The 49019-nt window shown below is 68.5% G+C and carries 51 protein-coding genes and 1 tRNA gene; 19 read left to right on the top strand and 33 right to left on the bottom strand.

The genetic code is table 11. The features are described from left to right. Positions 1-423: 423 nt before the first annotated feature. Positions 424-498, bottom strand: a tRNA-Glu gene (locus JWQ05_RS07190). Between the two features lie 166 nt (positions 499-664). Here JWQ05_RS07190 and JWQ05_RS07185 point away from each other — a divergent pair. Together JWQ05_RS07185 and rpoH are read left to right on the top strand one after the other, a co-directional pair. Next, positions 665-1660: an RluA family pseudouridine synthase gene (locus tag JWQ05_RS07185; RefSeq protein ID WP_299656743.1), complete on the top strand. Its 996-nt coding sequence runs from the start codon at positions 665-667 to the stop codon at positions 1658-1660. A 236-nt stretch (positions 1661-1896) separates the two neighbouring features. Then, positions 1897-2787: an RNA polymerase sigma factor RpoH gene (rpoH, locus tag JWQ05_RS07180; RefSeq protein WP_299656741.1), complete on the top strand. Its 891-nt coding sequence runs from the start codon at positions 1897-1899 to the stop codon at positions 2785-2787. Positions 2788-2899: 112 nt separating this feature from the next. Here rpoH and JWQ05_RS07175 read toward each other — a convergent pair whose 3' ends face one another. The 5 genes from JWQ05_RS07175 to purB all read right to left on the bottom strand — a co-directional run bounded on the left by JWQ05_RS07175 (position 2900) and on the right by purB (position 8787). Then, positions 2900-4516: a histidine kinase gene (locus JWQ05_RS07175; RefSeq protein ID WP_299656739.1), complete on the bottom strand. Its 1617-nt coding sequence runs from the start codon at positions 4514-4516 to the stop codon at positions 2900-2902. Between the two features lie 160 nt (positions 4517-4676). Continuing rightward, the gene (locus JWQ05_RS07170; RefSeq protein ID WP_299656735.1) at positions 4677-5969 is read right to left on the bottom strand and encodes an adenylosuccinate synthase; all 1293 of its coding nucleotides are present in this window, start codon (positions 5967-5969) and stop codon (positions 4677-4679) included. Positions 5970-6112: 143 nt separating this feature from the next. Next, entirely contained in the window at positions 6113-6445 is a 333-nt protein-coding gene (locus JWQ05_RS07165; protein WP_299656732.1) for a hypothetical protein, read from the bottom strand. Between the two features lie 109 nt (positions 6446-6554). Continuing rightward, the gene (locus JWQ05_RS07160) at positions 6555-7415 is read right to left on the bottom strand and encodes a D-amino-acid transaminase (RefSeq protein ID WP_299656729.1); all 861 of its coding nucleotides are present in this window, start codon (positions 7413-7415) and stop codon (positions 6555-6557) included. Between the two features lie 64 nt (positions 7416-7479). Beyond that, positions 7480-8787, bottom strand: coding sequence for an adenylosuccinate lyase (purB, locus tag JWQ05_RS07155; RefSeq protein WP_299656727.1), 1308 nt, complete (start codon positions 8785-8787; stop codon positions 7480-7482). A gap of 367 nt (positions 8788-9154) precedes the next feature. On the opposite strand from purB, the gene JWQ05_RS07150 reads away from it, so the two are divergent. Further along, positions 9155-11296 (top strand): TonB-dependent siderophore receptor, encoded by a 2142-nt coding sequence (locus tag JWQ05_RS07150; RefSeq protein ID WP_299656725.1) that lies wholly within the window; start codon positions 9155-9157, stop codon positions 11294-11296. Between the two features lie 19 nt (positions 11297-11315). On the opposite strand, the gene JWQ05_RS07145 is transcribed toward JWQ05_RS07150, so the two are convergent. The 4 genes from JWQ05_RS07145 to hemB form a co-directional block, all read right to left on the bottom strand. After that, positions 11316-12062 carry an arginyltransferase gene (locus JWQ05_RS07145; RefSeq protein ID WP_299656722.1) on the bottom strand — a complete coding sequence of 249 codons (747 nt, stop codon included), beginning with the start codon at positions 12060-12062 and terminating at the stop codon, positions 11316-11318. A gap of 161 nt (positions 12063-12223) precedes the next feature. Next, positions 12224-12712: an RDD family protein gene (locus JWQ05_RS07140; RefSeq protein ID WP_299656719.1), complete on the bottom strand. Its 489-nt coding sequence runs from the start codon at positions 12710-12712 to the stop codon at positions 12224-12226. 120 nt (positions 12713-12832) lie between these two features. Continuing rightward, on the bottom strand, positions 12833-13213 hold the full coding sequence (locus JWQ05_RS07135; protein ID WP_299656716.1) for a hypothetical protein: 381 nt from the start codon (positions 13211-13213) through the stop codon (positions 12833-12835). Positions 13214-13237: 24 nt separating this feature from the next. Further along, on the bottom strand, positions 13238-14296 hold the full coding sequence (gene hemB / locus JWQ05_RS07130) for a porphobilinogen synthase (protein ID WP_299656713.1): 1059 nt from the start codon (positions 14294-14296) through the stop codon (positions 13238-13240). A gap of 231 nt (positions 14297-14527) precedes the next feature. On the opposite strand from hemB, the gene JWQ05_RS07125 reads away from it, so the two are divergent. The 3 genes from JWQ05_RS07125 to JWQ05_RS07115 all read left to right on the top strand — a co-directional run bounded on the left by JWQ05_RS07125 (position 14528) and on the right by JWQ05_RS07115 (position 16741). After that, positions 14528-15583: an enoyl-CoA hydratase/isomerase family protein gene (locus JWQ05_RS07125; RefSeq protein WP_299656710.1), complete on the top strand. Its 1056-nt coding sequence runs from the start codon at positions 14528-14530 to the stop codon at positions 15581-15583. A 13-nt stretch (positions 15584-15596) separates the two neighbouring features. Next, positions 15597-16064 carry a DUF6163 family protein gene (locus JWQ05_RS07120; protein ID WP_299656707.1) on the top strand — a complete coding sequence of 156 codons (468 nt, stop codon included), beginning with the start codon at positions 15597-15599 and terminating at the stop codon, positions 16062-16064. A gap of 164 nt (positions 16065-16228) precedes the next feature. Next, complete coding sequence (locus tag JWQ05_RS07115) at positions 16229-16741, top strand: winged helix DNA-binding protein (protein WP_299656752.1); 513 nt, start codon at positions 16229-16231, stop codon at positions 16739-16741. A 130-nt stretch (positions 16742-16871) separates the two neighbouring features. Here the strand turns inward: JWQ05_RS07115 and JWQ05_RS07110 are convergent, their stop codons facing one another. Both JWQ05_RS07110 and JWQ05_RS07105 read right to left on the bottom strand, forming a co-directional pair. Beyond that, positions 16872-17786: an alpha/beta hydrolase gene (locus tag JWQ05_RS07110; RefSeq protein ID WP_299656703.1), complete on the bottom strand. Its 915-nt coding sequence runs from the start codon at positions 17784-17786 to the stop codon at positions 16872-16874. A 27-nt stretch (positions 17787-17813) separates the two neighbouring features. Then, complete coding sequence (locus tag JWQ05_RS07105; protein WP_299656700.1) at positions 17814-18968, bottom strand: dimethylmenaquinone methyltransferase; 1155 nt, start codon at positions 18966-18968, stop codon at positions 17814-17816. 460 nt (positions 18969-19428) lie between these two features. Between JWQ05_RS07105 and dinB the strand changes: the two genes are divergently transcribed. After that, the gene (dinB, locus tag JWQ05_RS07100; RefSeq protein WP_299656697.1) at positions 19429-20517 is read left to right on the top strand and encodes a DNA polymerase IV; all 1089 of its coding nucleotides are present in this window, start codon (positions 19429-19431) and stop codon (positions 20515-20517) included. Positions 20518-20601: 84 nt separating this feature from the next. Here the strand turns inward: dinB and pqqA (JWQ05_RS07095) are convergent, their stop codons facing one another. Beyond that, on the bottom strand, positions 20602-20691 hold the full coding sequence (gene pqqA / locus JWQ05_RS07095) for a pyrroloquinoline quinone precursor peptide PqqA (protein ID WP_299656695.1): 90 nt from the start codon (positions 20689-20691) through the stop codon (positions 20602-20604). Between the two features lie 82 nt (positions 20692-20773). Next, a complete protein-coding gene (gene pqqA, locus JWQ05_RS07090) occupies positions 20774-20863 on the bottom strand; it encodes a pyrroloquinoline quinone precursor peptide PqqA (protein WP_109951178.1) in 90 nt (29 codons plus the stop codon). 515 nt (positions 20864-21378) lie between these two features. Between pqqA (JWQ05_RS07090) and mgtE the strand changes: the two genes are divergently transcribed. Next, positions 21379-22749, top strand: coding sequence for a magnesium transporter (gene mgtE, locus JWQ05_RS07085; protein WP_299656679.1), 1371 nt, complete (start codon positions 21379-21381; stop codon positions 22747-22749). A gap of 8 nt (positions 22750-22757) precedes the next feature. Here the strand turns inward: mgtE and JWQ05_RS07080 are convergent, their stop codons facing one another. Together JWQ05_RS07080 and JWQ05_RS07075 are read right to left on the bottom strand one after the other, a co-directional pair. Beyond that, positions 22758-23465 (bottom strand): sigma-70 family RNA polymerase sigma factor, encoded by a 708-nt coding sequence (locus tag JWQ05_RS07080; RefSeq protein ID WP_299656676.1) that lies wholly within the window; start codon positions 23463-23465, stop codon positions 22758-22760. Between the two features lie 488 nt (positions 23466-23953). Further along, positions 23954-24664, bottom strand: coding sequence for a Crp/Fnr family transcriptional regulator (locus tag JWQ05_RS07075; protein ID WP_299656673.1), 711 nt, complete (start codon positions 24662-24664; stop codon positions 23954-23956). A gap of 446 nt (positions 24665-25110) precedes the next feature. On the opposite strand from JWQ05_RS07075, the gene JWQ05_RS07070 reads away from it, so the two are divergent. Together JWQ05_RS07070 and JWQ05_RS07065 are read left to right on the top strand one after the other, a co-directional pair. Beyond that, positions 25111-25884 (top strand): Crp/Fnr family transcriptional regulator, encoded by a 774-nt coding sequence (locus tag JWQ05_RS07070; RefSeq protein ID WP_299656670.1) that lies wholly within the window; start codon positions 25111-25113, stop codon positions 25882-25884. 349 nt (positions 25885-26233) lie between these two features. Then, positions 26234-27181, top strand: a complete 948-nt coding sequence (locus JWQ05_RS07065) for a GDP-L-fucose synthase (RefSeq protein WP_299656667.1) — start codon at positions 26234-26236, stop codon at positions 27179-27181. 92 nt (positions 27182-27273) lie between these two features. Here the strand turns inward: JWQ05_RS07065 and JWQ05_RS07060 are convergent, their stop codons facing one another. Next, the gene (locus JWQ05_RS07060; RefSeq protein WP_299656755.1) at positions 27274-27423 is read right to left on the bottom strand and encodes a hypothetical protein; all 150 of its coding nucleotides are present in this window, start codon (positions 27421-27423) and stop codon (positions 27274-27276) included. A 62-nt stretch (positions 27424-27485) separates the two neighbouring features. Next, on the bottom strand, positions 27486-27647 hold the full coding sequence (locus tag JWQ05_RS07055) for a hypothetical protein (protein ID WP_299656664.1): 162 nt from the start codon (positions 27645-27647) through the stop codon (positions 27486-27488). On the opposite strand from JWQ05_RS07055, the gene JWQ05_RS07050 reads away from it, so the two are divergent. After that, positions 27646-28866: an efflux RND transporter periplasmic adaptor subunit gene (locus JWQ05_RS07050; RefSeq protein ID WP_299656659.1), complete on the top strand. Its 1221-nt coding sequence runs from the start codon at positions 27646-27648 to the stop codon at positions 28864-28866. The two genes, JWQ05_RS07055 and JWQ05_RS07050, sit on opposite strands and share 2 nt — an antisense overlap. 12 nt (positions 28867-28878) lie before the next feature. Then, on the top strand, positions 28879-32019 hold the full coding sequence (locus JWQ05_RS07045; protein ID WP_299656656.1) for an efflux RND transporter permease subunit: 3141 nt from the start codon (positions 28879-28881) through the stop codon (positions 32017-32019). Positions 32020-32090: 71 nt separating this feature from the next. On the opposite strand, the gene JWQ05_RS07040 is transcribed toward JWQ05_RS07045, so the two are convergent. The 4 genes from JWQ05_RS07040 to JWQ05_RS07025 all read right to left on the bottom strand — a co-directional run bounded on the left by JWQ05_RS07040 (position 32091) and on the right by JWQ05_RS07025 (position 35033). After that, positions 32091-32303: a hypothetical protein gene (locus JWQ05_RS07040; protein ID WP_299656653.1), complete on the bottom strand. Its 213-nt coding sequence runs from the start codon at positions 32301-32303 to the stop codon at positions 32091-32093. 125 nt (positions 32304-32428) lie between these two features. Beyond that, entirely contained in the window at positions 32429-33787 is a 1359-nt protein-coding gene (locus JWQ05_RS07035; protein ID WP_299656650.1) for an ATP-binding protein, read from the bottom strand. A gap of 38 nt (positions 33788-33825) precedes the next feature. After that, positions 33826-34551, bottom strand: coding sequence for a response regulator (locus JWQ05_RS07030; RefSeq protein WP_299656647.1), 726 nt, complete (start codon positions 34549-34551; stop codon positions 33826-33828). After that, positions 34551-35033: a MarR family transcriptional regulator gene (locus JWQ05_RS07025; protein WP_299656749.1), complete on the bottom strand. Its 483-nt coding sequence runs from the start codon at positions 35031-35033 to the stop codon at positions 34551-34553. Before JWQ05_RS07025 ends, JWQ05_RS07030 begins: the two co-directional genes overlap by 1 nt. A 267-nt stretch (positions 35034-35300) precedes the next feature. On the opposite strand from JWQ05_RS07025, the gene JWQ05_RS07020 reads away from it, so the two are divergent. Together JWQ05_RS07020 and JWQ05_RS07015 are read left to right on the top strand one after the other, a co-directional pair. After that, complete coding sequence (locus JWQ05_RS07020) at positions 35301-35546, top strand: DUF3072 domain-containing protein (RefSeq protein WP_299656644.1); 246 nt, start codon at positions 35301-35303, stop codon at positions 35544-35546. A 192-nt stretch (positions 35547-35738) separates the two neighbouring features. Continuing rightward, complete coding sequence (locus tag JWQ05_RS07015; protein WP_366944565.1) at positions 35739-35972, top strand: Flp family type IVb pilin; 234 nt, start codon at positions 35739-35741, stop codon at positions 35970-35972. Between the two features lie 27 nt (positions 35973-35999). Here the strand turns inward: JWQ05_RS07015 and JWQ05_RS07010 are convergent, their stop codons facing one another. Continuing rightward, on the bottom strand, positions 36000-36809 hold the full coding sequence (locus JWQ05_RS07010; protein ID WP_299656641.1) for a DUF937 domain-containing protein: 810 nt from the start codon (positions 36807-36809) through the stop codon (positions 36000-36002). A gap of 167 nt (positions 36810-36976) precedes the next feature. On the opposite strand from JWQ05_RS07010, the gene sfsA reads away from it, so the two are divergent. Further along, on the top strand, positions 36977-37684 hold the full coding sequence (gene sfsA, locus JWQ05_RS07005; RefSeq protein ID WP_299656638.1) for a DNA/RNA nuclease SfsA: 708 nt from the start codon (positions 36977-36979) through the stop codon (positions 37682-37684). Positions 37685-37711: 27 nt separating this feature from the next. Beyond that, positions 37712-38245: an MAPEG family protein gene (locus JWQ05_RS07000; RefSeq protein ID WP_299656635.1), complete on the top strand. Its 534-nt coding sequence runs from the start codon at positions 37712-37714 to the stop codon at positions 38243-38245. On the opposite strand, the gene JWQ05_RS06995 is transcribed toward JWQ05_RS07000, so the two are convergent. After that, entirely contained in the window at positions 38240-39070 is an 831-nt protein-coding gene (locus tag JWQ05_RS06995) for an FkbM family methyltransferase (RefSeq protein ID WP_299656632.1), read from the bottom strand. The genes JWQ05_RS07000 and JWQ05_RS06995 overlap by 6 nt on opposite strands. A 310-nt stretch (positions 39071-39380) precedes the next feature. Between JWQ05_RS06995 and JWQ05_RS06990 the strand changes: the two genes are divergently transcribed. Together JWQ05_RS06990 and JWQ05_RS06985 are read left to right on the top strand one after the other, a co-directional pair. Beyond that, complete coding sequence (locus tag JWQ05_RS06990; protein ID WP_299656629.1) at positions 39381-40652, top strand: outer membrane beta-barrel protein; 1272 nt, start codon at positions 39381-39383, stop codon at positions 40650-40652. A gap of 151 nt (positions 40653-40803) precedes the next feature. Continuing rightward, positions 40804-41568 (top strand): alpha/beta fold hydrolase, encoded by a 765-nt coding sequence (locus JWQ05_RS06985; protein WP_299656626.1) that lies wholly within the window; start codon positions 40804-40806, stop codon positions 41566-41568. A gap of 18 nt (positions 41569-41586) precedes the next feature. Here JWQ05_RS06985 and JWQ05_RS06980 read toward each other — a convergent pair whose 3' ends face one another. The 9 genes from JWQ05_RS06980 to JWQ05_RS06940 form a co-directional block, all read right to left on the bottom strand. After that, complete coding sequence (locus JWQ05_RS06980; RefSeq protein ID WP_299656623.1) at positions 41587-42348, bottom strand: ABC transporter permease; 762 nt, start codon at positions 42346-42348, stop codon at positions 41587-41589. Next, positions 42345-43286, bottom strand: coding sequence for an ABC transporter ATP-binding protein (locus tag JWQ05_RS06975; RefSeq protein ID WP_299656620.1), 942 nt, complete (start codon positions 43284-43286; stop codon positions 42345-42347). The genes JWQ05_RS06980 and JWQ05_RS06975 overlap by 4 nt, the downstream gene beginning before the upstream one ends. 131 nt (positions 43287-43417) lie before the next feature. Beyond that, on the bottom strand, positions 43418-43903 hold the full coding sequence (locus JWQ05_RS06970; RefSeq protein WP_299656745.1) for an ATP F0F1 synthase subunit B: 486 nt from the start codon (positions 43901-43903) through the stop codon (positions 43418-43420). 92 nt (positions 43904-43995) lie between these two features. Beyond that, the gene (locus JWQ05_RS06965) at positions 43996-44559 is read right to left on the bottom strand and encodes a F0F1 ATP synthase subunit B' (RefSeq protein ID WP_299656617.1); all 564 of its coding nucleotides are present in this window, start codon (positions 44557-44559) and stop codon (positions 43996-43998) included. A 123-nt stretch (positions 44560-44682) separates the two neighbouring features. Beyond that, the gene (locus JWQ05_RS06960) at positions 44683-44910 is read right to left on the bottom strand and encodes a F0F1 ATP synthase subunit C (protein WP_018044493.1); all 228 of its coding nucleotides are present in this window, start codon (positions 44908-44910) and stop codon (positions 44683-44685) included. A 112-nt stretch (positions 44911-45022) separates the two neighbouring features. Further along, on the bottom strand, positions 45023-45778 hold the full coding sequence (locus tag JWQ05_RS06955; RefSeq protein ID WP_299656594.1) for a F0F1 ATP synthase subunit A: 756 nt from the start codon (positions 45776-45778) through the stop codon (positions 45023-45025). A 150-nt stretch (positions 45779-45928) separates the two neighbouring features. Further along, positions 45929-46303, bottom strand: coding sequence for an AtpZ/AtpI family protein (locus JWQ05_RS06950; protein WP_299656591.1), 375 nt, complete (start codon positions 46301-46303; stop codon positions 45929-45931). A 202-nt stretch (positions 46304-46505) separates the two neighbouring features. After that, entirely contained in the window at positions 46506-47159 is a 654-nt protein-coding gene (locus JWQ05_RS06945; protein WP_299656588.1) for a thioredoxin domain-containing protein, read from the bottom strand. 90 nt (positions 47160-47249) lie between these two features. Further along, positions 47250-47735 (bottom strand): DciA family protein, encoded by a 486-nt coding sequence (locus JWQ05_RS06940; protein WP_299656585.1) that lies wholly within the window; start codon positions 47733-47735, stop codon positions 47250-47252. A gap of 159 nt (positions 47736-47894) precedes the next feature. On the opposite strand from JWQ05_RS06940, the gene mutY reads away from it, so the two are divergent. Further along, positions 47895-49019 (top strand): A/G-specific adenine glycosylase (gene mutY, locus JWQ05_RS06935; protein ID WP_299656582.1); only part of this gene is annotated, 1125 nt, incomplete at its 3' end.

The following is a 49019-nucleotide window of genomic DNA, read 5'->3' as shown; positions in this document are numbered from 1 at the left end:
CGTCGCCTCGATAGACCGTGTAGGTGCCGTCATGGGTCGGTTTCACGCGAATCACGTTGGACATGGCTGTCACCCTGTCGAATAGGTTAGACGCGAAATCTTCTGGCGGAGATGAGATCTTTAACGCGCCATTCAGACTACGCAAGTCCCGGCTACGACTACGCAAACTATTTCCATTGCGCGTCGCAACGCAATTGTTGGTATTCCAAGAAAAGATCGAAAATATGTGAGCCCGTTCAACGAAGGCTGTCGCGTGCGGCGCAACATCGCTGGTTGTGGGCTTCGCACGGTCCATGTGCGAATACGCAGCGAATCGGCATCCCGCCGACGCGCCGGCTTTGCGCGCGAACAACCGCGCATGCACGACGTGCGTGCCTGTCAGCAGCGGATCATACGGAGATGCAAAGGTCAGGAAAAAACTGTTGGCGCGCCCACGGGGAATCGAACCCCGGTCTGATCCGTGAGAGGGACCTGTCCTAACCGCTAGACGATGGGCGCGGAACGGCGGGACGCGTTCGGTGATCGCTGAGGCGATCCGTGCTTCCCGGCCGATGGGCGATCGTATAGCGAGGGTCGCGCGGCGCCACAAGACCCGAAATGGCGCCATCGTCGCCCGAGCGACGTTTTTGACCCGACCGACATTCGGAAATTGAAGGACCTTGCCTTGCAGGTAACGGAAGACCATAGCGCGACCCTCGGCGAGGACGCGACGCCCGAGCGCCTGGACCGGGCCCTGGCTCGCGCCTTTCCCGATGTTTCGCGCTCGCGCCTCCAGGATCTCGTCCGTGCGGGACACGTGCGCTGGAACGGCACCGTCAGCCTCGACCCGTCCGTGAAGGTCGGGCCGGGGGCCGAACTCGCCGTGACCGTACCGGAGGCGGTGGCGCCGGAGCCGGTGGCGCAAACCCTCGACCTCGTCATCGTCTACGAGGACGACGACCTCATCGTCATCGACAAGCCGGCGGGCCTCGTGGTGCATCCGGCGCCGGGCCACGATTCCGGTACCCTGGTGAACGGCCTGATCGCCCATTGCGGCGCCAGCCTGTCCGGCATCGGTGGGGTGCGCCGGCCCGGCATCGTCCACCGGCTCGACAAGGACACCAGCGGGCTGCTCGTGGTGGCCAAGAACGATCTGGCCCATGCGGGCCTGACCGCGCAATTCGCCGATCATGGCCGCACGGGGCCGCTGGAGCGGGCCTATCTCGCCCTGGTCTGGGGCGTGCCGGAACCGCGCTTCGGCACGATCGAGGCCAACCTCGCGCGCAGCCAGCGCAACCGGGAAAAGATCGCTGTGGTGCGCGGCGAGGCCGGACGCCACGCGATCACGCATTACCGGGTCGAGGCGGCGCTGGGAGCGGAGGGGACGGTCTCCCTCGTCCGCTGTGTGCTGGAGACGGGGCGCACGCACCAGATCCGGGTGCATCTCAGCCATCGCGGCCACCCGCTTTTGGGCGACGCGGTCTATGGCGGCGCGTTCAAGACCAAGGCAAGCCGGCTGTCGGAGGCGTCACGCGCGGCGCTCCTTGATCTCGGCCGCCAGGCGCTCCACGCAAGCGTGCTCGGCTTCGCGCATCCGCGCACCGGGGAGACGCTGCATTTCGAGAGTCCGCTACCGCCGGAGATGACCGCGTTGATCGCGCACCTGAAGGCCGGACCGTAACAGGGCCGCCACAGTCAAGCCGGCGCGAGCGTGCGCCAGGACACGGCGGGCTGCGGCTTTTCGTGACATGACTGATCACAAGCCGGACCCCGCGCGTTGACGAGAACTTCGTGCTGCGCGTCGCCTTTCCGAGCCCATCGATTTTCCTGTAAGACAGGGGGATCGGACGGCCGGCTCAGGAGAGCGGCGGTTCGCTTCGGACCGCCCATCGGGGGTCTTCACCAGGAGGTAATCATATGGCCGGCGCATTGCCAGTGCTCGCCACCGAAGGTGGCCTTTCGCGCTACCTCGATGAGATCCGCAAGTTTCCGATGCTCGAGCCGAACGAAGAGTTCACGCTCGCGAAAGACTGGCGCGAGAAGGGCGACCGCGGTGCGGCCCACCGCCTCGTCACGTCCCACCTACGCCTCGTGGCCAAGATCGCCATGGGCTATCGCGGCTACGGCTTGCCCATCGGCGAAGTCGTTTCCGAGGGCAATGTCGGGCTGATGCAGGCGGTCAAGCGCTTCGAGCCCGACAAGGGCTTCCGGCTCGCCACCTACGCGATGTGGTGGATCAAGGCGGCGATCCAGGAATACATCCTGCGCTCGTGGTCTCTCGTGAAGATGGGCACCACCGCCAACCAGAAGAAGCTGTTCTTCAACCTGCGCAAGGCCAAGGGCCGCATCTCGGCGCTCGACGAGGGCGACCTCAAGCCGGATCAGGTCGCGCAGATCGCCATCAAGCTGGGCGTGCCCCAGCAGGAGGTGATCGACATGAACCGGCGCCTGTCCGGCGACACCTCGCTCAACGCGCCCTTGCGCGAAGAGGGCGAGGGCGAATGGCAGGACTGGCTCGTGGACAACAGCCCGAGCCAGGAGACGGTGCTCGCCCGCGAGCAGGAGGGGCAGAACCGCCTCTCGGCCCTGCGCGACGCCCTCTCGGTCCTGAACCCGCGCGAGCGCCGGATCTTCGAGGCGCGCCGCCTGTCGGACGATCCGATCACGCTGGAGGATCTTTCCGGCGAATTCGGTGTCTCCCGCGAGCGCGTTCGCCAGATCGAGGTCCGGGCCTTCGAGAAGATCCAGGAGGCGGTCAAGCGCAACCTCGCGACCCGCGAGGCCCCGCGCGTCGAGGCTCACGCCTGATCGCCATGCCTCCCTCGGGAGCGTCACAAAAAAGGCCCTCGGGATTGTCCCGAGGGCCTTTTCGTTTGCGATCGGCGCTGCTGGTGCGCCCCCTACTTCAACGCGAACGGCCTCAACGCCACTGGTCGAAGGCCTTCTGAAGCACCTGAGTCCCGGCCCCGCCCTTTTCGAAGGCGACGATCCCGCGCAGGCCCGAATTGAACTTCAAGGTCACGTCGAACCAGTTCTTGCGCAGCAGGATGTCGGTGTTGCGCTCGATGTCGTTCGGCAGCGAAGACAATCCGATGAGGAACAGGTTCTCGCGCACGCGAACCGGCAGGCCCGCGACCGGCGAGCCGCGCGCGCCTTCCTCGTCCTTGCCCTGAAGCAGGCCGATATCCTGCACGGCGTGCTGGGCGGCGTTCGGCCCGGTCTCCGTGAAGACCAGCTCGATGGTATGCGAGGCCGGCAGGGAGGCGTCGAGGTTCCGGCGCAGGGTCATCGCCAGGGAGAAGCCGGCATCGGGGAAATCGGCCTTGGCGCGGACCACCGTCTCCAGGGGTTGCCCCTGCTCACCCGGCACCGTGTCGAGGCGCCAGACCACCCGGCCCTGGGTGGCGTTCGGCGGAGTGTTCGAGGTCGCGCTGGTCTTCTCCTCGTAGAGCATCGCCCGCTGCGCGATGGCGAGATCGGTCTCGTTCTGCGGCGAGACCGGCGAAGGCGTCGCCGGAGCCGTGGGACGCCGGGCCTGCGCCTGGCGTTCCGTGGGTGCGGCCTCGCCCCCGACCCGGTCGGCGAATTTCGACTCCGCCCCGTCCTGGGCATTCTCCTGGATCTCGGATGCGACCGGCTGGAGGTCGGCGGGCTTGTCGCGCAGGAGGAAGGCCGCAACGGCGATCAGGCCGATGACGACGAGGAGGATGCTGCCGACCAAGAGGTTGCGAAGCAGGCGCGAACGTCCCGCGCGCGGCGTGACCACCTCGATGCGCGGGCGCTGGCGCTGGCCGTTCCCGTCGAGGACCGACGGCTCTGCGGAGGCCCCGGGCGCGTCGATGGATGGATCGGCCGCCTCAGGCGTCGCCGGGGCCACGAAGGGCGGGGACTTGCCTTTGCGAGCCTGGATGCGGACCGCAGGCGCGATAGGCTCCGGCGGGGCCTGGACTTCGGGGGGCAGCGGCGGCGGCGCCTCGGGAGGCAAGGGCGCGGCCTGGAAGGGCAAGGGCGCGGCCGCGGGAGGCACGGGCACCGCCCCGACATCGGGACCGGCGACCGGGGTGGGCGGGAGCGTCGCCTTGGGCAGGCTCGCGCCTGGCCGTTTCTGCTCGGAGGCGTCCGGCTGGAAAGCTTGCGACTCGGAAGGTTGCGGCTCCTCAGGAGCATTCGGCTCGGGAAGGTGCGCGTCGGCCACCGGCGGCTCGGTCGCGACCAGTTCGGCAGCCGCAGGTTCGGGGCGGCTCGGCTCGGGCAGATCCGCGACGTCGTTCGCCGGGCTCGGCACGAACGGCTCGGGCTCCGGCGGTGTCGGCGCAGGTGCCGCGGGCGCGCCGTGGTCCTGCTCGAGACGCTGGATCGCGGCCTCGAGGGCGTTTCGCTCCAGGTCGATGTCGTCTTCCGACAGCGGGGGATCGAGGGAGCGCAGCTGTCCGATCAGCGCGCCGCGCGCGCGCGCGTAGACCGCCTCGCGCAGGGCGGGCGAGCGGTCCGGCATCGCGTCGAGCGCCCGTGCCAGCAGTGGGTAATAGTCGGCCATCGTGCCTCAGGTCCGCCCTTGTCCCGGCGGCTGGCTGGCCGCTCCGTCCCGCAATCCCCGAGAGCGGCGCACCGCGCGACACGGCGGCCGCCGCACGGGCGTCGTGGACGCGGCCGCATCATCCTCACGCGGCCTCATCCCCGGCAAGCGTGAAACCGCCTCAGTCCTCAAAGGGGTTGTGCATGAGGATGGTGTCGTTCCGCTCGGGGGACGTCGAGAGCAGGGCGACGGGCGCACCGATCAATTCCTCGATGCGGCGCACGTACTTGATCGCCTGCGCCGGCAGGTCGGCCCAGGAGCGGGCGCCCGCCGTGGTGCCGGCCCATCCCTCGATGATCTCGTAGATCGGCTCGACCTTGGCCTGGGCCGCCTGGTTGGCGGGCAGGTGATCGAGCACCTGGCCGTCGAGGCGGTAGCCGGTGCAGACCTTGATGGTCTCGAAGCCGTCGAGGATGTCGAGCTTGGTCAACGCGATGCCGTCGATGCCGGAGGTCCGCACGGTCTGGCGCACCAGCACCGCGTCGAACCAGCCGCAGCGGCGCTTGCGCCCGGTGTTGACGCCGAACTCGCGGCCCTTGGCGCCGATCAGCTCGCCGATCTCGTCGAAGAGTTCGGTGGGGAAGGGGCCTTCGCCGACGCGGGTGGTGTAGGCCTTGGCGATGCCGAGCACGTAGCCGATGGCGGACGGGCCCATGCCGGAGCCCGTGGCGGCCTGGGCGGCGACGATGTTGGAGGAGGTCACGAACGGGTAGGTGCCGTGATCGACGTCGAGGAGCGCCCCTTGGGCGCCCTCGAACAGGATGCGCTTGCCCGCGCGGCGCTCGTCATCGAGGAGCTTCCAAACGGGCTCGGCGAAGGGCAGGATGGTGGGGGCGATCGCCTTCAGTTCGGAAAGCAGCGCGCCGGCATCCACCTCGGCGATGCCGAGGCCCCGGCGGAGCGCATTGTGGTGGGTCAGCACCCGCTCGATCTTAGCTTCCAGCGTGGTCTCGTCGGCGAGGTCGACCACCCGGATGGCGCGCCGGCCGACCTTGTCCTCGTAGGCCGGGCCGATGCCGCGCTTGGTGGTGCCGATCTTGAGACCCGCATTCGAGGTCTCGCGGAAATGGTCGAGCTCGCGGTGGAGCGGCAGGATCAGGGTGGCGTTGTCGGCGATCCGCAGGGTGCGGGGGGAGATCTCGACGCCCTGCGCCTGGAGGCGGGCGATCTCGTCCACGAGATGCCAGGGATCGACCACCACGCCGTTGCCGATCACCGAGAGCTTGCCGCCGCGTACCACGCCCGAGGGCAGCAGCGCCAGCTTGTAGGTGACGCCGTCGATGACCAGCGTGTGGCCGGCGTTGTGGCCGCCCTGGAAGCGGACCACCACGTCGGCCTGCTCGGAGAGCCAATCGACGATCTTGCCCTTGCCTTCGTCACCCCACTGGGCGCCTACGACGACGACGTTTGCCATTCACCTGAAACCTGTGCCGTAACCCGCGCGAAAGCAGCCCGACCTGTCGGGCGGACCGCTCTGCTGTCACGGGTCTTTCCGCGATCCGTGCGCGGAAATCAAGCAAGGGGCTCGGCCGGCCCCCGAACGGGCCGGGACGAGGCTCAGCGCGCCTCTGTCCCGGGCTCGCGACCGGGCAGGTCGCCGGGCTTGATCACCGGCATCGACCCCGTATTCGTCTCGGGCGGCGTCACCACCATCCCGGGGGCCGTATTGCCCGGCGGCTTGATCACGCCGTCGCTCTTCTCGAGCTTGTCGCTCAAGGTGCCCTTGTCGGCGGAACCGTCGGACGGGCGGATCTTGTCGGGGATGGTTTGGTTCGGCGGCGGCAGGGCCGGATCGCTGTCCCGGCCCTTCAAGGGCGCGTCGGGCGACTGCGCGAGGGCCGACCCCGCCACGAGGGTGAGGCCGACGGCGAGGGTGAGGATGGCGCGCATGAAGTCTCCTGTCCCGGTTGTAGGGTTCGAGGGAGAACAGGCCCGGCGCCGAACCGTTCCTCTGTTGGGACGATGGTCCTTCCGCGGCGCGTGCCCGCGCGGGCGGCGCTCAGACGCTCTCGCGGGCCATGCCGAGGTAGAGTTCGCGCAGGCGCCGGGTGTGCGCGCCGGGACGCCCCTCGCCGACGACGTGCCCGTCGATGGCCACCACCGGCATCACGAAGGCGGAGGCGCTGGTGTAGAAGGCTTCCGCGGCATCCTTCGCCTCGGCGACGCCGAACAGGCGCTCCTCCAGGGTCAGGCCCGTCTCGGCGGCCAGACGCAAGACCGCCTGCCGGGTGATGCCGGGCAGGAGGGCGGTGGAAAGCGGGCGGGTGACCAGCGTGCCCCCCTTGGTGATGATGAACGCGGTGGAAGACGAGCCCTCCGTCACCGCGTCGTCCTCGACCATCCAGGCCTCGGCGACCCCCGCGGCGGCGGCCTGTTGCTTCGCCAGCACCTGGGCGAGCAGGGCCACCGACTTGATGTCCCGGCGCTTCCAGCGCAGGTCCGGCACGGTGATGACCTTGGCGCCGCTCTCGGCCAGCGGGTTCTTGGCGACGGCCTTGGCCTGCGTGAACATCATCACGGTGGGCGCCGTGTCGGCCGGCGGATAGGCGAAGTCACGCTCGTACACGCCGCGCGTCACCTGCATGTAGACCAGCCCCTCGGATAGGCCGTTGCGCGCGACGAGGTCGGTCTGCAGCGCCACCCACTCGGAAAGGGAGTGGGGGTTGCGGATGTCGATCTCGCCCAGCGACCGGTCGAGGCGGGCGAGATGCGCCTCGTTGTCCACGAGGCGCCCGTCGAGCACCGCCGAGACCTCGTAGATCCCGTCGGCGAAGAGGAAGCCCCGGTCCATGATCGGCACGCGCGCCTCGGCGAAGGGCAGGAAGTCGCCGTTGAGATAGACGATGCGGGCTTGGGACACGGGGCTTACCTCTTTCTCGACGGGCATCTCGACGGCGGGACGCAGGAACCGTGCGCGGCGGGGCTCAGGAGGCCCCGAACACGCGCGAAAAGATCGTGTCCACGTGCTTGAAGTGGTAGCCGAGGTCGAAGCATTCCTCGATCTGCTGTGGAGTGAGCGCGGCGATCACGTCGGCGTCGGCCTTGAGGAGCGCCAGGAAGTCCCCCTCGCCACGCCAGACCGGCATCGCGTTGCGCTGGACGAGGCGGTAGGCATCCTCGCGCGAGACGCCGGCCTGGGTCAGGGCCAGCAGCACGCGCTGCGAGTGGACGAGGCCGCCGAGCTTGTCGAGGTTGCGCCGCATGGTCTCGGGGTAGATCAGCAGCTTGTCGATGACGCCGGTGAGGCGGCCCAGCGCGAAGTCGAGGGTGACGGTGGCGTCGGGGCCGATCATGCGCTCCACGGAGGAATGCGAGATGTCCCGCTCGTGCCACAGCGCCACGTTCTCCATGGCGGGCAGCGCGTAGGAGCGCACCATGCGGGCGAGACCCGTGAGGTTCTCGGTGAGCACGGGGTTGCGCTTGTGCGGCATGGCCGAGGAGCCCTTCTGCCCCTCGGAGAAGAACTCCTCGGCCTCCAGCACCTCCGTGCGCTGGAGGTGGCGCACCTCGATGGAGAGGCGCTCCACGGAACTGGCGACGACGCCCAGGATCGCGAAGAACATGGCGTGGCGGTCGCGCGGGATCACCTGCGTCGAGACGGGCTCGGGCGTCAGGCCCATGGCTTTCGCGACGTATTCCTCCACGCGCGGGTCGATGTTGGCGAAGGTGCCGACCGCGCCGGAGATGGCGCAGGTGGCGATCTCCTCTCGCGCGGCGACGAGGCGGGCGCGGTTGCGCTCGAACTCCGCATAGGCCTGCGCCAGCTTCAGGCCGAAGGTGACGGGCTCGGCGTGGATGCCGTGCGAGCGGCCGATGGTCGGGGTCAGCTTGTGCTCGAAGGCCCGGCGCTTGATCGCGGCGAGCAGGGCGTCGACGTCCTTGATCAGCAGGTCGGCGGCGCGCACGAGCTGCACGTTGAGGCAGGTGTCGAGGACGTCGGAGGAGGTCATGCCCTGGTGGACGAAGCGCGCGTCGGGCCCGACGATCTCGGCCAGATGGGTCAGGAACGCGATGACGTCGTGCTTGGTCACGGCCTCGATGGCGTCGATGCGCGCCACGTCGAAGACCGCGTCGCGGCCCTTCGCCCAGATCGTCTCTGCGGCTTCCTTCGGGACGACGCCGAGTTCGGCGAGCGCCGTGGTGGCGTGCGCCTCGATCTCGAACCAGATCCGGAAGCGCGTTTCGGGGGACCAGATCGCGGTCATCTCGGGGCGGCTGTAACGGGGGATCATGCGGCGCCTCGGATCAACGCGTCGGGACAGGGTAGCGGGCGCCTAGCACGCGCGGGCGAAGCGCTCAACGCAAGGCGGCGCAGGCGCCCGTCCGGACCGTTGCATTCCGGTGACACCCGGAACCGGAACAGCATAGCCTGGAAGAGTTCCAGACATAAAACCGGCAACAACATTGCCGAAAGATCTGAGGATGTTGCCACCAAGGTTCTAGCCGTTCTTAGAACCAATACAAAACATAGCTCAGGATTGAATTGTCCGCCCGCTTGCTCGAAACGCGCTTCCGCTTAGACGGGCAAAACCGCGTCCGATCTGAACGGAACAGGCGCAAGGACAACACGATACGACGCGACGTCGGGTGGGCAAGGCGATGGGCACGCAAACGACCTTCAAGATCTCCGCGCTTCTGATGTGCGGCACCGCCCTGACGGCGGGTGCGCAGGCCCAGCCGGCGGTGCTGCCGGAGGGCACGGCGGTCACGCTCGATCAGCTCAGCGTCGAGGGCGTGCGCGGGAACACGGTCGGCTACCTGACCCGGGCGACCCGCAGCGCCACGAAGACCGACACGCCGCTCCTCGACACGCCGCAATCGATCACGGTCATCAGCCAGGAGCAGGTTCGGGACCAGAACTTCCAGAACCTCACGGACCAGCTTCGCTATGTGCCCGGCGTGATCCCGGCTCAGGGCGAGAGCAACCGCGACGAGGTCGTCATCCGGGGCCAGAAGACCAACGCGGACTTCTTCGTCAACGGCGTGCGCGACGACGTCCAGTACTTTCGCGACCTCTACAACATCGAGCGTATCGAGGTGCTCAAAGGTCCCGATTCGCTCATCTTCGGGCGCGGCGGCGGCGGCGGCGTGATCAACCGCGTCCTCAAGGAGGCGGACGGCCTGCGCGTGCGCCAGATCGTGACGGGATTCGGTCAGTTCAACCAGAAGCGCGTGGCCGTCGATTTGGGCGACCGAATCAGCGACAGCGTGTTCTTCCGCCTCAACGGGGTGTTCGAGGACAGCCAGACCTACCGCCAGTTCGGGGAGCTGCAGCGTTACGGCATCAATCCGACGATGACGTTCCTGCTCGGACCGGCCACCACGCTGAAGCTCTCCTACGAGTTCTTCCACGACGACCGCTTCCCCGATCGCGGGATACCCTCGCAGAACGGCCGGCCCTACAACTACAGGAACAACATCCGGACGTTCTTCGGCAATCCGGACGTGAACACCACGCGGGTGGACGCCAACATCGCCACCGCCACCCTCGACCACACCTTCGAGTCGGGCGTGCAGATGCGCAACCAGCTGCGCTTTGCCGACTACAACCGCTTCTACGCCAACACCCTGCCGAACGCGCCCGTCAACGCGGCCGGCACGCAGGTGGCGATCTCCGGCTACCGCAACGAGACCGATCGGACCAACTACTTCAGCCAGAACGACTTCACGTATAAATTCCTCACCGGCGACGTGAAGCACACCCTGCTCGCCGGCTTCGAGCTCGGCTACCAGGAGGGCCTCGCCTTCCGGCAGACCGCCTTCTTCAACACCGGCAACAGTCTCGTCACCAGCGTGGTGGTCAACCCGATGGCGCCGCTCACCCGCGCGCCCGTGACGTTCCGAAACAACGGAACCACCGACGCCAACTTCCGCTACGATCTCGGCCTGGCCGCGGCCTACGCCCAGGACCAGATCGATCTCAACGAGTACGTCCAGATCGTCGGCGGCCTGCGCTACGACTACTTCGACTTCTCTTCGCAGGGCCGTGCCACGGGCCTCGTCAACGCGCGGGTCGACAACCTCGTCTCGCCGCGCGCCGGCCTGGTCATCAAGCCCCTGGCGAACCTCGCCTTCTACGGCAGCTACAGCGTGTCCTACCTGCCGTCCTCGGGCGACCAGATCGGCACCTTCTCGCCGGGTCTCGCCATCGCCAAGCCGGAGGGTTTCCAGAACCTCGAGGTCGGCGTGAAGTACGACGTCACCCCGACCTTCCAGGTCACAGGCGCCCTCTACAACCTCGACCGCACCAACCAGCGGCTGGCCGACCCGAACAATGCCGGCTTCTTCATCCTGTCGGGCAAGACCAACACGCAGGGCGCCGAGATCGGGGCCAACGGCTACGTCACCGACTGGTGGCAGGTCGCCGGCGGCTACGCCTTCACCGATGCCCGCATCGAGAGCAACACCTCGGCGACCATCGTGAGGGGCAACACCGTCGGGCTGGTGCCGTTCAACAGCGTCTCGCTCTGGAACAAGTTCGACATCACCCCGCAGCTCGGCATCGGCATCGGCGTGATCCACCAGACCCACACCTTCGCCACCTCCGACGACACCGTGCGGCTGCCGGGCTACACCCGCTTCGACCTCGGGTTGTTCTACAACATCTCCGAATCCGTGCGGGCCCAGGTGAACATCGAGAACCTGTTCGACCGGCGCTACATCTACACGGCCGACAACAACCAGAACATCACGCCCGGCGCGCCCCGCACCATCCGGGCGCAGATCATCGCGAAGTTCTGATATCGCGAGCGGGTGGAGCCTACTCCACCCGCTGCCAGCCCGGTCCCATCAGGCGCTCCTGCGGAGTGAAGCGGGCCTTGTAGTCCATCTTGCGCGAGCCCTCGACCCAGTAGCCGAGGTAGAGGTAGGGCAGGCCGAGATCGGCCGCGCGGCGGATATGGTCGAGGATCATGTAGGTGCCGAGCGAGCGGTGCGCCTCGGCCGGATCGTAGAACGAGTAGACCATCGACAAGCCGTCGGAGAGCACGTCGGTGAGGCAGAGCGCGACGGTCGGCCCGGTGCCGCGCCCGTTGATCGCCGTGTCGGGGCCCCGTCGGCGATAGGCCACGAGGTGGGTGTCCACGTGACTGTCCTCGATCATCATGGCGTAGTCGAGCACAGTCATGTCGACCATGCCGCCATCGCCATGGCGGGCGTCGAGGTAGCGCCGAAACAGGGCGTATTGCTCGGAGGCAGGGCGGTTAGGCTCCGGATTGCCGACGAGGTCCGCGTTGCGCTGCAGGATGCGGCGCTGGCTGCCCGAGGGAAGGAAGTCGGCCACCACCACCCGCACCGAGATGCAGGCGCGGCAGGATTCGCAGGCCGGCCGATAGGCGATGGTCTGCGACCGGCGAAAGCCACCCTGCGTCAGGATCTCGTTGAGGTCCCGGGCCCGGCGGCCCACGAGGTGGGTGAAGACCTTCCGTTCCTCCTGCCCCGGCAGGTAGGGGCAGGCGGAGGGCGCCGTCAGGTAGAATTGCGGGGTGTCACGGGAATGGCTCGTCACGCTGTCCGTCGCTCGCCGCGCGGGGATTGCGAAAGGCGCGCCCCAAGACTTGAGTGTATCCGCAACGCGGGCCGGCTCAACACCCCGCAGGGCACCCGCGACGATTTCGTGCGAAACCTTCCCGGTCCCTTCGCCCGAACCGCCTTTGGCGTCGCGGGATCTCAGGTGGCGCGCACCACGGCGAGGCCGAGGATGAGGTCATGGCCGAGGCGGCGATCGGCACGCACGAGGCCGATGCCAACATCGAGGGCCCAGAGCACGAAGGCCGAGGCCACCGCCACGTAGAACAGGAGCGCATGGATCGCCGCCGTGAGGTAGTCGACCCGGGCGCCGCTCTCGGGCGCCACGACGCGCAGGCCCATCATCCGCATACCCCAGGTACCCTGGCCGGCGCCCCCCACGGTCAGCGCGCTGTAGAGGATGCCGCTGGCGGGGAGGATCGCGAACAGCGTCCAGCCGAGGCCGAAGGTCAGCGCGCCGATCACGGTGATCACCAGGGTCAGGAGCGCCGTGAATCCGAAGATGAACAGGATGTCGAGGAGATAGGCGACGAAGCGGGCGCCGAGGCTGCCGCGCACGTAGGGCACGGGAAACTGGGGGGCGTAGCCGGTCTGGACGCGCTCGGCGTAGGGGCTTTGGGTCTCGCGCATGGTGGCGCTCCTGAGCGGCGCTCGCGGGATGGAGCGGCTGCATTCCGCGTCGAGACATGGGTTTGCACCGCACCGGACTCAAGATCCGGCAACGAGGAACCTATCTCCGCGCGGTGTGCCTCAGCGGGTCCCGGCGCCGGGATCGGCGGCGGCGGCCTCCGGCGTATCGAGGTAGTAGTGGCGCAGCAGGTAGAGGCTGGCGCCGTTGACCGGGCCGCCCTCCGTGGCAAGACTCAGGAGCTCGGCCCCGGGACCGAATCCGCAGGCGACCCAGCGCTGGCGCGCCGCCTGTCCGGGCCGGCCCGATACCGCGTAATCGACCCGAACCTCGTCGTAGGTCGCGCCGGTCGCCACACGCAGCAGCTTGAGGCTGGTATCCGGCGGTGCCAAGGCCGGCACGACGCGCCGGCAGATCGCGGCCCGCTGGCGGTCCACCGAACTCTCGCAGGCGGCAAGTCCCAAAAGCGCGACCAGCCCGAGCGCGGTGGCGCTAAACCTCACGCAGGAAACCTCACGCGAGGAACCTCACACGCCTCCGCGCAGCCGCTCGGCGACCCGGAGCGCATAGTAGGTCAGCACGCCGTCCGCGCCAGCGCGCTTGAAGGCGAGCAGGCTCTCGACCATGGCCCGGTCGCCGTCGAGCCAGCCGTTGCGGGCGGCGGCCTCGATCATCGCGTACTCGCCCGACACCTGGTAGGCGAAGGTCGGCACCGCGAACTCGTCCTTCACCCGGCGGATGATGTCGAGATAGGGCAGACCGGGCTTGACCATCACGGAATCGGCGCCCTCGGCGATGTCGAGGGCGACCTCGCGCATGGCCTCGTCGGAATTGCCCGGGTCCATCTGGTAGGTGCGCTTGTCGCCCACGAGCGCCGCCTGCGTGCCGATGGCGTCGCGGAACGGGCCGTAGAACGCGCTCGCGTACTTGGCCGCGTAGGCCATGATCTGCACGTCGCGAAACCCCGCCCGGTCGAGGCCGGCCCGGATCGCGCCGACCCGCCCATCCATCATGTCGGAGGGGGCGATGATGTCGGTGCCGGCCTCCGCCTGGATCAGGCTCTGCTCCACGAGGAGCGCGACCGTCTCGTCGTTGAGGATCGCACCGTCTTGCAGCAGGCCGTCATGGCCGTGGCTGGTATAGGGGTCGAGGGCGACGTCGGTCATCAGGCCGAGTTCGGGCACCGCCTTCTTCACCGCCCGCACCGCCCGGCAGACGAGGTTTTCGCGGTTCAGGGACTCGGAGCCGGTGGGGTCACGCAGGGCCGGCTCGGTATAGGGAAAGAACGAGATCGCCGGGATGCCGAGGCGCGCCGCCCGTTCGGCGTCGCGCACCACCTCGTCGACGCTGAGGCGCTCGACCCCCGGCATCGACGCGATGGGCTCGCGGCGTCCCGAGCCCTCGATGACGAAGAGCGGCCAGATCAAGTCGTCGACCGTGAGGGTATGCTCGCGCACGAGGCGGCGCGACCACTCGGCCTTGCGGTTGCGGCGCGGGCGCTGGGTGATGCTGAGCCCCGCCGGGCGGGCCGATTCCTGCGCGGTCTCGACGGCGAGGGGACGCGGGGTCGCGGGTTCGTTCGTCATCGTGCTCGGACTCGATGGTGTTCGGCCCGAACCGTCCGGTCCGGGCGGAACGGGCCTAACACATCCGCAAAACCCTTCGAAACCCGTGATGCGGACGCAGGGATGTCCGCCCTCCACGCGTTGCGCGTTCCGGCTGCGCCAAGCCCGGCTGCGCCAGTTCCCCCTGCGGCCCACCGATTGACGCCGCCGGCCAAAACCTCGTCTAAGCGGGCGATCCGATTGGGAGCGACGATGGCGGAGACGGGCGAAGCGGAGATCCTGTTCGAGCGGCGTGGAGCCGTCGGCCTCGTGACGCTGAACCGGCCGCGCGCGCTCAACGCCCTGACCCTGGCGATGCTCCAGGCGATGCAGGCGCAACTCGACGCCTGGGCCGGCGACGACGCGGTGACCCGCATCGTCCTGCGCGGCCGGGGCGGGCGCGCCTTCTGCGCCGGAGGCGACATCCGGCAGGTCTACGCCCTCGCGCAAGCTGGCGATCACGCGGCGGTGGATGCGTTCTGGCGCAGCGAGTACCGGCTCGACGCCACCGTGAAGCACTTCGCAAAGCCCGTGATCAGCCTGATCGAGGGCCTCGTCATGGGTGGCGGCAACGGCATCTCGGTCCATGGCAGCCATCGGGTCTCGTCGGACACCTACAGCTTCGCGATGCCGGAGGTCGGGATCGGCCTGTTTCCTGATGTCGGTATGACCCACGTCCTGCCGCGCCTGCCGGGGCTGACGGGCACCTACCTCGCGTTGACCGGCGCCCGCATCGGGCCGGGCGACGCGCATGCCGTGGGGCTCGCCACCCACCACGCGGCGGCCGCCGATTTCGACGCCATCGTGGAGGCTCTCGGTACGGGTGAGGCGGTCGACGCGGTGCTCGCCGCACATGCGCGGCCGGTGCCGGAGCCGGGCGTGCTGGTCGCGCACCGCGATGTGATCGACACATGCTTTGCCGCCGGGACGGTGGCGGAAATCCTGGCGCGCCTCGACGCGGACGCCTCGCCCTTCGGCGCCGAGACGGCCGCGCTGATGCGCACGCGCTCGCCCACCAGCCTCGTCCTGGTGCGCGAGCAGATGCGCCGGGGCGGGCGGATGACCTTTGCCGAGGCGATGCTCACCGAGTACCGCATGGCGAGCGCCCTGATGCGCGGCCACGATTTCTTCGAGGGCGTGCGCGCCGCCGTCATCGACAAGGACGGCGCGCCGGCCTGGAAACCCGCCACCCTGGAGGCCGTCGACGCGCACGCGATCGCTGCCGCCTTCGCACCGAGTGCGGTGCCCGAACCGCGATTCGACCGATGAGGAGAGCCGCCCGATGCGCGGATTGACGAAGGTGGGGGGGCCCCGCGAGGTCCGGGGCCGTGGCAACGAGGGCGGGGCCGACCGGATCGAACGGTCCCCTCAGGTGCCGCAGACCGGATGGGACGTGGTGCTGGTCTGGTTCATGCGCCTTGCCGCCCTGTTCTGGCTGGCCAAGGCGGTGGGCACCTGGGCCAGCATTCTCGACGTGCTGCCGGGCGCCCGGCCATTCGAGTCGGAGCCGATCGGGCGCCAGAGCGTCATCGTCTATTTCGCGGTGATCGACGCGATGGCGGCGGTGGGCCTCTGGCTGACCAGCGCCTGGGGCGGGGTGCTCTGGCTGCTCGCCGCCACGAGCGCGCTCACCCTGGCAGTCCTGACACCGCAACTGCTGCCGATGTCGGTGCCGCACCTGGCAATACAGGGCGGAATTATTGCGTTGTATTTTATCTTGTCTTACCTGGCGGCCCGGGAAATCCGGTAAACGGGGCGTTACGCCGATCGCTTCATCTTGCATTTACCCATAGAGGTAAATCGCAAATTCATCCTATCGCTTAAACCGTCTTTCATTCGCGGCTCCTAGGTTGGCTTCAAGAGCGGTGGCGAAGAACACCGGCCCCACAGCACAGAGACCTGACGAGGCGCATGATGAAGTCCCAGGCTGCCAAGGTTATCGAAACCAACACTGCCCCCGAGACCGCCCCGGCGCACGGCTCGTATCTCGAAGCCCTGCACCTCGTGGAGCGCCTGCACCGGCGCCTCCTCGACGTCATCAAGGACGAGTTCGAGCGCCGCGAGCGCGAGGACGTGAACAGCGTCCAGGCGCTGCTCCTCTACAACATCGGCGACAAGGAGCTGACCGCGAGCGAGCTGCGCACCAAGGGCTACTATCTCGGCTCGAACGTCTCCTACAACGTCAAGAAGCTCGTCGAGGCCGGCTACCTCCACCACGCCCGTTCGAAGACCGATCGCCGCTCGGTGCGCATCAGCCTCACCGACAAGGGCCGCCAGATCCACGACATCATCCAGACGCTCTACGACAAGCACGCCCGCACCATCCAGCCGATCGGCGGCATCTCGGACGACGATTTCGGACGCCTCAACGTGGCGCTGAGCCGCCTCGAGCGCTTCTGGACCGACCAGATCCGCTACCGGCTCTGAGGGCGGAGCGCTCGACTTCCTTGTGAGTGGCACAAGTCCGGACCGATCCAATCCGCTACCCGGCTCTGATCCTGGACCTCATCGAAACGAAGAGTCGGTCGGCAGCGATGCCGTCCGGCTCTTCGCGTTTTCAGGCAAGGAACGGCAGCAGATGCGCCAGCACGGCGTCGGGCGCCTCCTCCTGCAGGAGGTGGCCGCAGGGGAGGGCGTGGCCGGTGACCCGATCGGCCTTCTCGCGCCAGGTCTCGGCCACGTCGTAGAGGGCGCCCACGGTGCCGAGGCCGCCCCAGAGGGCGAGGAGCGGGGCGGTGACCCGCCGGCCCGCCGCGTCGTCGGCCCGGTCGTGGTCGAGGTCGATCCCGGCGGCGGCCCGGTAATCCTCGCAGATCGCGTGGATGCCGCCCGGCATCCGGTAGCAGCGCAGGTATTCCCGGATCATGGCCTCGCTCGGCACCCCTGGCGTCCGGCTCTGGCCGGCGAGGTGGTGGCGCAGGTAGGCCTCCGGATCGGCGCCGATCATGCGCTCCGGCAAGGGCGCCGGCTGGATCAGGAAGAACCACCAGAAGTACCGGGTGGCGAACGCACGGTCGGTGCGCGCGTACATCGTCAGGGTCGGCGCGATGTCGAGGACGGCGAGGCGATCGACGGCCTCCGGGTGGTCGAGGGCCATGCGGTGCGCCACCCGTCCGCCGCGATCGTGCCCGACCACGGCGAAGCGCGCGTGGCCGAGCGATTGCATCAGCGCCACCATGTCGGCCGCCATGGCGCGCTTGGCGTAGGGCGCATGGTCGTCGGCTGACGGCGGGCGGTCGGAATCGCCGTAGCCGCGCAGGTCCGCCGCCACCACCGGGTGCCCGGCCTCCACGAGGCGTGGGCCCACCGCATGCCAGGTGGCGTGGGTCTGGGGATGCCCGTGCAGGAGCAGCACCGGCAACCGGTCGCCGCCCGGCGACAGGGCCGCGCGCAAGGTGACGCCCGGTAGCGCGATGTCGGCCAGGGTGAAGCCGGGCAGGAACGGGCTCGGGCCCCGCTCGACCAGATTCATGACCAGCCGGTCCACGCCACGGACGCCTCAGCCCTTCCAGTTCTTCAGGGCGGCGAAGGGGCTCGCCGCCGGGTCGGGAGCGGGCGGGTTCAGCACCGGCTCCACCTGCGCCATGGCATCCGCGAGCGAGAAGGCGGTGCCGCTGGTGAGCTTGCCCCCGGCCGCGTCCTTGTGGCCGCCGCCCCGGAACCGCCGGGCGCCATCGAGGGCGGTCTCGTTGTTGGAGCGGAACGACATCGAGCCCGCCCGCTGCACATTGAGGACGCGGGTGGCCCGCCCGCCCTCCATGATCAGGTCGGAGACGCGCTGGAAGGTGCCCGAATCGAGGCCGAAGGACATCAGCGTGCCGTCGGAAAGCGGGTGGAAGAGATCCGAGCGGGCGAGCACGCGGGCGATCCGCATGCGAGTGGTGAGGGTGCGGTCGTCGCCGGCATCGTCGGCGAGGTAGCGGTCGACGATGGCCGTGCGCAGGGCGCCCACCTGCCCCTCGATCATGGCCGGGGTCGCCCCGTCGCCGAGCAGGCGCGCCACGCCGAGCAGCAGGTCGCTCACGAAGCGGTCGTGCCAGGGGTGGCCGATGGGGACGAGGTTCGAGACGTTGTCCCAGAAGATCTCGTCGAGGCTCGCGCCCGCGCGGAATTCCGGACGGTCCTTGCGCCAGAGGTCGACCGCGTCCACCGCCGTCACCAGGGCGCCGAGGATCGGGTCCTCCCCGGCCGCACGCGTGGCGTAGAGGGACCGGTGCTCGTAGGCCATGCGGGTGGCGCAGTGGCTCTCGTCGATGAGCACGACGATGTTCGGGTCATCAAGGTCGAAGCGCTGCACGCCCGGCGCTTCGGGGAGGGGGTGCGGCTCCAGCTTCTGCTCGCGGAGCTGGTCCACCGAGGAGGCGTGGTGGTCGAGCACGATCAGGCGGTGGCGGGTCGCCTCGTCGCGGCGGCGATTCAGGGCGGCAAAGCTCCGGATGAAGCTGACGGCGACCGCCTCCAGACCGAGATCGGTCATGACGATCATCTCGGGCACGCTCACCTTGCCGAGGCGCTTCAGCTCGGCCTCGACCACCGGGCCGACATCGGAATAGCGCGGCACGTGCACGATCCGCGACACGTCGGCGAACTGGCCGACCACCGTGGAGGCGCCGTAGCCGTCGAGGTCGTGGTGGGTGATCTGGGTGACGTTCACGGGAATCGGTCCTCGGGCGAAACGGAAGGCCGAGCCTGCGGCCGTCCCGGCTGTTCTGTCCTGGCAGCCCTTATGCGGCAGACGGACGGCGGCGGCGAGCCCCGGCGCTGTCGGCCAGACGACCGTCGAGCAAATCTTGCCTTCGTGCCGGTGTCGGGTGTTCGTGATGATGGGCAGCGGACCTGCGGCACTCCGCCCGATCACGCCTCGCGGAGAGGCTTGCGCATGTAGATGGCGGCGGGTCGAAGGTTCGGCTTCGTGCCACCGTGCTGCCCGAGTCGGTGCAACAGAGGTACGACCGGGTTCGAGGCGAAACCGGATGCGACCAAGCACACGTTCCCCTCCGCGAGACCGCGTCGGTTCGGCGGTGGATCAATGCGGCGATGGGCTTGCCTCCCGGGCCCGAACCGGGATGGTGCGAACAGACCACGAACAGATCGCGCGAGGAGACCCATCCGCGATGGACCCGGACGAGGCCGGCCAGCTCCGAAAGATCATCCACATCGACATGGATGCGTTCTACGCCTCCGTGGAGCAGCGCGACGACCCTGCGCTCAAGGGGCGTCCGGTGGCGGTGGGCGGCTCGCGCGAGCGCGGCGTGGTCGCGGCGGCAAGCTACGAGGCGCGGGTGTTCGGCGTGCGCTCGGCCATGCCCTCGGTGACGGCGCGCCGGCTCTGCCCCGACCTCGTTTTCGTGAAGCCCCGCTTCGACATCTACCGGGCGATCTCGGAGCAGATCCGAGCGGTGTTCGCCGAGCACACGGACCTGATCGAGCCCGTCGCCCTCGACGAGGCCTATCTCGACGTGACGCACAACCGCCAGGGCCTGGCCACCGCGACCGAGGTCGCGCGGGCGATTCGGGCGGCGATCCGCGAGCAGACCGACCTCGTCGCCTCGGCGGGGGTCTCCTACAACAAGTTCCTGGCCAAGGTGGCCTCGGACTTCCGCAAACCCGACGCCCTGTTCGTGATCACGCCGGCGATGGGCCCGGCCTTCGTGGCGGACCTGCCGATCGGGCGCTTCCACGGCGTCGGGCCGGTCACCGAGGCGCGAATGAAGGCGATGGGGATCCTGACCGGACGCGACCTGCGGGCCCTGAGCCTCGACGCCCTCGTGGCGCGCTTCGGCGCCTCGGCTCCCTACTATTACGGCGTGGCGCGGGGCATCGACGAGCGGCCGGTGCGGGTGAACCGGGTCCGCAAATCCATCGGCGCGGAGAACACCTTCTCGGAGGATTCGTCGGATCTTGACGTGCTCGCCGGACGCCTCGGCCCGATCCTCGACAAGGTCTGGACGGCGGCGACCCACAAGGAGGTCCGTGCCAGGACGGTGACCCTGAAGGTGAAGTTCGCGGATTTCGAGCAGATCACCCGGGCCCGCTCGCTCACGGGCTTCGTGGGCGACCGCATGGACCTGGAACGCATTGTCCTGGCGCTCCTGCGCGAGACCTTTCCGCTCCGGCGCAGCGTGCGTCTGCTCGGCGTCTCGCTGTCCGGCCTCGAGCACGGACCGGTGCCCGAGCCCCGGCAACTCGGCCTCGCGCTTTGAGACGCCCAAACGAAAGGGGCGTCGCCCTCACAGGCCACGCCCCTTCGGATCGGCAAGCCCCGCGAAGGGGGCCTGCGATCACCCTCAGTTGAAGGTATCGATCTCGGCGGACTCGTAGCTGGTGACTTCCATGCCGACGCAGATCTCGGAAACGATGGGGGCGGACCACTTCATGACGTCTCTCCTGAATTGATTGGTTTGGATGCGCTCTGGATACCCACGGGGCCATCAAAGACCCGAATCGCAGGCGATACCTTCAGTTGAAGGTGTCGATCTCAGCGGACTCGTAGCTGGTGACTTCCATGCCAACGCAGACTTCCTGAACGATGGGGGCGGACCACTTCATGGGGGAACTCCTTCGTGCTCGACGCCTCTGATATGCCGTTGTGTTGGGCACAACACAAGTGGGCACTACACTTATATTTCTCATAGGATCATGGTGACTGCGGGACCGGCGTAGGCGGCATGCCCGAAAACCCGCGTCTTTTCAGACATATGGTGCCGAGAGCTCGAACTCGGAAGGGCTCCGCCGGCACGCTCCGCTTCCGGGTCGACGGCCCGGCCGCGCTTCACATCGCCGAAGCCGCGCTTCAGGCTTGACGCGGGCGGGCCGCGAGGCGCACTCACGCGCCGCCGGGCCGGCGTGCGGGCCGATTCATGCCCTCATGTTCCTGCCCTCACGCGGTCCCGGCTCCCAACCGACGAACCCCATGCCCAGCGACAGTCCCGAACGATCGCCCGCGCCGTTCGCGGCCGTCTCCGCTCCCGTCCTTCGACGCTGAGGCCCCCTGGGCTCCGGCCGGGGCCGGTCCGGACCGGCTCGCACACGGCCGGATCGCGCCACCAGGCCGAGGTGAGCCCATGAACGAGATCGCCCCCTTCCCGACCGGCATCGATCCGGCCGTCCTCGCCGCGCGCCTGTCCGACGAGCGGGCCCCCGACATCGTCGAGGCCCTGAACGAGGAAGCCCCCGAGGTCGCCGCCGCCATCCTGCTCGGGCTGCCGCAGGAGCGGGCGATCGAGGTGCTCGACCAGCCGGAACTCGACTGCGCCGCCGACATCATCGAGATGCTGCCGCGCGACCGCGTCGCCAGCTTCCTGTCGGGCATGTCGGCGGACCGCATCACCGACGTCTTTCGCGAGATCGAGGAGCCCGGTCGCTCGGACCTGCGCGCGCGCCTCGACGCGGAAACACGCGGGGCCGTGGACCGGCTCAGCGCCTACGGGGAGGAGAGTGTCGGCTCGCTGATGACCACCGAATTCGTCGCCGTACCGGGCAACTGGACGATTCAGCAGACCCTCGACCACGTCCGCCAGGTCGAGAAGACCCGCGAGACGATCTACGCGATCTTCGTGCTCGACCCGCGCACCCGGGCGCTCACCAAGGCGGTGCCGCTGCGTCGGCTGATCTCGGGCAATCCGGGGGACAACGTGCTTTCGGTGGCCCCGGGCCGGCGCCCGCTCGCCGTCTCGCCGACCGCGAGCCGCGAGGAGGCGGCCCGGCTGATCTCGAAATACGACCTCCTGGCGCTCCCCGTCATCGACGCGGTCGGCCATCTCATCGGCATCGTCACCGTGGACGACATGATCGACGCCATGATCGAGAAGCAGACGCAGGACGTGCAGCGCTTCGGCGGCATGGAGGCCCTGCCCGAGCCCTACATGGATATCAGCTTCGGCACGATGATCCGGAAGCGGGCCGGCTGGCTCTGCGCCCTGTTCCTCGGCGAGATGATGACGGCGACCGCGATGCAGGGCTTCGAGGGCGAACTCGAGAAGGCCATCGTGCTGACCCTGTTCATCCCGCTGATCATGAGTTCGGGGGGCAATTCGGGCAGCCAGGCGACCTCGCTGCTGATCCGGGCGCTGGCGCTCCACGAGGTGCGCCTGCGCGACTGGTGGCGGGTGGCGATCCGCGAACTGCCCACCGGGCTGGTGCTCGGCACGATCCTCGGCGCGATCGGGATCGTGCGCATCGTGGTCTGGCAGAAGACGGGGCTGTACGATTACGGCGAGCACTGGATGCTGGTGGCCGCCACCGTCGGAGCGGCCCTCGTCGGCATCGTCACCTTCGGGTCGCTCACCGGGTCGATGCTGCCGTTCCTGCTGCAGCGCCTCGGCTTCGATCCGGCCACCGCCTCGGCGCCTTTCGTCGCGACCCTCGTCGACGTCACGGGCCTCGTCATCTACTTCTCGGTGGCGATGCTGATCCTGCGCGGGACGCTGCTGTAGCGGCCGCCTCAGGCCCGGGAGCGCAGGCGGGCGTCGCCCAGGACCGAGTTGGCGAGGCGGTCCGGCCCGATCTCGTCGGCGGAATAGCCGACGAGGGCGGCCAAGCTCTCGCGGGCCCGCCAGACCCGACTCTTCACCGTCCCGATCTTGCAGCCCATCACGGTGGCGGCCTCGTCGTAGGTCATGTTGTCGATAGCGACGAGGGTCAGCGCCTGGCGCAGGGTGCTCGACAGCCGGCCGATGGCGGCGTTCACGTCTTCCAGGTCGAGGACGCCGCCCTGGGCCGGCAGGGTGACGAGTTGCGCCGCGTAGCTGCCATCGGTGTCCTCGACCTCGTGGACGCGCTTGCGCTGGCCCGAATAGAACGTGTTGCGCATGATGATGGTGAGCCAGCCGCAGACATTGGTGCCGGGCGTGAAGCTCTCGCGGTACATCCAGGCCCGCAGCATCGTATCCTGCACGAGGTCGTCGGCGCGGGCTGCGTCGCGGGTCAGCGAGAGCGCATATTTGCGCAAGCCCGGCGCATGGTCCTGAAGACCCTGGCGCACCTCCGCCGTGAGGGACTCGCCGCGGGCCGCCAGCACGGCTTCCAGGCGGGCGAGGAGGACGGCGAAGCGGTCGGGCCGCTCCTCCTCGAGAAACGCGTAGGTCTCGCGCAGATGCCGTCCGAGAGTTCGTCTGATCGCGGGCGGGAGCGGCGGCGCCCCGTCGATCATGGCATGAGACGGAGCGTGAGATGCTGATTGCGAAGTCATTCAGTATCTTCTCAGGCGAGCGGAAGCGGCAAAGGCACGCTCCCTGGAATGCCCTAGAGTTGTGCAAAACTAAGAACGCGCCTGCATCAACACAGGTTAATGGTAGGAAATCCGGTCCGAATTTGCGCGGTTTCGTACCAAACTTGGCTATAACGCACACGGACCGAAGTCTTTTACGCCGGCAGAACCTGGACGCGCACAACAAAGAGCCCGCCGCGGCGCTGTGCCGGGCGGGCCGAGTCTCGGGAGGAACGCATGATGCGTGTCTCGTCAACTGATCGGACGGCGATGAGTTCAGACGCGCAGCCACCGGCAACACGAACGTTCGACCGGATCAGTCGCGATCACGAAATCGTGAGGTCGTCAAGCACAGGACTGTTCCGGCGCGAGGCAGGTTATCCCCGCAATCCACAGACCTGCGGCAGCGCGGCGGTTCCTGGTAGGCTTCGTCAGGCGCCTTCGATGAGCCGGGCGTATTCGCCTTCCGGAATACCGTAGCTGTCCCCCGCCACGGCCAGCAATCCGGCCCGGTCGAGCACCGCGATCCGGCCGCGCCGGGCCTTGATGAGACGGTTACCCTCCAGCATCTGGAGCGCCAGGGTCACGGTCGTGCGCTGCACGCCCAGCATGAACGACAGGAAGTCGTGGGTCACGGTGAGCTCGTCACCATGGATCCGGTCCTGGCACATCAGCAGCCAACGCGCGAGGCGAACCTCGATGTTATAGCTCGCATTGGCAAACGCGGTCTGGGCCGTCTGGATCAGCAGGGTCTGGACGAAGCGCAGCAGCAATCGGCGTAACGTCGGGCTGGATTCCGTCGCCGCCGTCAGTTCGGACGCGGTGATGGCAATCATCTCGCCCGCGCTCTGGACGAAATGATCGTAGGGCGTCCGGTCGCTCCCCAGCAGGATGGGGGTCGCGCCCACGACGCCCTCGGAGCCGATGATCCCGATTTCGACCTTTCCCGATCCGGCCGTGGTGATCGAGGCGTAGCCGGTTTCGGGAAAGAACAGCTCCGTGATCGGCACGTGCGGCTGAATCAAGCCCTGGCGCAGTTCAGTGGCGAGCGGCCGCAAGTGAGGCTGAAGCAATCCGAAGTCGCCTGGCGAAAGACGCTTGAGCAAGCGGTTGCGAACGGCAGATTGCTCGAGCAGCGACACGGCCTTGTCCCTTCGAGCGCGAGCACAAATAGTCTCTTCGCAGCTCGTTCACAGGAATATATACAAGCGAAACGCCGACTATCCGTACGATAGAGGACAAACGCAACCCCACAAAAACGTCTGTCGGGTAGCCGACATTCGTACAGTGTCGGGCACCACACCAAACCCTGCGAACGGTATTCAAGCTCCCCGCTTCGGATCTATAAGCTCTAAACGCGACGTGGGTTCATGAGAAGAGCCTCGGCTTGTTTAGAACGAGATCAAGTTTTCGTCAGTCAAAATGCGAGAAACCGGGTTACTCCTGTCGGCTTATCCGGTGGGATACTACCCGGTGCGGTAAGAGGTTCCGGTCGATACGGGATGGGGCGAGGGGTCATGATCGTCAATCCGCAGGGTGACGTCGTCGTCGAGCGCACCCCGGCTCAACCTGTCCCGAGCGGGCTCCGATGATTACGGACCAGCGCCCGGGACGCACCTTCCCCTCCTTCGCGGCGCGCGAGGCGCACAGCGTTCCCAACGCCCTGATCCGTAAGCTCGAACGGTTCGGGACACTGGGTGCCGAGGACCGGGATTGGCTGCGGCAGATTTCGGACGCCGCCTATCCGGTCGCGGCCCGGACCGATCTCGTCCGCGAAGGCGACGTGCCGGAGGGTCTGTTCATGATCCTCGAAGGGATGGCCTGCCGCTTCAAGCTGCGGCCCTGCGGTGCCCGCCAGATCACCGCCTACCTGATTCCCGGTGATTTCTGCGATCTCGACGTCGCGCTCCGCCCCCAGATGGACCACGGCATCTCGACGCTGTCCGCCTGCCGCGTCGCGCTCCTCGACCTCGGAACGATCCGCCGCCTGACGGAGAATCCCAAAGCCATCACCCGGGCCATGCGCATGGCGACGCTCGTCGACGACGCCACGTTGCGCGAGTGGCTGGTGAATGTCGGCTCCCGGTCCGCCATTCAGCGCATCGCCCACCTGTTCTGCGAATTGCTGATGCGCTTTCGCGCCATCGGCCTGGCGCGGGGCGACAGCTACGAGCTTCCGGTGTCGCAACTGGACCTTGCCGACACCACCGGGCTCTCGACGGTCCACGTCAACCGGACCCTTCAGGAATTGAAGCGGCAGGGCCTGATCGAGCTCCGCTCGCGCAGCCTGATGATCCGCGACCTTCCGGGCCTGCAGGCGCTCGGCGAGTTCGAGGCCGGGTACCTGTCCCTCGGCGCGTAGAGACGATGGGCCCGGGAGCGCCGGGGTCCCGGCCAGCGTCTCTGTCCGAACCTGTGCCGTTCCGGATCGATGGCCTGCACGAACCTGTGCCATCGGCGGAGCGCGCGGCACTGCGACAGCCGCCGTTCGACCCCGAGGATTCATCATGCGCCGCAATATGAGCGACTGATCGCGGACGCGTTGCGGGTTGCGGCCCCGATCCGACCTGTACAGGTCGCGCGGATTCCGGTTCCCTCCCGGGTGTCCGCGCATCCCCATCCAAGCGAGACACCGGAATGCGAATTCCGGCGGTGTCGCTCCGGAGGGAGGTGCCACCGCGTGGCGCGGGGATTGGGGAAGAGGCTCGGGGATGACCGGCGTTTACGATTTGTCTGGCAAGCGCGTCTACGTGGCGGGCCATCGCGGCATGGTGGGCTCGGCCCTGGTGCGCCGGCTCGCTTCCGAGGCGTGCACGGTCCTCACCCCCACTCGGGCCGACGTCGACCTTCGGCGCCAGGCCGATGTCGAGCGCTGGATGGCGGCGGAGAAGCCACAGGCGGTCTTCCTGGCCGCCGCGAAGGTCGGCGGCATTGCGGCCAACGACCGTTATCCGGCCGATTTCCTCTACGACAACCTCATGATCGAGGCGAACCTGATCCAGGCCGCCCAGACGGTCGGCGTCGAGAAACTGTTGTTCCTCGGCTCGTCCTGCATTTATCCGCGGCTCGCCCCGCAACCGCTGCAGGAGGATTGCCTGCTCACCGGTCCGTTGGAGCCCACCAACGAGTGGTACGCCATCGCCAAGATCGCCGGCGTGAAGCTGTGCCAGGCCTATCGCCGGCAGCACGGAGCGGACTTCATCTCCGCCATGCCCACCAACCTCTATGGCCCGGGGGACAATTACGACCTTCAGGGGAGCCATGTCCTTCCGGCGCTGCTACGCAAGATCCACGAGGCCAAGCGCGACGGAGCCGGCGCCGTCACCCTGTGGGGCACCGGCACGCCCTTGCGCGAATTCCTGCACGTGGACGATCTCGCCGACGCCTGCGTCTTCCTCATGAAGACCTATTCCAGCGACGGCCCGATCAATGTCGGCTCCGGGCAGGAACTCAGCATCCGCGCCCTGGCCGAGACCATCGCGGATGTCCTGGCATGGTCGGGCGACCTGACCTTCGACACTGCGAAGCCCGACGGGACGCCGCGCAAGCTCCTCGACACCACCCGCCTGCACGACCTCGGATGGGACGCCAAGATCGGACTGCGCACGGGCATCGCGGAGGCTTATGGCTGGTTTGTGGAGAACCATCCCGACGCCTGACGGGCGCACGACGAGAAAAGCCCTCGTCTCCGATCCGGGGACGAGGGCTTTCACGTTCTTTGATCATCGCCGGTGAAGACGAAGAGAAAGACTCAGCCGATCGAGTGTGCCTCGGGGCCGGCGGCGCGGATGTCGTCGGGCAGGGAGGCGAAGTCGACATAGCCGGCTTCGCGCGCCATGGCGTCGAGGGCCGACGTCTCGTCGAGGGCGCCGCCGGTCCATAGGACGGCACCGTTTGTCATCTGACGGATCTCGAAGATGCCCATGCTTCGTTACCTCGGCTCGAAAATTGGTTATGACTTCTTCAACGGGTCGCCACCGTGATGGTTCCGCCTCGCGCGTCCATCGCGCGCCCGCGCGCGGCGGATCGGCGGACGTTTTCCGCGGCACAGGCGCGCCGCGCCATGAAAACGCCGGTCTCGTCCCGCAGCGAACGGATCTCCACTGCCGAGAAGCGAAATTCCATGCGTCCCCTTTCTTCGCTCCGTGCCGGTCTCACCGCCCTCGGCGCAAGCCTTGCCTGGGCCGGCGTTGCCGCCGTGCCGGCGGCCTGGGCAGCGGAAACCTCAGCGATCCCCGATCCGGCGACGGTGGCACCCGCCGTCACGGTGGCCGAGGCGGCACGGCGTGAGGTCGTGGAGCAGGCGGTCGTCACCGGAACCCTGGTGGCCCGGGACGAGATCCTGGTCGCGCCCGAAATCGAGGGCACCCGCATCGCCGAACTCCTGGTGGAGGAGGGCGCCCAGGTCAGCCGCGGCCAGCCCCTGGCGCGCCTGTCCCTGGAAATGATCGTCACGCAGGAGGCGGCCAATGCCGCCGCCATCGCCAAGGCCCAGGCGGCGATCATCCAGGCGCGCAGCCAGATCGTGCAGGCCGAGGCGACGCAGGTCGAGGCGAACCTCGCCCTGGAGCGCACCCGCAGCCTGATCCGCACCGGCAACGCCACGGCGGTGACGCTGGAGCAGCGCGTCTCCACCGCGCAGGGAAACGAGGGCCGCCTCGCCGCGGCGCGCGGCGGCCTGCAGCTGGCCGAGGCCGATCTCGCCACCGCGCGGGCGCAGGGCTCCGAAATCGCCCTCAGGCGCGCGCGGGCCGAGATCCGGGCCCCGGAGGCCGGCATCGTCAGCCGCCGCACCGCCCGGGTCGGCGCCACGGCCAGCGCCTCCGGCGAGCCGATGTTCCGCATGATCGCGCGCGGTGAGATCGAACTCGAGGGAGAGATACCCGAGACCTGGATGCCGCGCCTGCATGTCGGCGACCCCGTCCGCCTCGACTGGGACGAGGGCCGCACTTTGAAGGGCCGCGTGCGCCGCATCGACCCCGAGATCGACCGGACCACCCGCCTCGGACGGGTGCGGATCAGCCTCGATCCCGATCCGAGCCTGAGGATCGGCGCCTTCGCGCGCGGCAAGGTCGAGGTCGCGCGGCGCATGAGCGTCGCGGTACCCCTCTCCGCCGTGCTCTACGGGGCGGATGGCGGCGCGAGCGTCTTCGTCGTCGCCGACGACCGCGTGGAGGCACGCAACGTCGTGCCGGGCCTCTCGGCCGAGGGGTCCATGGAGATCCGCTCCGGGCTCGCCGCCGGGGAAGCGGTGGTCGCCCGCGCCAGCAGCTTCCTGCGCGACGGGGACAGGGTCCGGGCGGTCGCCCAGCCCCGAAAGGCCGCCGATGCCGCCGCTCGCTGATCGGATCCTTCCATGCGCCTGAACATCTCGGCCTGGGCGATCCGCAAGCCGATCCCCTCCCTCGTGCTCTTCCTGGTCCTGGCGGTGCTCGGGCTCGTCAGCTTCCGGGCGCTGCCGATCACGCGCTTTCCCAACATCGACATCCCGATCGTCTCCGTACAGGTGCTGCAATCGGGTGCCGCGCCCTCCGAGCTGCAGACCCAGGTCACCAAGGTGGTCGAGGACGCGGTCGCCGGCGTGAAGGGCGTCAAGCACGTCATCTCGACGATCTCGGAGGGCGTCTCCAGCACGACCATCGAGTTCCGCCTGGAGGTGAACAGCGACCGAGCGGTCAACGACGTCAAGGACGCGATCTCGAAGGTGCGGGTGAACCTGCCGCGCACCATCGAGGAGCCGATCATCAACCGGGTCGAGATCGCCGGCCTGCCGATCATGATCTACGGCGCGTCGGCGCCCGCGATGACGCCCGAGGACCTGTCCTGGCTCATCGACGACGTCATCGCCCGGCAGGTGCAGAGCGTGAAGGGCGTCGGCGGCGTCGAGCGCCTCGGCGGCGTCGCCCGCGAGGTCCGCGTGACCCTGAAGCCCGACCGTCTGCTGGCCCTCGGCATCACGGCCGCCGACGTCAACCGGCAGCTCCGCCTCACCGCCGCCGACATGGCGGGCGGGCGCGGCGAACTCGGCGGCCAGGAGCAATCCATCCGGACGCTCGCGGGCGCCGCGAGCCTCGAGACGCTGGCGGAGACCTCGATCATCGTGCCGGGCGGCCGCAAGGTCCGCCTCGACGAGCTCGCGACGCTGGTCGACGGCTCGGAGGAGCCGCGCACCTTCGCGCGCTTCAACGGCGAACCCGTGGTGGCCTTCGCGATCTCGCGCTCGACCGGCGCCAGCGACGCCGAGGTGGCGGTCGGCGTCGCCAAGCGCATCGCCGAACTGAGCACCCGGTATCCGGGGGTGCGCTTCGACCTGATCGACACCTCGGTCACCAACACGGTGGGCAACTACCACTCGGCGATGCTGAGCCTCGTCGAGGGGGCGGCGCTCGCCGTCATCGTGGTGTTCCTGTTCCTGCGGGACTGGCGCGCGACGCTCATCGCCTCCATCGCCCTGCCGCTCTCGGTGCTGCCGACCTTCTGGGTCATGAGCAGCCTCGGCTTCTCGCTGAACGCCGTCAGCCTCCTCGCCATCACGCTGGTCACCGGCATCCTCGTCGACGACGCCATCGTGGAGATCGAGAACATCGTCCGGCACATGCGCATGGGCAAGTCGCCCTACCGCGCCGCCCTGGAGGCCGCCGACGAGATCGGCCTCGCGGTCATCGCCATCACGGCGACGATCATGGCGATCTTCGCCCCCGTCTCCTTCATGAGCGGCATCGCCGGGCAGTACTTCAAGCAGTTCGGGCTCACCATCGCGGCGGCCGTGTTCATGTCGCTGCTGGTGGCGCGGCTGATCACGCCGCTGCTGGCCGCCTATTTCCTGCGCGACCACGGCCCCGACCTCACGCGGGACGGGGCGATCATGCGGGGCTATACCCGCGTGGTGGCCTGGTCGGTGCGCCACAAGTTCATCACGCTGGTGCTGGGGCTGGCCTGCTTTGCCGGGTCGATCATGTCCACCGGATTGCTGCCGGCGGGCTTCCTGCCGGCGGAGGACGCGGCGCGGACCATCTTCGTGGTCGAGCTGCCGCCTGGCGCCCGGCTCGCCGACACCACCGAGGTCAGCGACGGCCTCGTGGAGCGCATCCGCACCCTGCCGGAGGTCCGCAGCGTCTTCGTCGACGGCGGCCGCCAGCTGCCCGGAAAGAAGGAGGTGCGGCTGGCCACCTTCACCATAAACCTGACGCCGAAGAACACGCGCCACCGCTCCCAGAAGCAGGTCGACATCGCGATCCGGTCCATCCTGCACGAGGTGCCCGACATCCGGTTCTGGGCGCTGCGCGAGGGCGGACAGCGCGATGTCACCCTGATCGTCTCGGGCCCCGACAAGACGGTGGTGGCGGACACGGCGGCCAAGCTCCAGCGCGAGGCGGCGGGCGTGCCGCACCTCGTCAACGTGCTCTCGACGGCGCCCCTCGACCGAACCGAGATCCGCATCCGCCCGAAGGCCGGGGTTGCGGCCGATCTCGGGGTCTCCACCGACCTCATCGCCGAAACCGTGCGGGTGGGCACCATCGGCGACATCGGCGCGAACCTGGCCAAATTCAACACCATCGACCGGCAGGTGCCGATCCGCGTCCAGTTGCCGGAGCGCCTGCGCGGCGACCTCTCGCAGCTGGAAACCCTGAAGGTCCCGGTCAAGGGCGGGGCCGCGGTGCCGCTCTCCACCGTGGCCGATCTCAGCCTCGGGCGCGGACCGACCGCCATCGACCGCTACGACCGCGCCATCCGCGTGGCGCTGGAAGCCGACATGGAGGGCTCGGATGCGCTCGGCTCCCTCATCGCGGCGGTGCTGGCGCTCCCCACCGCCAAGGATCTGCCCCCCGGCGTCACCATCCGCCAGACCGGCGACGCCGAGGTGATGGGCGAGGTCTTCGAGGGCTTCGCCCTCGCCATGGGCGCCGGCCTGATGATGGTGTTCGGCGTCCTGGTGCTGCTGTTCGGCAACTTCCTGCAGCCGCTCACCATCCTGTTCTCGCTGCCGCTTTCCATCGGCGGCGCGATCCTGGGGCTGCTGATCTTCAACAAGCCGATCTCGATGCCCGTCGTCATCGGCATCCTGATGCTGATGGGCGTTGTCACGAAGAACGCCATCATGCTGGTCGACTTCGCCGTCGAGGAGATGGCGCGCGGGGTCGACCGCGCCACGGCGATCATCGATGCGGGCCGCAAGCGCGCCCGGCCCATCGTGATGACCACCATCGCCATGGCGGCCGGCATGGTGCCATCCGCCATGGCGCTCGGCATCGGCGGCGAGTTTCGCGCGCCCATGGCCATCGCGGTGATCGGCGGCCTCATCGTCTCCACCGGCCTGTCGCTGATCTTCGTGCCGGCGATCTTCGTCCTGGTGGACGATCTCTCGCGGCTGTTCGTGCGGGTCTTCGGCCGCTTCATCGGCGCCGTGGACGAGCCGACGGAAGGCGAGTTCGCGCTGCCCCAGCCGCGCTCCGCCAACGATCCGAAGCCGTTCTCGCCCCGCGTGGCCGCCGAATAGAACGGCCGAAAACGAAAAAGCCCGGACCGTGAGGTCCGGGCTTTTTCGATGGCGGGCCGGTGAAGGAGCGTTCAGCCCTCGGCGCGGTCGGCGAGGCGGCTCGCGGCGAAGCAGAGGCCGCCAGCGACGATGAAGAGCACCACGAAGGTCTTCACGGTGGCGTAGAACAGGGCCGGCTCGATCCCCGCATCGGTGTAGAGCACCAAGCCGATGGCGGTGATCGGCAGGAGCAGCAGGATCAGGAGCGGGGTCAGCGGGTTCTTCATCGGGTTCGACCTCTTCATCGGACCCGGCAGTCCGGACCGTATGGCGTTCACTGCGGCCCTCATAGCATCGCGGCGCAGGCCGCGCCAAGATCGTCCGCCCAAGCTTCGATGCGATCAAAGGTCCGTCCGGTCAGGGATCCGGCTCAGGCCGGAATCCGCACCGTGGCGCGCAGGCCCCCGAGGGGGCTGTCGTGCAGGCTGACGTCGCCGCCATGCGCCCGAGCGATGTCGCGGGCGATGGAGAGGCCGAGGCCGGAGCCGCCGGCATCCTGGCGCGCGTCGTCGAGGCGCACGAAAGGCTTGAACACTTCCTCGCGCTGGTCGGGGGCGATGCCCGGCCCGTCGTCGTCGATGGAGACCAGGAAGGCGCGGGCCTCGCGGCGCCCCACGATGGCGACGGTCTCGCCGTAGCGCGCGGCGTTGGCCGCGAGGTTGAACAGGCAGCGCCGGATGGCGTCGGGCCGCAGGGTCACGTGCGGATGGTCCTCCATCTCCACGGCCTCCACGTGGGCGCCGAGGCGCTCGACGTCGGTGCGCAGGTCCTCCAGCAGGGCGCGCATGTCGGTGGGCACCGCCACCTCGCCCGAATCGCCGCGCGCGAAGGCGAGATACGCTTCCAGCATCCGGCTCATCTCGTCGACGTCGCGCTGGAGGTCCTCCACCTCCGGCGTCTGCTCGACGAGGGCCAGCGAGAGCTTGAAGCGCGTGATGATGGTGCGCAGGTCGTGGCTGACGCCGTTGAGCATCGTCGTGCGCTGCTCCATCGCCCGCTCGATGCGCCGCTTCATCTCGATGAAGGCGTGGCCGGCCTGCCGGACCTCGCGGGCCCCGCGCGGGCGGAACTCGATCTCGCGGCCCTTGCCGAAGCTCTCGGCCACGGCGGCGAGGCGCAGGATCGGCTTGATCTGGTTGCGCAGGAACAGGATCGCGACGCCGAGCAGCACCAGGGAGGATCCGCTCATCCAGAGCAGGAAGATGTGCGAGTTCGAGGCGTAGGCCATGCTGCGCCGGGCGGTGACGCGCATCACCCCGTCGGGGATCGAGACGCGGATTTCGATCAGGCTGGAACGGCCCACCGTGTCGATCCAGTAGGGCCGGTGGATCTGGCGCCGGATCTCGTCGGAGAGCGCTTCGTCGAGGATCGAGAAGAACGGCCTCGGCCCGGCGGGGGGGAGCTTGGCGCCCTTCAGGATGTCGACGTCGAGGTTGAGCCGGTCGTTGGCGATCCGCGTGAGGGTCTCCGAATCCTTGTCCTGGGGATAGCTCTCGTAGATGTCGATCAGCGCGGCGACGTCCGCCGTGACGGCGGCCGAGAGGCGGCGCGTCACGAGTTGCCAGTGGCGCTCCATGAAGGTGTAGGCGATCACCGACTGCAGCAGCACCACCGGGGCGATGATGATGATCAGCGAGCGGGCATAGAGGCCCTTGGGCAGCACGTCGCCGACCGCGCGGCTGACCACGCGCCAGATGCGCGCCGGACGGGGGAGGGCCGCGAGGCGCATCGCCGTCCGCCGAAGGAGGCCGGTGGCGGCCATAACCTTCAGTCGACCGCGAGGCGGTAACCGACGCCCCGCACCGTCTGCAGGAACAGGGGATTGGCCGGGTCGACCTCGGTCTTGCGGCGCAGGCGATTGATCTGCACGTCGATGCTGCGCTCGGCCGCGAGGCCGCCGCCGCCGGCGAGCGCCTCGCGCTCGACATTGGCGCCCGCGGCCTGGGCCAGGATCGTCAGGATCTCGCGCTCGCGCTCGGTGATGCGGATGATCTCGTCCTCGCGGCGTAGCTCGCCCCGGTCGATCCGGTAGGAGAAGGGCCCGAAGGTGACGGTGTCGTGGCCCACGGCCCGGCCGTCCCCGCCCTCGCTGCGCCGCTTGATGATGTTCGACAGGCGCAGGATGAGTTCGCGCGGCTCGAAGGGCTTGGGCAGGTAATCGTCGGCACCGATCTCCAGGCCCATCACCCGGTCGTTGGGGTTCGAACGGGCGGTGAGCATCAGGATCGGCACCCGCGAGGACTTGCGCACCTCCCGGGCGTAATCGAAGCCGCTCTCGCCCGGCATCATCACGTCGAGGACCAGGGCGTCGAACACGAAGCACTGCGCCTTTGTGCGGGCCTCCGGCACGTTGCCCGCGGAGGTGACGCGAAAGCCCTGCTCGAACAGGAAGCGGGCCAGCAATTCGCGCACGCGGCGGTCGTCGTCCACCACGAGGACGTGGGGCGCGTGATCGGGAAGCTCGGTCCCCGCCCGGGTGATCGCCGCCGCCATCAGGCGGCGCTTCGGACGCGGCGCGCCATCAGGCGGCGCACGGCCGCGCGCTCCTCGGGTTCGATCATCCCGAACAGGAAGCTCTCGGCGGAGGGCGGCATCGCCCGCCCGGCCTCCAGGTTGGCGAGCGCCCGCGCCACCCGGCGGCTCTGAACCCGGATGAGGTCGCCCGCCAGGGCCGTCCCGGCGGACGTGCAGAACAGCAGGCGCTGGCGCCGGTCGCTCGTGCCGGTCTTCTGGGTGATGTAATCCTGCCCGATCAAATCCTTGAGCACCCGGTTCAGACTCTGCTTGGTGATGCGCAGGATATCCAGGAGTTCGGCGATCGTGAGGCCCGGGTAACGGTCGACGAAGTGCAGGACACGGTGATGCGCCCGACCGAAGCCGTACTGGGCCAGGATTCTGTCGGGGTCACCGACGAAATCCCGATAGGCGAAGAACAGAAGCTCGATGAGATCGTCGCCGGATTCGCCGGCCGGCATCGGCTCGTCGGGATCGACATCATGCGTCGCACGGGCTGTCACGTCGGGGGCGGCCTGAATTTATGTCAGTGCTGTTGACATGTTCCAGCCGTACATGGGCCCGTCAAGCCGTCGCGCGCCGTTTGGGCGAAGGCGATGCGTCGCCGCCCGCCGAATCGCCCTGAGACACCCTGCCACGGGGATCGCCCGCCTCCTTCTCCCACCGTTCGGAACACATCCGCGACCCCGACGTTTTCCAGAACATTTCAGGAACACGAGGGACGCGACATGGCGAAGACCCAGCAGGCCGAGGCCGAGGCCAATCCGAAGACCGACCCCAAGGACACCTCCAACCAGATCAAGGATCCGAGCCAGTGGACCACTGGCGGTGAGCCCATGACGGGGGCACAGGCTTCCTACCTCAAGACCCTGTCGGAAGAGACGAAGTCACCCGAAGCGTTCGATCCGGACCTCGACAAGGCTGAGGCCTCGCAGCGGATCGATGCCTTGCGCAAGGAATCCGGCAAGGCCTGAGGAGACGTCGGCCGGGTCTCTCGGCAGCATGTCCGAGACGACCCGGTCGATCTTCGAGAAGGCTCGCGAGATCCGCGACCTGGGAATCGCGCATGTGGACCACCCGACATTCCACGAGTCGTTTAAGTCATCCGCAAGGAAGCCTCTTTAGTCTTGCCGTCGATTGAACGCGACGAAAGACGACCGGCAACCATGACCAGACTGGAATCGATGGTCTCCAGACGTCGTCGGAAAGCCGGCACCAAGATTGGTCCCTGCGCGCTCGCGTTGCGTTTCTTGAGCGATACCCGCGGCGCAACCGTCGTGGAGTATGGGCTCATCGCGGGCCTGACGTTTCTGGCGGTCGTTGGCGCCCTGCATACATACGCTGACCGGATGACTGCGATGTATCAGTACATTGGCAATAGTATCACGAAATCTTCCTGAATCCTGTCTCAGGCGCGCCCGCGAGCGTTAGCGTCTCCCCCGGCTTGAACCGGCTTTCGGGTCGAGGGTGCCGGTCGCGCCCGGCGTCGTCGATCCGCTCGCTTCGGCGCTGCCTGGCTCCCAGGATCCCTGCCAGAACGTATCGAACAGCCGCTGCATCGCGCGGGCATTCTCCTGATGCACTTCCAGTCCGGTCTGGAACATCTGCTGCATCACGTCGAATGGCGCATCGCTCCCGGCCGTGTCCTGATTGGCCGGCCCCGGCCTCGGAGCCACGGTCAGACGGGGCGGGGCAGGGGCCTTCCGGACCGGCGGTGCGTTTGGAGCGGTAGGCCGCGTGTTTCCGCCTGACCGCAGGAACGTCTCCATCATCTCCGACCAGGCGTTGGGCGGAAACCCGAAGGGCGAGGGCGCGCTCTGAGGCGCCGGCGCCGGAGGTGGATTCTGGTTGATCATGACGTGGACGATTCCCGCCACGACCATGCCGGCCATCATCGGCAGCATCTGCTTCAGGGCGGGTGTCGCGACGCCGCTGACCGTGGCGGCCTGTTGCAGCACCGCTTGGCTCAGATGCGTCGAACCGAAGAGCTGCTTGACCAGCATGTCCATCTGGGGCGACGGCGGCGGCGAAGCGGCGGGGTTCGGGCCGACGAGGCTGAACAGGTGGGCAAAGCCGGTGGGATCGTGGGCCGCATTGCGTTGCAGGCCCATGGTCAGGGCCGGCAGGAGGGCCTGCATCGCACGCAGGCCCTGGTCCTGCGTCAGCCCGAATTGTGGGCCGAGGCCCTGGACGTTGGGGCCCGCCTGCGCCTGAAGGATGTCGAAGAGGTTGAACATGGCGGCGGCCTCACGGACAAACGGCGGCATGCCCGGAGAGACCCCGGGCGCGTTGCCGAATTCTGTCGCATCCGGTGGGCACTGACCAGCCCGCCTGCCTCATGCGTGTCCGATTCCCTCCCGCCGGAGGCCAGGAACCGGACTTTCCCCGCCTTTCGGAGCCGACAATGCGCTTTCCCGCGCCCCTGATCGAGGCGCGCCTCGTACGCCGCTACAAGCGCTTCCTCGCCGACATGGAGCTGGCGGACGGGTCGCTCGTCACCGCGCATTGCGCCAATCCGGGCGCGATGCTGGGCCTGCTGGCGCCCGGCGCCCGCGCCCTGCTCTCACGATCCACCAACCCGGCGCGCAAGCTCGGCTATTCCTGGGAACTGGTCGAGGCGGATTTGCCCGGTGGCCCGCAATGGGTCGGCATCAACACCCTGCGCCCGAATTCCCTGGTGGCGGAAGCCTTCGCCGAGGGTGCCCTGCCGGCGCTCGCCGGCTACACGAACCTGCGCCCCGAGGTCCGCTACGGCCGGGCGAGCCGGGTGGACTTCCTCGCCAGCGGAGAGGGCATGGCGCCCTGCCACGTGGAGGTCAAGAACTGCCACCTCATGCGCCAAGCCGGCCTCGCCGAGTTTCCGGATTGCGTCGCCGCCCGGAGCGCGCGCCACATGGAAGACCTCGCGGCGGTCGTGGCGGCGGGCGGGCGGGCCATGGTCATCATCGTCGTGCAGATGTGGGCGAACCGGTTCGTCGCCGCCCGCGACCTCGACCCCGCCTTCGACCGGGCCTTCCAGGGCGCCCGCGCGGCGGGCGTCGCCGTGCACGCCCATCGCTGCCGGATCGATCCCAGCGGCATCACGGTGGCCGACGCGATCCCCGTGGCGTAGGCTTCCGGCCCCGCCGGAGGGCCTGCGATGGACGACCACGAGGATTTCCGCGCCGAGCAGCGCGGCGTGGCGCGCGGAGCCGGGATCGCGGCGCTGGTCGGAGCCGCCGCGTTGAGCCTCGCCTTCGGGCTCGCCGGCCCCGCGAACCCGGCGGCGAGTGCGGGGGAGCGAGTCGCCTTCGCCCTGCGCGTCGACGTCCTGGTCGTGGCCTGGTTCGCGGCGGCGATCGCCAACGTCGCCCGACTGCGCTTCGCCTCGCCCGCCGATATCGGCGCCGGGACCGCCTCGACATCCGGACCGCGCGTCCGCATCGCCCGGGCCCTTCTCGCGAATACCGGAGAACAGGCGGCGCTCGCGGTCTTCGCGCACCTCCTCGTGGCGGTCACCCTCGACGCCTACGCGGTTCTGGTGCCGGTGCTGGCGGCGCTGTTCTGTGCCGGGCGGCTGCTGTTCTGGCTCGGCTACGAACGCGGCGCCGCCGCGAGAGCCATCGGGTTCGGACTGACGTTCTACCCGTCCCTCGCCGTCCTGATCATCGCGGCGGTCGCCGGCCTGTCATGAGGTCCGCTCGAAGATGAGGTTGAGGCGAGTGCGGGCGGTCTGTCGGTAGCCGTTCTGCTCGAGCAGGGCGGGCAGGTCGATCTGCCACTGGTCCGTACCGTTCTCGACGATCAGGAGCTTCGGGCGCAGCGAGGCCGGGGCCGCGCGCAGGAACGGCTCCAGGATCAGGTCCTCGGCCCCCTCCACGTCGAGCTTCATCGCGTCGATATGGGCGATGCCCTCGCTGCGGGCGAGATCGAGGAGCGTCACCGCGGGCACGCGGATCTGCGCGCCCTCGTTGGTGCCGACGATCTTCAGGCTCGATTCGCCGCGGTTGCGCGGGTCGACGAACAGCGTGAGCTCGCCCGCCTTGTCCGCCACCGCGCAGGCCAGGGCCTTGACCGTCCCGAACGGGTTCTGGGCGATGTTGTAGGTCAGGCGGTCGAACACGTCGGGCTGCGGCTCGATGGCGAGGATGCGCGCGCGCGGACCGGCGAAGGCCGCCACGAACAGCGCGTAGGCGCCAATGTTCGCGCCGATGTCGAGGAAGGTGCAGCCGGGCGCGAGCTTCGCCCGGAGAAGATCGCGCTCCTCCGGATCGAAGAATTGCGGCGTGAAGAGCACCTTCTTCTCGCAATTGTTGTTGTAGGGGTAGAGCCGCATGCGGGCGCCGTAGCGCTCCACGTCGAGGGGCGCGCCGCGCAGCAGGCCGATGGCGATGCGCCGCAGGAAGAGCGAGAGCCGCCGTCCGCCCCAGCTTCCGTAGGACAGGCGGCCCGTGCGCTCGGCGATGCGGGCGACGAGGCCGGTGGGCGCGTAGGTGCCGTAAGGTTGGGTGTCTTTCATCGCGCCTGCTGATGCCAGCACGCGGGCGCGTGGGCAAGCACGAGCGCCGCTGCAGCCGATTTCACAGGATCGGACGCCAGGCGGGGCGTGTGACAGCACAACCCTCGGGTCGCTTCAGCTCGGATGTTTGCCGCTTGTTCCGGTCGAGCGACCGCGCGACCTGTCCCTTTGTGGCAACACCGAGACCCAAAGCACCTCGCACGGGGTCCGTCTGCCCGAAATGTAGGCGGATGCACAAAGGATAGCTTTGCCGCAACGCGGAACCTTTGAGAGCTTAGGCGTAACGCCGAATCCTTCGCAGAGTTCCGAAATGACCCTCAAGCGCCCGCTCCTCGCCCTCACGGCCGTGCTGCTCTCTTCGGTGTGTGCCTATGCCGCCGATCTGAAGGCACCGGTCGCACCGGCCCCGGTCCCGGCGTCCTGCAAGGCGGAGATCACCTTCCCGGCCTATGGCGGGTTCATCAAGCAGAACCCGAACCCGGCCTGCCTGACCATCGGTGGCCTCGGCGACATCTATGTCGGCGGCGCGGTGAGCGGATACTTCTACACCCAATCCAACCAGTTCCCGGCCGCCTTCGCGCCGCCCGGCGTGTCCGGTGACCGCGCCGCCCGCGCCGACATCTCGAACCTGATGGGCTTCATCCAGAAGGCCGACGGTCCGTTCCAGTTCTACGCCGCCTTCGGCGCCTACACGATCCCGGGCCTCGGCGCCCCGGTCTACAGCGCCTTCGACCAGACCGACCTGCTCTACTCGCCGGTTCCGATCGTGTTCGGCAAGTACGTGATCAACGACAATTGGTCGATCCAGGGCGGCCGCATGCCGACGCTGATCGGCTCCGAGCTGCCCTTCACCTTCCAGAACCTGAACATCTCGCGCGGCCTCCTCTTCAACCAAGAGAATGTGATCAACCAGGGCGTTCAGGTGAACTACTCCGACGGCCCGTGGGCCGCGTCGTTCGCCGCCACGGACGGTTTCTATTCCGGCGAGATCAACTGGGTCACGGGCGCGATCACCTACAAGATCGATCCGGCCAACACGATCGGCATCAACGGCGGCACGCACTTCTCCAGCTACACCAACTTCGACAGCACCACCTCGCGCGGCCTCCGCTTCCAGTTCGCCACGCCCGCAACGCTGCAGAACAGCAGCATCATCAGCGCGAACTACACCTACGCCGACGGCCCGTGGATCCTGACCCCGTACATCCAGTACACCAACGTCGAGCGGAACGCCGTGCTCGGCCTCGCGGGCGCCGAGACCTTCGGCGGCGCGCTCCTCGCCAGCTACGCCTTCACCGACAACTTCGCCCTCGCCGGCCGCGTCGAGTACATCACCCAGAGCGGAAATCGCGGCAATCCCTTCGGACAATCGTCCGTCCTCTATGGCGCCGGCAGCTCGGCCTTCTCCTTCACGGTGACGCCGACCTTCACCTTCGACCGCTACTTCCTCCGCGGCGAGTTCTCGACCGTGCAACTCTACGACATCAGCACCTTCGGCGGCATCGTCGGCACCGGCTTCGGCCGCAACGGCCTGAAGACCTCGCAGGAGCGCTACATGATCGAGACCGGCATCACCTTCTGATCCGATCGACCGATCCGGCTCGATGAAAGCGGCGGCGGGGCGACCCGCCGCCGCTTTCATTTGTGCCCAAGCGTCACGGCGGGACTTCCGTCCGCGTCTCCCACGGTCCAAGGAGACGGGCACAATGCCCCGACCGATAAGGCCCGAGCCCATGCAGACCTTCGATTCCGACGGCGTCGCCATCGCGTATATCGACGTGCCGGCGGTGGGCGGCTCCGGCGATCCGGTCCTGCTGATCCACGGCTTCGCCTCGAACCACGCGGTGAACTGGGTCAACACCCTCTGGGTCCGCACCCTGACCCAGGCCGGCTACCGGGCGATCGCGTTCGACAACCGGGGCCACGGCGAAAGCCGGAAGCTCTACGACCCGGAGGCCTACGGCTCCGACATCATGGCGCAGGACGCGCGCCGCCTCCTCGACCATCTCGGGATTGGCCGGGCCGACGTGATGGGCTACTCGATGGGCGCGCGCATCTCCGCCTTCCTGGCGCTCGACGCGCCGGAGCGGGTGCGCTCGGTGCTGCTCGGCGGGCTCGGCCTGCACCTCGTGGAGGGCAGGGGCCTGCCGGACGGCATCGCCGAGGCCCTGGAGGCGGAGCCCGGCGCCCCGGCCCCGAACCCGACGGCGGCCGCCTTCCGGACCTTCGCCGAGCAGACGAAGAGCGACCTGCGGGCGCTGGCCGCCTGCATGCGCGGCTCGCGCCAGGCCCTGTCGCGGGCCGAAGTGGCGCAGATCGAGGTGCCGACCCTCGTCACCACCGGCACCCTCGACACGGTCTCGGGCTCCGGGCCGGCCCTGGCCGCCCTGATGCCGAATGCCACCGCGCTGGAGCTGCAGAACCGTGACCACAGCACCGCCGTGGGCGATCGCGGGCACCGCACCGGCGTGCTGGAGTTTTTGGCCAAGCGTCCCTGATCGGTCGCCGCCGACGCTTCAGCTCTTGAGGCGATAGCCGGTGCGAAAGATCCAGGTCACCCCGGCGAGGCACAGGGCGAGGAAGACCAGCGCCATGGCGAAGCTGATCCCGACGCCGACATCCGAGGTGCCGAAGAAGGCCCAGCGGAACCCGCTGATCAGGTAGACGACCGGGTTGGCGAGACTGACCGCCCGCCAGAACGGCGGCAGCATCTCGATGGCGTAGAAGCTGCCCCCGAGGAAGGTCAGCGGGGTGACGACGAGCAGCGGCACCAGTTGCAGCTTCTCGAACCCGTCCGCCCAAAGCCCGATCAGGAAGCCGAACAGGCTGAAGGTGACGGCCGTCAGCAGCAGGAACAGCACCATCACGAAGGGGTGCTCGATGCGCAGCGGCACGAACAGCGCGGCGGTGGCGAGGATGATCAGGCCGATCAGGATCGACTTCGAGGCCGCAGCCCCGACATAGCCGAGCACGATCTCCAGCGGCGAGACGGGGGCCGAGAGGATCTCGTAGATCGTGCCGGCAAAGCGCGGGAAGTAGATGCCGAACGAGGCGTTGGCGATGCTCTGCGTCAGAAGCGACAGCATCATCAGGCCGGGCACGATGAAGGCGCCGTAGGCGACCCCGTCCACGGAGGCGACCCGGGAACCGATGGCCGCCCCGAAGACCACGAAGTAGAGGGAGGTGGCGATGACCGGGGCGACGATGCTCTGCAGGGCCGTGCGCCAGAAGCGCGCCATCTCGAAGCCGTAGATGGCGCGGACCGCGTACCAGTTCATGCGCGTTCCTTCACGAGGTCGACGAAGATCTCTTCGAGCGACGATTGGCTGGTCTGGAGGTCTCGGAAGCGGATGCCGGCCTCCGCGAGGTCGGCCAGCAGGGCGGTGATGCCGGTGCGCTCGCCCTCGGTGTCGCGGGTCTTGGTGTCGTAGGTGTAAACGAGGTCCTGGCCACCGGGCTTGAGGATGAGGTCGTGCCGCGCCAGCGACGGGGGCAGGGCAATCAGCGGTTCTTGCAGATTCAGCGTCATCTGCTTCTTGCCGAGCTTACGCATCAGCTCTGCCTTTTCCTCGACCAGGATGATCTGACCCTTGCGGATCACGCCGATGCGGTCGGCCATCTCCTCGGCCTCGTCGATGTAATGCGTGGTGAGGATGATGGTGACGCCCTTGTCGCGCAGGGAACGCACGAGGCGCCACATGTCCCGGCGCAGTTCCACGTCGACGCCGGCGGTGGGCTCGTCGAGGAACAGGATGCGCGGCTCATGGCTGAGCGCCTTGGCGATCAAGACCCGCCGCTTCATGCCCCCCGACAGGGTCATGATCCGGGAGTCGCGCTTCTCCCACAGGGAGAGGTCACGCAATACCCGCTCGATATGCGCCGGGTCGGGCTTCAGGCCATAGAGCCCCCGGCTGAAGCTCGTCGTCGCCCAGACCGTCTCGAAGGCGTCGGTGGTCAATTCCTGCGGCACCAGGCCGATCAGGCGGCGAGCCTTGCGATACTCGACGGCAATGTCGTGTCCGCCCGCCAGGATGCGGCCGGCGCTCGCCGTGACGATGCCGCAGACGATGCTGATCAGCGTGGTCTTGCCGGCGCCGTTCGGGCCGAGGAGGGCGAAGATCTCGCCCTCGGCGATGTCGAGGCTGATGCCGTCGAGGGCCTTCAGGCCGGAGGCATAGACCTTGGACAGGTTCTGGATCGAGATGATCGGCTGCATCGAAACTCCGCTGCGGCGTGGCGCCGGCGCGATCGGGCCGGCGCTATAGCATGCCGTTGGCGATCGATCGGCCCTGAAAACGAAAAAGCCGCCTCGCGGCGGCTTTCTCAAGCACTCGAAGACGAAAGGTCTCAGGCGCGCAGGCGGGTCCGGACCTCGCCGAGGCTCTGGCGGACGAGACCTTCGGCGGCCTCGCCCTGCATGCGCTCGCGCAGGATCACCTCGGAGACCTTGACGGCGGCATCGGCGGCGGCGGCGCGGACCTGCGCGGTGGCCTGGACTTCGGCCTGGGCGATCTTGGTCTCGGCGGACTTGGTGCGGCGGGCGATGAAGTCGTTCAGGCGGGCATGGCCCTCGTCGGCGATGCGCTGCGCCTCCTGGCGGGCTGAGGCCACGATGGCCTCGGCCTCACGCTCGGCCTCGGAGCGGCGCTTCTTGTAGTCGGCGAGCACGCCGGCGGCTTCCTCGCGCAGGCGGCGGGCCTCGTCGAGTTCGTTCCGCACGCGCTTGGCGCGGCCATCCAGGCCCTTGGTGATCTGGTTGAAGCCGCCGACCTTCCAGACCACGGCCATGAACAGCACGAAGGCGACTGCGACCCAGAATTCGGCTTCCAACAACATGCTCGTCGTCCCAAATCGATGCGTTCGGCGCGGATCCCGAGGTTTTCAAACCTCGGGCATGCCGGTCAGTGTCGGTCTCGCGTCCCGCCTCAGTGCGGCAGCGCGACGCTGTCGAGGGCCTTGGCGAGAGCGGCCTCGTCGGGGCTGCGGCCAGTCAGGCGCTCGACGATGGCGGCGGCGGTCTCGCCCGCGATACCGCGGACGTTGCCCATGGCTTCCGCGGTGCGGGTGCGCAGGGTGGCCTCGGACGCAGCGATCCGCGCGTTCAGCTCGGCTTCCAGCGCCTTGCGCTTGGTTTCGGCTTCCTGGGTCAGGGCCGTGCGGGTCTCCAGCGCGATGGCCTGGGCCTTCGCCTGCGCATCGCTCAGGGATTTCTCGTAGGCCGCTCCGGCGGTATCCGCCTCGGCCTTCAGGCGCTGGGCCTCGTCGAGATCGCTCGACAGGCGCACGGCGCGGTCGTGCAGGATGGCCTGGATGCGCGGCAGAGCGATCTTGTCCATCAGGTAGTAGAGCAGCCCGAAGGCGAGCGCGAGCCAGATCAGCTGGGACGCGAAGGTGTGGCTCTCGAAGGGCGGGAAGCCGCCGCCATGCTCGGCGGCCGGCGTCGCGGCGAAGCCTTCATGCGTTGCGGTCGAATGGGCCGGCTGAGCCATGACGTCCTTCGCGTAAGATCGGGCGCGTGAATTGGGAAGTCGGAACCGGACGCCTCAGGCCATCCCGCGAGGGGAGGCGGCGCCCGGTCCGGTAGCGGTTCGACGTCTCGAAAGACCGAGGTCTTAGACGGCGAACAGGAGCAGCAGGGCGACGAGCAGCGAGAAGATGCCCAGAGCTTCGGTCAGGGCGAAGCCGAGGAGCAGGTTGCCGCGCTGGCCATCGGCGGCCGACGGGTTGCGGAGCGCGCCGGCATAGAACTGGCCGAAGAGGTTGCCGAGGCCGATGGCGGCGCCCGCCATGCCGAGACAGGCGAGGCCGGCACCGATGTACTTGGCAGCTAAGGGATCCATCAAATTGCTCCTGAAGTCGGTTCGGTCGTTGCGTGGAGAGAAATCCGGGCCGCGAGCGCGGACCGGGGACGGAAGGGGTTCGTCTCGGCCGCTCGGCCAAGATGGACCCGGCCTAGTGGCCGGGATGCAGCGCGTCGCTCAGGTAGATCGAGGCGAGCGTGGCGAAGACGTAGGCCTGGAGACCGGCCACGAGGAATTCGAGGGCCGTGACGGCGACGCTGAGCGCCAGCGGCAGGGGCGAGATCGCACCCCAGGCGCCCGCGGCGAGCAGCGCCGGCACGAAGCCCGCGAAGATCTTGAGGGCGATGTGGCCCGCAAGGACGTTGGCGAACAGACGCACCGCGAGGCTGATCGGGCGCGAGATGAACGACACGATCTCGATGGCGACGATCATCGGCAGGAGCCACCCGGGCACGCCCGAGGGCACGAACACCTTCAGGAACTTCGTGCCGTGGGCCATGAAGCCGTACACGATCACGGTGCCGATCACGAGGAAGGCCAGCGCGAAGGTGACGATGATGTGGCTGGTCACCGCGAAGGCATAGGGGATCATGCCGAGCATGTTCAGCACGAGCACGAACATGAAGAGCGAGAAGATCAGCGGCATGAACCGCTCGGAGCCGTGGCCGGCGGACTGGCGCAGGGTCGAGCCGATGAACTCGTAGAAGATCTCGGCCATCGACTGCATGCGGCCGGGCACCACCGAGCGGCGGGCGGTGGCCACCACGGTGATCAGCGCGATGATCCCGACGGCGGCGAACATGTACAGGGACGACTGCGTGAACGCGATCTCCTGGTTGCCGATATGTCCGAAGGAGACCAGCGGCTTGAGCTCGAACTGGTGGATCGGATCCATCTTTACGGCCATTGCCGTTCCCGCCCTTCTGAATCTTCGGCCGGCCTGACGGCCCGCCACCACCGGTGCCGCGCGAGCGGCATTCTTGAACTCGGTCCAGCCGCGCGAGCGGCATCCTTGAACTTCGGGCGAACCGCAAGCGGCGCTGCCCTGGCGGCACCGCTAGCGGTCCCGCTCCTTCGTCGGCGCCCTGGGAAGTGCCCCCGAGGCGCGCATGACGTTGTAGACGCCGGTCGCGAAGCCCAGCATCAGCAGGACGATCAGACCCCAGGGTTTCGTCCCGAGGTAATGATCGAACATCCAACCGAGAATGCCCCCGGCGAGGACGCCTGCGATGAACTCGGTCGAGAGCCGCATCGCCTGGCCGAGAGGAGAAGGCCCGGCCGCGGGGCCGGGACGCGTGGAAGGATCGGGAGTGGCGCTGGGCCGCTTCCGCTCGATCTGCGTCTCAAGACGTTTGAGCCTCTGGGAGAGGTCCGCGTCCAGTGCTTTCTTCCGCCCGTCCCCGCCTTCGTCGCCCGTTTCGTTGCCGCTCACAGCGAGAACTCACATTGGCGAGAGCGGAGGGAACCGGTCGGAACGCCTCCTTCAAGCGGGGCGCACCTTAGTTTCGCCCACCTTGAGTGTCAAGGCGCCGCAAACACGGGTTAAGACCCTGTCAGATCTCAGGAAATCGGCGTTTTCCCGATCCGCGCCCGAGGTCTTCTTGCAACCGGGGGACGATACGGTCCGGGGCCGGTCAGGCGCCCAGGATCGGCTTGATCACCTTCTCCATGCCCTCGATGGTCATCTCGCCCTTGAAGCGCTCGCCGTTGATGAAGAAGGTCGGCGTCGAATCGACCTTGAAGGTGTCCATGCCCTTCTGCTTGACCGTGTTCACGGCGCCGTAGAGCTTCTGGTCCTTGAGGCAGGCCTCGAACTTCTCCTTCGAGAAGCCGGCCTGGCGCAGCATCTGCTCCATGGCGTCCACCGGCGATTGCGGCTTCTGCACGTAGGCCCAGGCCTGCTGCTGGTCGAAGAGCAGGTCGGTGATGGGGTAGTACTTCGCGTCGCCGTCGCAGCGCGCCAGCATGAAGGCGGCGGTGGCCAGCGGATCGAGGGGGAACTCGCGCAGGGTGAAGCGCACCTTGCCGGTGTCGATGTAGCGCTCTTTCAGCGCCGGCCAGGTGAACTTGTGGAAGGCCGCGCAGTGCGAGCAGGTCATCGAGGCGTACTCGATGATCGTGACCTTGGCGTCCTTTGGACCCAGCCAGACGTCGCCGAGCGGGCCGGGCTCCATCAGGGTCGAGAGGTTGGCGTCCTCGGCCATCGCCGGCAGGCTGAACCGGGGCAGGAGGATCGCCGCCCCGGCGGCAAGGCCGGTGGCTTTCAGGGCATCGCGTCGGGTGATCATGATCGGGACGGGCTCCGCTCGCGGACCAGAATACGGTTCGGGATGCGGTAGAATCCTGCAGGCCTCCTGACAAGGCGCGCGAGGCGCCGACTAGCGCTTGTGCGTCGTCGCGACGATCGCCGTGCCGAGGCGATCGAGGGCGTCGCGCAGGGCGTCGTGCTCGATCACCTGGACGGCGAGCGCCACTTCGCCGCGGCGGACGGGGTCGATCACCGGGGGCGGGGGCCGGCGCCCGATCCGGTCGACCCGGCCCTGGCGCATCACGATCTTGCCGACGCAGGCCCAGCCGTAATGGGCGTTGATGCGCTGGATCACCACCGGCGCGAGGTGCTGCAGTTCGAGGGCGAACACGCCCTCGACCCGGACCACGAGGGTGCCGGGGTCGGGCCGGCCCTCCTCTTCGCGCCGGCGCCGGCGCGGCCATTCGAGCTTCGAGGGCTGGCAGTAGCGGGACAGGCGCTCGCCGACGATCTCGGGCCAGGCGGCCAGGATGTCGGTGGAGGCGAACCCCTGCGCCGCGAAGGCCGGGCCGATGCAGCCCTCCAGCAGTTCCGCGAGGGGTTTGACACGCGCCATGCGCAAGGATTCCCTTTCGGTGCGACGTCCGAGGCTCCGGTATCGCCCGCAATGGTTAGCACGCCGTTCCGGGCTGCCGAAGCGGGCGCGCGCATGGCGCGCTTTGAAGCGTCGGGCCGGGGGGCTATGGACGGAAATCCCCACCACGCGCCGGTGCCCGTGTCCCACGCCACACCTCACGTTCCCGACGCCGCGGACCTGCTCATCTGGTACGACCGGCATCGCCGCGTCCTGCCGTGGCGGGCGCTGCCCGGGCAGACGCCGGACCCGTACCGCGTCTGGCTCTCGGAGGTGATGCTGCAGCAGACCACGATCGCGGCGGTCAAACCGTACTTCCAGAAGTTCCTGGAGCGCTTCCCCACCATCGACGCCCTGGCGGACGCCCCCGAGGAGGCGGTGATGTCGGCCTGGGCCGGGCTCGGCTACTATTCCCGTGCCCGCAACCTGCACGCCTGCGCCAAGGCGGTGGCGGCGGCCGGGGCGTTCCCCGACACGGCGGCGGCCCTGCGCAAGCTGCCGGGGATCGGCGCCTACACGGCGGGCGCCGTGGCGGCCATCGCCTTCGACCGCGCGGAGGCGGCGGTGGACGGCAATGTCGAGCGGGTGATGACCCGGCTCTTCGCCATCGAGACGGCGCTGCCGGCGGCCCGCCCCGAGATCCGCACGGTGACGCAGGCGCTGGTGCCGGATCGGCGCCCCGGCGACTTCGCCCAGGCCGTGATGGATCTGGGCGCCACCATCTGCACCCCGAAGCGCCCGGCCTGCGCCCTCTGCCCCTGGATGGCGCCGTGCCGGGCCCGGGCGCTGGGCCTCCAGGAGACCTTTCCGCGCAAGGTCAAGAAGGTGAAGGGGACCTTGCGCCGGGGTGCCGCCTTCGTGGCGATCCGCAGCGGCGACGAGGCGATCCTGCTGCGCACGCGCCCGGCGGAGGGCCTCCTCGGCGCCATGGCCGAGCCGCCGATGAGTCCCTGGGCGCCGGATTACGATCCCGCCCAGGCGCTCCTCGACGCGCCGCTCGATGCGCGCTGGAAGCGGCTGCCGGGGCTGGTGCGCCACGGCTTCACGCATTTCCCGCTGGAACTGACCGTGTTCTGCGCCCGCGTCGCGCTCAGCACGCAGGCGCCCGCCGGCATGCGCTTCACGCCCCGGCGGGATCTGGACGAGGAGCCATTGCCCGGGCTGATGAAGAAGGTGCTGGCCCACGCCTTCGACCCGAAGCCCGAGCCGGTGAAAGCGGAAAAGCCCGGCCGGCCGAAGGCGATGCGGATGGTGGCCGACACGCCG

It is taken from the genome of Methylobacterium sp., assembly GCF_028290105.1.
Classification (GTDB): Bacteria; Pseudomonadota; Alphaproteobacteria; order Rhizobiales; family Beijerinckiaceae; genus Methylobacterium.
The sequence above is the reverse complement of the archived record's forward strand: the minus strand, read 5'-3'. Positions and strand labels throughout refer to the sequence as shown.

Coding starts and splice junctions, on each gene's coding strand:
- rpoH (WP_299656741.1), top strand. CDS start 1,897: ATGGCCGGCGCATTGCCAGTGCTCGCCACCGAAGGTGGCCTTTCGCGC.
- JWQ05_RS07175 (WP_299656739.1), bottom strand. CDS start 4,516: ATGGCCGACTATTACCCACTGCTGGCACGGGCGCTCGACGCGATGCCG.
- JWQ05_RS07170 (WP_299656735.1), bottom strand. CDS start 5,969: ATGGCAAACGTCGTCGTCGTAGGCGCCCAGTGGGGTGACGAAGGCAAG.
- JWQ05_RS07165 (WP_299656732.1), bottom strand. CDS start 6,445: ATGCGCGCCATCCTCACCCTCGCCGTCGGCCTCACCCTCGTGGCGGGG.
- purB (WP_299656727.1), bottom strand. CDS start 8,787: ATGATCCCCCGTTACAGCCGCCCCGAGATGACCGCGATCTGGTCCCCC.
- JWQ05_RS07150 (WP_299656725.1), top strand. CDS start 9,155: ATGGGCACGCAAACGACCTTCAAGATCTCCGCGCTTCTGATGTGCGGC.
- JWQ05_RS07140 (WP_299656719.1), bottom strand. CDS start 12,712: ATGCGCGAGACCCAAAGCCCCTACGCCGAGCGCGTCCAGACCGGCTAC.
- hemB (WP_299656713.1), bottom strand. CDS start 14,296: ATGACGAACGAACCCGCGACCCCGCGTCCCCTCGCCGTCGAGACCGCG.
- JWQ05_RS07125 (WP_299656710.1), top strand. CDS start 14,528: ATGGCGGAGACGGGCGAAGCGGAGATCCTGTTCGAGCGGCGTGGAGCC.
- JWQ05_RS07120 (WP_299656707.1), top strand. CDS start 15,597: ATGCGCGGATTGACGAAGGTGGGGGGGCCCCGCGAGGTCCGGGGCCGT.
- JWQ05_RS07115 (WP_299656752.1), top strand. CDS start 16,229: ATGAAGTCCCAGGCTGCCAAGGTTATCGAAACCAACACTGCCCCCGAG.
- JWQ05_RS07110 (WP_299656703.1), bottom strand. CDS start 17,786: ATGAATCTGGTCGAGCGGGGCCCGAGCCCGTTCCTGCCCGGCTTCACC.
- dinB (WP_299656697.1), top strand. CDS start 19,429: ATGGACCCGGACGAGGCCGGCCAGCTCCGAAAGATCATCCACATCGAC.
- pqqA (WP_299656695.1), bottom strand. CDS start 20,691: ATGAAGTGGTCCGCCCCCATCGTTTCCGAGATCTGCGTCGGCATGGAA.
- pqqA (WP_109951178.1), bottom strand. CDS start 20,863: ATGAAGTGGTCCGCCCCCATCGTTCAGGAAGTCTGCGTTGGCATGGAA.
- mgtE (WP_299656679.1), top strand. CDS start 21,379: ATGAACGAGATCGCCCCCTTCCCGACCGGCATCGATCCGGCCGTCCTC.
- JWQ05_RS07080 (WP_299656676.1), bottom strand. CDS start 23,465: ATGATCGACGGGGCGCCGCCGCTCCCGCCCGCGATCAGACGAACTCTC.
- JWQ05_RS07070 (WP_299656670.1), top strand. CDS start 25,111: ATGATTACGGACCAGCGCCCGGGACGCACCTTCCCCTCCTTCGCGGCG.
- JWQ05_RS07065 (WP_299656667.1), top strand. CDS start 26,234: ATGACCGGCGTTTACGATTTGTCTGGCAAGCGCGTCTACGTGGCGGGC.
- JWQ05_RS07060 (WP_299656755.1), bottom strand. CDS start 27,423: ATGACAAACGGTGCCGTCCTATGGACCGGCGGCGCCCTCGACGAGACG.
- JWQ05_RS07050 (WP_299656659.1), top strand. CDS start 27,646: ATGCGTCCCCTTTCTTCGCTCCGTGCCGGTCTCACCGCCCTCGGCGCA.
- JWQ05_RS07055 (WP_299656664.1), bottom strand. CDS start 27,647: ATGGAATTTCGCTTCTCGGCAGTGGAGATCCGTTCGCTGCGGGACGAG.
- JWQ05_RS07045 (WP_299656656.1), top strand. CDS start 28,879: ATGCGCCTGAACATCTCGGCCTGGGCGATCCGCAAGCCGATCCCCTCC.
- JWQ05_RS07040 (WP_299656653.1), bottom strand. CDS start 32,303: ATGAAGAGGTCGAACCCGATGAAGAACCCGCTGACCCCGCTCCTGATC.
- JWQ05_RS07035 (WP_299656650.1), bottom strand. CDS start 33,787: ATGCGCCTCGCGGCCCTCCCCCGTCCGGCGCGCATCTGGCGCGTGGTC.
- JWQ05_RS07030 (WP_299656647.1), bottom strand. CDS start 34,551: ATGGCGGCGGCGATCACCCGGGCGGGGACCGAGCTTCCCGATCACGCG.
- JWQ05_RS07025 (WP_299656749.1), bottom strand. CDS start 35,033: ATGCCGGCCGGCGAATCCGGCGACGATCTCATCGAGCTTCTGTTCTTC.
- JWQ05_RS07020 (WP_299656644.1), top strand. CDS start 35,301: ATGGCGAAGACCCAGCAGGCCGAGGCCGAGGCCAATCCGAAGACCGAC.
- JWQ05_RS07015 (WP_366944565.1), top strand. CDS start 35,739: ATGACCAGACTGGAATCGATGGTCTCCAGACGTCGTCGGAAAGCCGGC.
- JWQ05_RS07010 (WP_299656641.1), bottom strand. CDS start 36,809: ATGTTCAACCTCTTCGACATCCTTCAGGCGCAGGCGGGCCCCAACGTC.
- sfsA (WP_299656638.1), top strand. CDS start 36,977: ATGCGCTTTCCCGCGCCCCTGATCGAGGCGCGCCTCGTACGCCGCTAC.
- JWQ05_RS07000 (WP_299656635.1), top strand. CDS start 37,712: ATGGACGACCACGAGGATTTCCGCGCCGAGCAGCGCGGCGTGGCGCGC.
- JWQ05_RS06995 (WP_299656632.1), bottom strand. CDS start 39,070: ATGAAAGACACCCAACCTTACGGCACCTACGCGCCCACCGGCCTCGTC.
- JWQ05_RS06990 (WP_299656629.1), top strand. CDS start 39,381: ATGACCCTCAAGCGCCCGCTCCTCGCCCTCACGGCCGTGCTGCTCTCT.
- JWQ05_RS06985 (WP_299656626.1), top strand. CDS start 40,804: ATGCAGACCTTCGATTCCGACGGCGTCGCCATCGCGTATATCGACGTG.
- JWQ05_RS06980 (WP_299656623.1), bottom strand. CDS start 42,348: ATGAACTGGTACGCGGTCCGCGCCATCTACGGCTTCGAGATGGCGCGC.
- JWQ05_RS06975 (WP_299656620.1), bottom strand. CDS start 43,286: ATGCAGCCGATCATCTCGATCCAGAACCTGTCCAAGGTCTATGCCTCC.
- JWQ05_RS06965 (WP_299656617.1), bottom strand. CDS start 44,559: ATGGCTCAGCCGGCCCATTCGACCGCAACGCATGAAGGCTTCGCCGCG.
- JWQ05_RS06960 (WP_018044493.1), bottom strand. CDS start 44,910: ATGGATCCCTTAGCTGCCAAGTACATCGGTGCCGGCCTCGCCTGTCTC.
- JWQ05_RS06955 (WP_299656594.1), bottom strand. CDS start 45,778: ATGGCCGTAAAGATGGATCCGATCCACCAGTTCGAGCTCAAGCCGCTG.
- JWQ05_RS06945 (WP_299656588.1), bottom strand. CDS start 47,159: ATGATCACCCGACGCGATGCCCTGAAAGCCACCGGCCTTGCCGCCGGG.
- JWQ05_RS06940 (WP_299656585.1), bottom strand. CDS start 47,735: ATGGCGCGTGTCAAACCCCTCGCGGAACTGCTGGAGGGCTGCATCGGC.